43 protein-coding genes and 3 tRNA genes (2 of these 46 running past the window's edge) are annotated in these 57,671 nt (G+C 46.1%); 26 read left to right on the top strand and 20 right to left on the bottom strand.

What is annotated here, in order from left to right:
• From kch to uxuA, 7 genes are all read right to left on the bottom strand, one after another.
• On the bottom strand, positions 1-146 hold the 5' portion of the coding sequence (kch, locus tag ACED36_RS14820) for a voltage-gated potassium channel protein (RefSeq protein WP_371733487.1). Its footprint begins 1,135 nt before the window's first position; only the first 146 of its 1,281 coding nucleotides appear in the window; it begins with the start codon at positions 144-146; its stop codon lies off the left edge, out of view.
• A 278-nt stretch (positions 147-424) separates the two neighbouring features.
• Positions 425-1,186 (bottom strand): FCD domain-containing protein, encoded by a 762-nt coding sequence (locus tag ACED36_RS14815; protein ID WP_016958805.1) that lies wholly within the window; start codon positions 1,184-1,186, stop codon positions 425-427.
• A gap of 263 nt (positions 1,187-1,449) precedes the next feature.
• Complete coding sequence (locus ACED36_RS14810) at positions 1,450-1,965, bottom strand: YgjV family protein (protein ID WP_371733486.1); 516 nt, start codon at positions 1,963-1,965, stop codon at positions 1,450-1,452.
• A gap of 311 nt (positions 1,966-2,276) precedes the next feature.
• A complete protein-coding gene (gene uidA / locus ACED36_RS14805) occupies positions 2,277-4,103 on the bottom strand; it encodes a beta-glucuronidase (RefSeq protein ID WP_016958803.1) in 1,827 nt (608 codons plus the stop codon).
• A gap of 141 nt (positions 4,104-4,244) precedes the next feature.
• A complete protein-coding gene (locus ACED36_RS14800; protein WP_016958802.1) occupies positions 4,245-5,546 on the bottom strand; it encodes an OprD family outer membrane porin in 1,302 nt (433 codons plus the stop codon).
• A 73-nt stretch (positions 5,547-5,619) separates the two neighbouring features.
• Entirely contained in the window at positions 5,620-6,993 is a 1,374-nt protein-coding gene (locus ACED36_RS14795; RefSeq protein WP_016958801.1) for a glycoside-pentoside-hexuronide (GPH):cation symporter, read from the bottom strand.
• Between the two features lie 76 nt (positions 6,994-7,069).
• The gene (gene uxuA, locus ACED36_RS14790) at positions 7,070-8,254 is read right to left on the bottom strand and encodes a mannonate dehydratase (RefSeq protein WP_016958800.1); all 1,185 of its coding nucleotides are present in this window, start codon (positions 8,252-8,254) and stop codon (positions 7,070-7,072) included.
• Positions 8,255-8,939: 685 nt separating this feature from the next.
• Between uxuA and ACED36_RS14785 the strand changes: the two genes are divergently transcribed.
• The 6 genes from ACED36_RS14785 (at position 8,940) to ACED36_RS14760 (ending at position 14,444) form a co-directional block, all read left to right on the top strand.
• Positions 8,940-10,403: a fructuronate reductase gene (locus ACED36_RS14785; RefSeq protein WP_371733485.1), complete on the top strand. Its 1,464-nt coding sequence runs from the start codon at positions 8,940-8,942 to the stop codon at positions 10,401-10,403.
• A gap of 12 nt (positions 10,404-10,415) precedes the next feature.
• Complete coding sequence (uxaC, locus tag ACED36_RS14780; protein WP_371733484.1) at positions 10,416-11,828, top strand: glucuronate isomerase; 1,413 nt, start codon at positions 10,416-10,418, stop codon at positions 11,826-11,828.
• Positions 11,829-11,831: 3 nt separating this feature from the next.
• Positions 11,832-12,794 carry a sugar kinase gene (locus ACED36_RS14775; protein WP_371733483.1) on the top strand — a complete coding sequence of 321 codons (963 nt, stop codon included), beginning with the start codon at positions 11,832-11,834 and terminating at the stop codon, positions 12,792-12,794.
• 9 nt (positions 12,795-12,803) lie between these two features.
• On the top strand, positions 12,804-13,430 hold the full coding sequence (locus tag ACED36_RS14770; RefSeq protein WP_016959730.1) for a bifunctional 4-hydroxy-2-oxoglutarate aldolase/2-dehydro-3-deoxy-phosphogluconate aldolase: 627 nt from the start codon (positions 12,804-12,806) through the stop codon (positions 13,428-13,430).
• Between the two features lie 69 nt (positions 13,431-13,499).
• Entirely contained in the window at positions 13,500-14,018 is a 519-nt protein-coding gene (locus ACED36_RS14765) for a YgjV family protein (RefSeq protein ID WP_016959731.1), read from the top strand.
• Between the two features lie 66 nt (positions 14,019-14,084).
• Entirely contained in the window at positions 14,085-14,444 is a 360-nt protein-coding gene (locus tag ACED36_RS14760; protein ID WP_016959732.1) for a hypothetical protein, read from the top strand.
• A 543-nt stretch (positions 14,445-14,987) separates the two neighbouring features.
• Here the strand turns inward: ACED36_RS14760 and mngB are convergent.
• Complete coding sequence (gene mngB / locus ACED36_RS14755; protein ID WP_017005914.1) at positions 14,988-17,594, bottom strand: mannosylglycerate hydrolase; 2,607 nt, start codon at positions 17,592-17,594, stop codon at positions 14,988-14,990.
• A 250-nt stretch (positions 17,595-17,844) separates the two neighbouring features.
• Positions 17,845-19,779 carry a PTS 2-O-a-mannosyl-D-glycerate transporter subunit IIABC gene (mngA, locus tag ACED36_RS14750; protein ID WP_016960852.1) on the bottom strand — a complete coding sequence of 645 codons (1,935 nt, stop codon included), beginning with the start codon at positions 19,777-19,779 and terminating at the stop codon, positions 17,845-17,847.
• 251 nt (positions 19,780-20,030) lie between these two features.
• On the opposite strand from mngA, the gene ACED36_RS14745 reads away from it, so the two are divergent.
• Complete coding sequence (locus ACED36_RS14745; RefSeq protein WP_026024062.1) at positions 20,031-20,750, top strand: GntR family transcriptional regulator; 720 nt, start codon at positions 20,031-20,033, stop codon at positions 20,748-20,750.
• 55 nt (positions 20,751-20,805) lie between these two features.
• Here ACED36_RS14745 and ACED36_RS14740 read toward each other — a convergent pair whose 3' ends face one another.
• Positions 20,806-21,714, bottom strand: coding sequence for a LysR family transcriptional regulator (locus ACED36_RS14740; protein WP_016960854.1), 909 nt, complete (start codon positions 21,712-21,714; stop codon positions 20,806-20,808).
• A gap of 134 nt (positions 21,715-21,848) precedes the next feature.
• Here ACED36_RS14740 and ACED36_RS14735 point away from each other — a divergent pair, with 134 nt between their 5' ends.
• On the top strand, positions 21,849-22,208 hold the full coding sequence (locus ACED36_RS14735; protein WP_016960855.1) for an antibiotic biosynthesis monooxygenase: 360 nt from the start codon (positions 21,849-21,851) through the stop codon (positions 22,206-22,208).
• Between the two features lie 91 nt (positions 22,209-22,299).
• Here the strand turns inward: ACED36_RS14735 and ACED36_RS14730 are convergent.
• Positions 22,300-22,390, bottom strand: a tRNA-Ser gene (locus ACED36_RS14730).
• Positions 22,391-22,756: 366 nt separating this feature from the next.
• Here ACED36_RS14730 and ACED36_RS14725 point away from each other — a divergent pair.
• The 3 genes from ACED36_RS14725 to ACED36_RS14715 all read left to right on the top strand — a co-directional run bounded on the left by ACED36_RS14725 (position 22,757) and on the right by ACED36_RS14715 (position 26,407).
• Complete coding sequence (locus ACED36_RS14725; RefSeq protein ID WP_016959205.1) at positions 22,757-24,394, top strand: acetolactate synthase large subunit; 1,638 nt, start codon at positions 22,757-22,759, stop codon at positions 24,392-24,394.
• Positions 24,395-24,413: 19 nt separating this feature from the next.
• Positions 24,414-25,805: an aldehyde dehydrogenase family protein gene (locus ACED36_RS14720; RefSeq protein WP_371733482.1), complete on the top strand. Its 1,392-nt coding sequence runs from the start codon at positions 24,414-24,416 to the stop codon at positions 25,803-25,805.
• A 242-nt stretch (positions 25,806-26,047) separates the two neighbouring features.
• Positions 26,048-26,407: a hypothetical protein gene (locus tag ACED36_RS14715; RefSeq protein ID WP_016959207.1), complete on the top strand. Its 360-nt coding sequence runs from the start codon at positions 26,048-26,050 to the stop codon at positions 26,405-26,407.
• Positions 26,408-26,700: 293 nt separating this feature from the next.
• On the opposite strand, the gene ACED36_RS14710 is transcribed toward ACED36_RS14715, so the two are convergent.
• From ACED36_RS14710 to ACED36_RS14700, 3 genes are all read right to left on the bottom strand, one after another.
• Positions 26,701-28,863 (bottom strand): AAA family ATPase, encoded by a 2,163-nt coding sequence (locus ACED36_RS14710; RefSeq protein ID WP_371733481.1) that lies wholly within the window; start codon positions 28,861-28,863, stop codon positions 26,701-26,703.
• A gap of 514 nt (positions 28,864-29,377) precedes the next feature.
• Positions 29,378-29,454, bottom strand: a tRNA-Asp gene (locus ACED36_RS14705).
• A 473-nt stretch (positions 29,455-29,927) separates the two neighbouring features.
• A complete protein-coding gene (locus ACED36_RS14700) occupies positions 29,928-30,434 on the bottom strand; it encodes a GNAT family N-acetyltransferase (protein WP_016959213.1) in 507 nt (168 codons plus the stop codon).
• 472 nt (positions 30,435-30,906) lie between these two features.
• On the opposite strand from ACED36_RS14700, the gene ACED36_RS14695 reads away from it, so the two are divergent.
• Entirely contained in the window at positions 30,907-31,473 is a 567-nt protein-coding gene (locus ACED36_RS14695) for a TetR/AcrR family transcriptional regulator (protein ID WP_016959214.1), read from the top strand.
• A 285-nt stretch (positions 31,474-31,758) separates the two neighbouring features.
• Here the strand turns inward: ACED36_RS14695 and ACED36_RS14690 are convergent, their stop codons facing one another.
• The gene (locus ACED36_RS14690) at positions 31,759-33,078 is read right to left on the bottom strand and encodes a tyrosine-type recombinase/integrase (protein WP_016959215.1); all 1,320 of its coding nucleotides are present in this window, start codon (positions 33,076-33,078) and stop codon (positions 31,759-31,761) included.
• An 85-nt stretch (positions 33,079-33,163) separates the two neighbouring features.
• A tRNA-Ser gene (locus tag ACED36_RS14685) sits at positions 33,164-33,254 on the bottom strand.
• A gap of 234 nt (positions 33,255-33,488) precedes the next feature.
• Here ACED36_RS14685 and ACED36_RS14680 point away from each other — a divergent pair.
• On the top strand, positions 33,489-34,889 hold the full coding sequence (locus tag ACED36_RS14680; protein ID WP_371733480.1) for a phosphatase PAP2 family protein: 1,401 nt from the start codon (positions 33,489-33,491) through the stop codon (positions 34,887-34,889).
• Positions 34,890-34,972: 83 nt separating this feature from the next.
• Here ACED36_RS14680 and ACED36_RS14675 read toward each other — a convergent pair whose 3' ends face one another.
• A complete protein-coding gene (locus tag ACED36_RS14675; protein ID WP_371733479.1) occupies positions 34,973-36,322 on the bottom strand; it encodes a dicarboxylate/amino acid:cation symporter in 1,350 nt (449 codons plus the stop codon).
• A 405-nt stretch (positions 36,323-36,727) separates the two neighbouring features.
• Here ACED36_RS14675 and ACED36_RS14670 point away from each other — a divergent pair, with 405 nt between their 5' ends.
• From ACED36_RS14670 to ACED36_RS14660, 3 genes are all read left to right on the top strand, one after another.
• Complete coding sequence (locus ACED36_RS14670) at positions 36,728-37,126, top strand: DUF5522 domain-containing protein (protein WP_371733478.1); 399 nt, start codon at positions 36,728-36,730, stop codon at positions 37,124-37,126.
• Positions 37,127-37,213: 87 nt separating this feature from the next.
• Positions 37,214-37,516 carry a PTS fructose transporter subunit IIB gene (locus ACED36_RS14665; protein ID WP_026024063.1) on the top strand — a complete coding sequence of 101 codons (303 nt, stop codon included), beginning with the start codon at positions 37,214-37,216 and terminating at the stop codon, positions 37,514-37,516.
• Positions 37,513-38,283: a PTS sugar transporter subunit IIA gene (locus tag ACED36_RS14660; RefSeq protein WP_371733477.1), complete on the top strand. Its 771-nt coding sequence runs from the start codon at positions 37,513-37,515 to the stop codon at positions 38,281-38,283. The genes ACED36_RS14665 and ACED36_RS14660 overlap by 4 nt, the downstream gene beginning before the upstream one ends.
• Before the next feature lie 12 nt (positions 38,284-38,295).
• On the opposite strand, the gene ACED36_RS14655 is transcribed toward ACED36_RS14660, so the two are convergent.
• The gene (locus tag ACED36_RS14655) at positions 38,296-39,141 is read right to left on the bottom strand and encodes a helix-turn-helix transcriptional regulator (protein ID WP_371733476.1); all 846 of its coding nucleotides are present in this window, start codon (positions 39,139-39,141) and stop codon (positions 38,296-38,298) included.
• A 412-nt stretch (positions 39,142-39,553) separates the two neighbouring features.
• Here ACED36_RS14655 and ACED36_RS14650 point away from each other — a divergent pair, with 412 nt between their 5' ends.
• The 8 genes from ACED36_RS14650 to ACED36_RS14615 all read left to right on the top strand — a co-directional run bounded on the left by ACED36_RS14650 (position 39,554) and on the right by ACED36_RS14615 (position 54,233).
• Positions 39,554-41,470: a fructose-specific PTS transporter subunit EIIC gene (locus ACED36_RS14650; RefSeq protein ID WP_371733475.1), complete on the top strand. Its 1,917-nt coding sequence runs from the start codon at positions 39,554-39,556 to the stop codon at positions 41,468-41,470.
• A 117-nt stretch (positions 41,471-41,587) separates the two neighbouring features.
• A complete protein-coding gene (gene manA / locus ACED36_RS14645) occupies positions 41,588-42,775 on the top strand; it encodes a mannose-6-phosphate isomerase, class I (protein WP_371733474.1) in 1,188 nt (395 codons plus the stop codon).
• Between the two features lie 510 nt (positions 42,776-43,285).
• Positions 43,286-46,510: a glycoside hydrolase family 3 N-terminal domain-containing protein gene (locus ACED36_RS14640; protein WP_371733473.1), complete on the top strand. Its 3,225-nt coding sequence runs from the start codon at positions 43,286-43,288 to the stop codon at positions 46,508-46,510.
• A 298-nt stretch (positions 46,511-46,808) separates the two neighbouring features.
• Entirely contained in the window at positions 46,809-49,496 is a 2,688-nt protein-coding gene (locus ACED36_RS14635; protein ID WP_371733472.1) for a DEAD/DEAH box helicase family protein, read from the top strand.
• Positions 49,497-49,703: 207 nt separating this feature from the next.
• Complete coding sequence (locus ACED36_RS14630) at positions 49,704-50,450, top strand: hypothetical protein (protein WP_371733471.1); 747 nt, start codon at positions 49,704-49,706, stop codon at positions 50,448-50,450.
• Positions 50,451-50,819: 369 nt separating this feature from the next.
• Positions 50,820-52,172, top strand: a complete 1,353-nt coding sequence (locus ACED36_RS14625) for a calcium-binding protein (protein WP_371733470.1) — start codon at positions 50,820-50,822, stop codon at positions 52,170-52,172.
• A 263-nt stretch (positions 52,173-52,435) separates the two neighbouring features.
• Positions 52,436-53,143 carry a helix-turn-helix domain-containing protein gene (locus ACED36_RS14620; protein ID WP_371733469.1) on the top strand — a complete coding sequence of 236 codons (708 nt, stop codon included), beginning with the start codon at positions 52,436-52,438 and terminating at the stop codon, positions 53,141-53,143.
• A 151-nt stretch (positions 53,144-53,294) separates the two neighbouring features.
• The gene (locus tag ACED36_RS14615; RefSeq protein WP_371733468.1) at positions 53,295-54,233 is read left to right on the top strand and encodes a DMT family transporter; all 939 of its coding nucleotides are present in this window, start codon (positions 53,295-53,297) and stop codon (positions 54,231-54,233) included.
• A 68-nt stretch (positions 54,234-54,301) separates the two neighbouring features.
• Here ACED36_RS14615 and ACED36_RS14610 read toward each other — a convergent pair whose 3' ends face one another.
• Positions 54,302-54,724, bottom strand: a complete 423-nt coding sequence (locus tag ACED36_RS14610) for a MarR family winged helix-turn-helix transcriptional regulator (RefSeq protein WP_371733467.1) — start codon at positions 54,722-54,724, stop codon at positions 54,302-54,304.
• 319 nt (positions 54,725-55,043) lie between these two features.
• On the opposite strand from ACED36_RS14610, the gene ACED36_RS14605 reads away from it, so the two are divergent.
• Positions 55,044-56,000, top strand: coding sequence for a catalase (locus tag ACED36_RS14605; RefSeq protein WP_371733466.1), 957 nt, complete (start codon positions 55,044-55,046; stop codon positions 55,998-56,000).
• Positions 56,001-56,115: 115 nt separating this feature from the next.
• Here the strand turns inward: ACED36_RS14605 and ACED36_RS14600 are convergent, their stop codons facing one another.
• Positions 56,116-57,003 carry a DMT family transporter gene (locus ACED36_RS14600; RefSeq protein WP_016959232.1) on the bottom strand — a complete coding sequence of 296 codons (888 nt, stop codon included), beginning with the start codon at positions 57,001-57,003 and terminating at the stop codon, positions 56,116-56,118.
• Positions 57,004-57,376: 373 nt separating this feature from the next.
• On the opposite strand from ACED36_RS14600, the gene ACED36_RS14595 reads away from it, so the two are divergent.
• A protein-coding gene (locus tag ACED36_RS14595) for a hypothetical protein (RefSeq protein WP_017004928.1) crosses the window boundary here: on the top strand, positions 57,377-57,671 show its 5' portion. The gene runs 221 nt beyond the window's last position; 295 of the gene's 516 nt are visible here — the first part of the coding sequence; its start codon is at positions 57,377-57,379; its stop codon lies off the right edge, out of view.

Below are 57,671 nucleotides of genomic sequence, written 5' to 3'. Positions count from 1 at the left end.
AACACATTGAGAACGTCAGCAGACTGTCCCCAAACCGACAAGAAGATAAATGCGCCGTTAGCAAAAACCACCATCGCCACGAGAATATGTCGAATATAGACCCACACTGAGACCAAGCGACGCCAAAACTGCCGAAGTATGCTCAAACTTTTCCCTCAATGCGTTGATAACCCACGCAGTATAGACGGCTAGACCGACGTGAATGTGCTTCATTCCTAGGGCATGACGCAACTATCCACAAATGTCTCGATAAGCCGAAATCGAAGCATCTACGCATTGAATAACAAATAGGAAGGAGAGGTAAGAAGGGCGAACAGAAAACACTGTCGTTTTACAGCCAAAAACAAAGAAGCCGCGAAAACATCGAAAAGATTAAGATGTTTGCACGGCTTCATTATTCACTGTTTTGGGTAGTGATATAGTGTTACTCCCCACCCATAATCACGACGGGGTTGGAGCTAAACAGATAGCCATCAAAGTTAGGATCATCAATATCCGACAGTTCAATCAGCCTTTGTTTTACGTTTTCAAGGTGTTGCCACATAGCACTCTTTGCAGCGATGGGATCTTTTCTCTGCATGGCTGCAAGAATCCGTGCATGGTCGTCTAGCCATTCCCCTCGATAGTCTTGCGTCGATATTCGTGAATGCAGTTTTTTCCACATTGGGCTTTGCTCACGTCGATCCCAAGACTGCTTCAGCATATCAACAAGTACTGAGTTTTGCGTCGCAGCGGCTATAGACATATGGAAATCTTCATCGCCACCATAACCCGTGACACCACTGGACAATTCACGACGCTCTAACTCAAGCGCAGAACGCATCTTTACAATATCACCGGGAGTGACTTGGGTGGCGGCGAACTCGGCAATATTACTTTCCAGCAATTGACGAGCTTGTAGCATTTCAAACGGACCCGCTTCATCACTTACCGCATTATCACGCAAGTTAGAAACACTTGGAATATTCAGGATATACACGCCAGAGCCTTTCTTAACTTCAACTAAGTTTTCTAGCTCTAACATGATGATAGCTTCACGCACTACAGTGCGACTGACATCGAGACGTTCTGCAATATCACGCTCAGGAGGCAACCTATCACCGACCTTATATTGGCCATCGCTAAGCTCGTTTCTTAGTATTAGACCTATCTCTTGATAGGGTCTTTTTGGTTCAAAAGATTTCATAACGATAGTATTTCTATGTCCGTTTGCTTTCTTGTCCCATCATAGCGACCAATATAAATTGGTCAACCTAAATTCATGATGCGAAATTAATTCATTGTTTTTATTGGACTTAATCGTCATAAAACGCCACACCACCACTTTAATGCTTTCAACCAATTCATTCGGTTCGTAGATAGACTTACCCAACACTAGATGATTTGAGCTTTCGCAAGTAAAGCATGAAGTGCTTTTTTTGTTGCTAGCCATTTAGTCTAAATCAACCTTTAGCTAAGTAATGACGCTAAGCGCTCCGATTTAATCATTCGATATACTGTAATTAAACCTAAAAGCAACAGAATGCATTCAAGCACTGCACCACCTATTGAGCCGATGACTACCGCATTTGAAATTCCGAAGAAACATGAAAAAATCAATACGAGGCGCATTTTAATCCCTTTGAGAGTAATGATCGCAATTGTATTGATAACGGCGCCAATCACTGCAAGTAAATCAATCGGCTTTGACATCACAAGAATACCCACAACTAAATAGAAAGCTGCAAATATTAACGCGACCCAAAAAGAATTATACCTAATAGAAACAACGTTCCTTACAGCCCCTATAGTGAGCGTACATGCAGTAACAAGTGACTGTAGCATGACGTAATGAGATGCCAACAATATATAACCGATGGTCATCCAAACTTTCAACTTAATATCATTTGTTTGTAGCATCGCTATTATCGCGGTAGATAATGCCAAATAACCAAGAATCTGAGAGGGTGAAAATAATTCGTTCACATTAATATCCCAAGAAAAGACAAAAGACAAAAAGACAAAAAGAAAGGAGAGATTAATATTGCATCGAAAAGAGAAGGCTAAAAGCTCTGTTTATGTTCTAACTGAGAAATGCAGTTCGTACTCACCACCTTGCTTATCAGATCTGAATTGATGAGATTTGTTAAGCAAAAATCTAGTTTTCAGCAATGAGAGTGTGCTTTCTATCCGCATGATTGCTATTTCAATTCAAAAATAACAACGTAAGTCAATGCTTATTGATACTCCATATAAAAAGCGGTCAGATGACCGCTTTCTAATCTAAGGACAATTAACTATTTTTGGCTAAAGTCTTTAACTTCCGCCCAACGTGCACGCAAATGGTGTGCTGCCATCTTCGGCTGACGGTCACGGGTGAATGCACCCTTCTTATTGCCGTTAACACGAATAATGCCTTGGCCAGTGTTGAAGTCATGCATGTTCCAGCAGTGCTCTCCAACTACTGCGTCACAGCTATCAAATGCCGCAAAGTTCTGATCTAAGTACTCGTTATAATACTCTTCAGTGAACATAGTTGATGGCAGGGCATGGAAGCCTGAAACTGTGTCTGCACCAAATTCAGTGATGATGATTGGTTTACCTTCAGTCGCCCAGCCAGCAAGCTCTTTTGCGAATTGGTCGCCAGCATTTGGTAGGTCAGCACCGTTAGTCACATACCAACCGTAATAACGGTTTAGACACACAACATCAGCGAACTGAGAGGCTTTGCAGTTGCCATAAGCAGCCAGCATGAAGTTAACCATTGTCATTGGGCGGTCTTGTACATCTAGACCATCACGAGCAAACGCAAATATTTCTTTAAAGTAAGCTTCAGATGATTCTTGAGATGAATCAGGCTCGTTCGATAGCGACCACATAACAACACAAGGGTGGTTCTTATCACGCGCGATTAGCTTAGTGATGGCATCTTTGTGATTAACCATGCCTACAGTTTGAACATCTTCACGATCGAAGTGCTTAACAGGGACTGTATTAGACCCCCCCATACCCGCTTGAGAAACATCTGTCATGTTCCAAGCACCAACGTGTGAAACTTCATCGATGATGACCAAACCACGGCGGTCAGCAAGTTGCATGAACTCTTCTGGGTAAGGGTAATGCGATGTACGCAAAGAGTTAGCGTGAATCCAATCTAAACACTCAAGATCGCGTAGGTTCATAATATCGCTGTGACCACGACCAATGGTGTGCGCGTCGATGTGGTGACCAAAACCTTTGAAGTAAAACGGCTCGTTGTTGATTAAGAACTGAGTTCCTTGAACTTTCACAGTACGAACACCAACAGGTAGAGTGTAAATATCGACAAGATCATCACCTTCAACGATCGTCGCCACTAGGTCGTATAAATACCCTTTGCGTGGCTGCCAAAGAATGACGTTTTCAATGGTTAACGTTCCATCAATACCGTTACCCGTTGCGACAACTTCTCCTTCGGCGTTAAGCAGAGAAACGTTAACCTCTTGGCCTGCATTTAGCGCTGACTCAATTTTATACTCAACTTTGCCTGTCGATCCTTCGAAATCTGTCACTACAGTGATGTCATTAACACGCGTCTTAGGCACCGCGACCAAGCGAACTGATGAATGAATACCCGCATAGTTAAAGAAGTCGAATGCAGGAGTGCATTCTTTCACGCCGTTATCATGAGTCTTCACGGAGCCAACAGGGATAGTGACCTTAGATAGCTCGTTGTTAACAACGACGACAACTGTGTTTTTCTGTCCGAATTTAGCAACATCATTAAGGTTGCCACCGAAAGGCGTGAAACCACCCTCATGTGACACTAGTTCAACACCATTTACGAAAACTGTTGCGCGATGTGTCGCTGAGCCAAAGCGAATCATTGTATCCAGCACTTCGAATTCAGAAGGAATATAAAAGTCTGTTTGATACCAAACATCACCACAGAAATCTCGTTTTGCCGCTTCCGTGAAGATGTCGTTGTATGAGCTTGGTACAACCATTTCGATTGTGTCGGTAAGACCGTCTTTCCAATTTTCGTTACGACCTACACCTTGAGTATCAAACTTAAATTTCCAAATACCATCAAGTGAAATTACACGACGTTTTTCGTTATCTAGCGGGTACATGAATACAGACATTTTTATTCCTTTTATTTAATATTTTTAATTAAAATAGCTTATTTTAAAATCTATTCAGTGACCGTAATCACCATTATTAATAAAATAATTAATTGCAACTATTAATGATTACAAAGCGTTCAAACAGGTATCAAAATGAAACTACTGAAAGAAATTGAAATCGTACTGAGCAGCGAATTTAATATCGTAGTAGTCCAGCTTTCCTTCTTTTTCGCCAAATTGGTCTTCTTCGGCCTTGTTAAGAACCAGTGAAGATTTCAATCCTTTAAGTTGACCTGAAGTAAATTTGTGTGAAATGGTTAAATTCGCTCCAATCCCGTCTACCACTGTTTCTTCATATGAATCCAAATCACCATCAGTTTTTACTAAGAATAATCCGGAAGACCAGTTTTCATTAAAATTGTAACCGCCACCAACTTGCCACGACGTAGTATTATGTCCGTTTCGCGCTATTGACATATCGAATGGGAACACAATATCGGTATCGATTGAGGATCCTGTGAGTTTGTCGCCGACTTGACCAAAGCTGGCAACACCAAACGCCTTACCTTTAGCAACGGTTATTTGCGTCGATGCGACATACGTATTTTCTACATTATTTAACTGATTTTCTTTCGTGTAGCCGATAGTTTGACCGTAGAAAATACGACCATCGAATTTCACAAAAAATTCATTATCCGTAATAAATGCATAATCAAAGTTCGTTTGTAATTGATAAGCGTCATCTTCTTGATAGCGTGCACCAAATGATGCGGCGTACATTGGCGCATCGAAAACTACGCCAGCATGATACCGTGGCGTATGTTTCCCGTTGATTGCGTCATCTTTCCATGCGGTATCAAAACCACCCGCTGTTTTTGTCGTCACCGCACCATAAAAATCAAGCGTATCGGTTGCTTCATAATGAACTAACCCACCTTCTTTCATCGATGGCATTGTACGAACTGATGAATACTCCAATAGTGGAACGATATGATCCATAGAGCCATAAGCGTAATCTGTCCCCCAACGACCCAACTTGATTTCTAGTCCGTCGATAGGCTTTAGGTTGACTGAACCACCAAGAAAACTAAATGACTCATCATTTGCATCAAGGTATGCACGTGACGTTGCGTTGTCACCCACGTCCATTAATTTATGAATTGAATATGAATAAGCTTCCACATCGAACCATTTACTGAAGTTAGATGTTTCATAATCAACCATTGCACCCTGTACCCAGGCTTCTACATTTCCGTATTTACAGTCTTGAGCATCCGGTTCGCTACCACACGCACTAGGGCGATCAGCCATGCGTAGTTCATTTCGCAAGCGAAGACGCAAATCTTGTTTAAATTCGTCGGAAGTGGCACCTGAAACAACTTCAGATGCAGTGACACCACCAGATAACGATAAGGTAATAGCAGATACTAATAACCCCAAATTGAATTTATTATTTCTCATGGAATATCCTTTAGATTTTAATTATGGTTTTAAGTTTTTATAAGTAACGACATCATCGGTGTTACGTTTTTTATTATTTAACTTCGGCACCAAGCTTCATCATTGCTTGGTTGTGTAAAACCATTTTTTCACGTTTTTCAGGTGTGATATTCCACATAAACTTGAAGATTAAGAACATTGCAATTGATGCAACAGCTGGAAGCAAGAAGATCATTGCATGCAATCCATTTTGCGTTTCAATAGTCTGAGTCGCAAGCGATGGGTCATAGCCAATAACACCAATACCGACACCTGCTAACGCACCCGCTAAAGCGCCAGCCACTTTACGAGAAAGGGAATACGACGCGTATATTACACCGGCTTCACGTTTGCCACTTTTATATTGATTGTATTCAATACAGTCGGATACCAGACACCACATAATCGCGACAGTAAACATACTGAAGAGTTTTTCAGATGTGTAGAAAGCAAGGTATTGCATTGGGGTTTCCACGAAGAAATAACCCACCGTACATAGTATTAATGTCATCAATGAACAAAGCATGATGATATTTCTCACCCCAAAACGGGCGGTTAGCTTTGGCGTAACAAGAAGAATCACAATCATTGCACCTAGGTCGATAATACCTGTGTATGCAAGAATCTCGAGTGCGTTATCCATGTTACTCTTAATCCAAAAAATCAGCGTAGCACCGACACCATAAAGTGCAGTTAAACAACAAAGGCCAGCCAGACTCACTGCAATTAAGGGACGGTTTGATGCTAGGGATTTTAACTGTTGTGTAAGTGGTGTCATCGGCGCTGGTTCAGGTTTAATATTTTCTTTAGTAGAGAACACGGCAATCATGTGACATGTAATCCCAAATAAACCGAGTGCAACCATCGCGAACAAATAACCTTTTCCTATATCGTCAGCAAACAGGGTTAACATAATAGGAACAACAAATTTAACCATTGTTGACCCGACAATAGCGCCTAATGTTCTGAATGTTGACAAACTAGCTTGTTCAGCTGCATCTTGAGTCATTGAACTTGCAAGCGAGCCGTAACTTATATTACATATCGTGTAGCACATTCCCCAGGTAATATACGTTAGGTAAACCCACGCTAGTTTCTGCCCTTCTGACAATGATTCTGGAACGATGAACATCAATATTGCAGAGGCCGCTAAAGTAAATGAACCCCATTTAATAAACGGCCTAAATTTGTCCGCTGTTGGATTGTTAAGTTTCGCATACCGAAACTCAGCAAGCGTACCCATCATAGGGTCATTAATCCCATCCCAAACTCTAGCCAATAAAAAAAGCGTACCTACTGCAGCTGCAGATATTCCAATTACATCAACATAAAATGCGAGCAAGAATGTTGATGACATAGCGAATGACATATTATTGCCTATATCACCAAACATGTAACCCACTTTGTTTCGTAGCGTTAACATCTTCATTATTATTATTCCATGCTATTGGATTTGACTAGGTGGCCAAGACATTTTGACCACCAAAAACTCATATTAATTAAAATTATTTATTGAAAATGGCTCGTTTTATTCCTAACTCTAAGCCGCGGACTTCTGCGAGTCCTTTTAGTCGACCTATGCAGGAATAACCTGGGTTAGTTTTTTTCTTTAGGTCATCAATCATTTGATGTCCATGATCCGGTCTCATAGGTATTGAACGCATATCGCCTTTTGCAATACGTTTCTCTTCTTGAGTAATTAGAGCTTTAACAACCTCATACATATCGACATCACCTTCTAAGTGAGCCGCTTCGTGAAAACTTGATTGGTTTTCTTCACGTTGCGTTGAACGCAAGTGAGTGAAGTAAATACGATCACCATGTTTATTAATCATATTCACGAGATCGTTGTCCCCGCGGACACCATAAGAGCCCGTGCACATGGTGATGCCGTTAATCATGCTTGGCACAGCATTAGTCAGCCAATCAATGTCTTCAATGGTTGAGACAATTCGAGGGAGACCAAGAATTGGGCGCGGTGGATCATCGGGGTGAACAGCGAGTTTCAATCCATATTGCTCACAAACAGGCACTAGCTCTCGTAAGAAATACGCCATATTTTCACGCAAAATATCTTTGGTAATATCGTTGTAGCGATCGAGCTGAGATTGAAAATCTTCTAACGTATAACCTTCTTCTGCTCCGGGTAATCCAGCGATAATATTAGAAGTAAGCTTTTTCAAGTCAGCTTCTGACATTGCATTGAAATAATCACTCGCTTGGGAAATTTCTTCTTCGCTATATTCTTTTTCAGCGCCTGGGCGTTTTAATATAAAAATCTCAAACGCCGCAAAAGCTATAGAATCAAAACGCAGCGCTTTAGAGCCGTCACTCATCTCGAACTCAAGATCAGTTCGTGTCCAATCTAGTACGGGCATGAAGTTGTAGCACACAGTGTCAATGCCACATTCCACTAGATTAATAATGCTTTGCTTGTAATTCTCAATCCATTCGTTGTAGTTACCAGAGCGGGTTTTAATTTCTTCATGCACCGGGATGCTTTCAACAACAGACCAAGTCATGCCCATGTTTTCGATGGTTTCTTTGCGTTTCAATATTTCCGCCACCGGCCAGACCTGACCGTTAGGGATATGATGAAGCGCCGTAACAATGCCCGTCGCGCCCGCTTGTTTGATATCAGATAAGCCTACTGGGTCGGAGTCCCCATACCATCGCCACGTTTGTTCCATAAAATCCTCTATTTCTTTATTTTTCGTTTTAGGAGCGTTTGTTTGTTGAAATCGACAACATGGGAATGTTTTTAATCAATCAATCGACTCGAGGCAATTGTGAATGATCAATTGGTTGACCAAACCTACAATAAAATTTAATTTTGGTCTGCCAACATTCATTTTGTGATGAATATCTGAGATTAAGAGAGGTTTTTCAATTACATCGACGTGAAAGTGAAGGTATTTGAAGTAGGGAAAATGGCGAGTGAATGGATGAGAACTCTAGGTTCTTAGCGGCAGTAGACTTTATTGCAACAGTCAGTCTCAACCTTCTACGAATCAGATAATTAACGGTAAATAGCTTTTAAATAACAAGTTTTTCACATTGCTTGTCTTGTTTTCTCAGTTCAGGGTGAATCAACAACGAACACGAACTCCCAGTTGTTAACCACTCAAATTGCCAACCAACCCAAATTGATTGACCAAAATCACAGTTATTCGTGGATTATTGGTCAACCAATACAATTGTGATCATTCTCACTATCAGTCACAACCCCCTGTTTTATACTGCGATTCAATCGAAAGCACGCTGCCACACTGATGTGCCTCGCTCCCTTCCATTGGTTTACCAATAGAGCAACCACATCAACATGGCGTCGCAGAATCAATAACAATCCTCCGATCGGTTATATAGGACACCATCATGAAAACCGTTTATAACTCAATGCTCAAAGACTTTGTGCAGCTCCCCGACTACGACCGATCTGTACTGAAGAGCCGTATTGTTCACCTCGGCTTTGGCGCCTTCCATCGCGCACACCAAGCGCTCATCACCAACGAGATGCTAAACAGAACAGGTTGTGACTGGGGCATTTGTGAAATCAATTTGTTTGGCGGTGAAGACTTAATCCAATCGCTTCGCGCACAAGACCACCTATATACCGTGGCGGAAAAAGGCGCTGAATCAACAACGGTGAAATTAATTGGTTCAGTGACGGAATCACTGCACCCTAGCCTCGATGGTATTCAAGCGGTTTTAGATAAGATGGCCGAGCCTCAAGTCGCTATCGTCTCCATGACCATCACAGAGAAAGGCTACTGCGCGGACCCTGCGACAGGGAGACTCGACAAGAACAACCCACTGGTCGTTGCTGACCTTGCAAACCCTACTGAGCCAAAATCAGCACTGGGTTACATCGTTCAAGCGCTAATACTGCGTCGTGAGCGTGGCTTGTCTCCATTCACTGTTATGTCTTGCGATAACGTGCAAGAGAACGGGCATGTTGCAAAGGCTGCCATTCTTGAGTTCGCTCAATTGCTTGACCCAGAGCTCGCGGCTTGGATTGAAACTCACGTAACGTTCCCATGCACCATGGTTGACCGCATCGTTCCCGCCGCGACTGAAGAAACGCTGGCTGAAATCTCTGAACTACTTGGATGTGAAGACCCTTGTGCCATTGCCTGTGAACCGTTCCGTCAATGGGTCATTGAAGACAACTTTGTTGCAGGTCGACCAAATTGGAATATGGCTGGCGCTCAGTTCGTGGCAGACGTGGTGCCTTATGAAGAAATGAAGCTGCGCATGCTCAATGGCAGCCACTCTTTCTTAGCCTATTTGGGTTACCTCGGTGGTTATGCACATATCTCTGACACCATGACCGACGAGGGTTATCGAAAAGCAGCATTCAACATGATGATGCAGGCTCAAGCACCGTCTCTGACTATGCCGGAAGACACTGATTTAGAGGGCTACGCCACGCTACTTATCAACCGTTTCACCAACCCAAGCTTGAAACACAAAACGTGGCAAATCGCGATGGATGGTAGCCAGAAGATCCCTCAACGTATGGCGGGAAGCTTGCAGTTCCACCTTTCACAAGGCTCTTCATTCTCTTGGCTAGCAACGGCCATTGCCGGCTGGATGCGCTATGTGTCTGGCGTGGATGAACAAGGCAACGAAATCGATGTTCGTGACCCAATGGCTGAAACCTTGCGCGCTATTTGTGACCAACACGGTCAAAGTCCTTCTGTCGTGCCCGCTTTGCTTAACATCGAAGCGATCTTCCCTGCCGAACTGGGCGAGAATCCATATGTGGTTGACGCAGTCAGCACCGCTTATCAATCTCTGATTGATCATGGCGCTCGCGCTACCGTTGCAGCATTGTAAGAGACATTTGCTATGAAGAATTTCCTGTGTGATGACTTCCTACTTTCAAACGAAACCGCCCGTCGTCTTTACCACGAACACGCCAGCCATCAGCCAATTTATGACTTTCACTGCCATCTCAATCCGGCGGAAGTTGCAAAAGACCGCCAATTCGAAAACATCAGTAAAATTTGGCTTGAAGGTGATCATTATAAGTGGCGTGGTATGCGCTCGGCGGGGATTGATGAGCGCTTAATCACTGGTGATGCCAGCGACAAAGACAAATTTATGGCATGGGCAAAAACTGTTCCTCAGACCGTCGGTAATCCCCTATACCACTGGACTCATCTCGAACTTCGCCGTCCGTTTGGCATCACAAGCACGCTATTTGACCCAAACACGGCTGACCAAATATGGCATCACTGCAATGAGCTGTTAGCAACGCCTGAATTCTCTGCTCGCGGCATCATGAAGCAGATGAATGTGGTGATGGCGGGCACAACCGACGACCCTATTGATTCCTTAGAACATCACAAAACAATTTCAGCCGACACCACGTTTGATGTTCAAGTGTTACCAAGCTGGCGTCCAGATAAAGCATTCAAAATAGAACTGGATGCGTTTGCTGATTACCTGCAAAAACTGGGCGAAGTCGCTGATGTAAACATTCGTTGTTTCGACGATCTACTGACTGCCTTAGCTAAGCGCTTGGCTCACTTTGACGCACACGGTTGTCGCGCAGCAGATCACGGGATCGAAGTGGTTCGCTACGCGCCAATCCCGAGCGAAGCTGATTTAAATACCCTTCTGACACGTCGTCTTGCCGGTGAAGTGCTAACAGAACAAGAATGCGCACAGTTTTCGACCGCTGTTCAAGTATGGCTGGGCAAGCGTTACGCGAAAATGGGCTGGGTGATGCAGCTTCATATCGGCGCACAACGCAACAACAACACGCGCATGTTCCAGCGTTTAGGTGCAGATGCGGGCTTTGACTCCATTGGCGATAAAACCTTCGCGTTTGAGTTGGCACACCTGCTGGACGACATGGATAAAACCAACGAGTTGCCACGTACGATTCTTTACTGCCTTAATCCTCGTGACAACGAAATGATGGCGACCATGATTGGTAACTTCCAAGGTGGCGGTATCGCTGGCAAGGTGCAATTTGGTTCCGGTTGGTGGTTCAACGACCAGAAAGACGGTATGCAACGTCAAATGGAGCAGCTGTCTTCTCTTGGCCTTCTAAGCCAGTTTGTTGGCATGCTGACAGACTCACGCAGTTTCTTGTCATACACACGCCACGAGTACTTCCGTCGTATTTTGTGCGACATGGTCGGTCGTTGGGTCGAAAACGGCGAAGCGCCAAAAGACATGTCATTGCTCGGCCCTATGATTGAAAACATCTGTTTTGGTAATGCAAAGCGCTACTTCGAAGAGAGGGCTTAACCAATGAAACACATCGCCATTATTGGTGAATGTATGATTGAACTGAACGGAAAACCGTTCGGTTCAATGCATCAAACCTTCGGCGGCGACACGCTTAATGCGGCCGTGTATTTACGCCGAGGTAGCGAAGCCAATGCAAATCCAGATGACATTAAAGTCTCTTATGTCACGGCGTTAGGCACAGATCCCATCAGCCAAGGCATGCTGACACGCTGGCAACAAGAAGGTATCTCTACTGAATTGGTGCTTCAAGACAACACGCGTACGCCCGGCCTTTACCTGATCCAACTGGACGACCAAGGTGAGCGCACGTTCTTGTACTGGCGAAATCAATCTGCCGCGCGTTACCTACTTCAACACCCATCGTTTGACGCGATAAAGCGCGCGCTGGTCGACGTTGATATGGTGTTTTTAAGTGGCATTACGCTGGCAATTTTACCTAATGAAGATCGCGTTGCATTGCTGCATTTGTTGGGTGAACTCAAGGCCCAAGGTGTCGAGATTGCTTTCGATAGCAACTTCCGCCCTGCGTTATGGCCACAAGACGAAAACCATACCGTCAAAAACAACTATCAATCGATGTACGCATCAACCGATGTTGCCCTAGTGACGTTTGATGATGAACAGCTCCTTTGGGGAGATGTATCGCCAGAACAAACCATCGAGCGTCTTACAGCGCTTGGCGTCAGCAAATGCATCGTCAAGTTGGGTGCAGAGGGATGCCTAATTCAAGATTCCGGTACGGCTTCGGCTCCACGAGCCGTACCAACTCATCCCGTCGCAGAAGTTGTTGATACAACTTCTGCAGGCGACTCATTCAATGGTGGATTTCTGTCTGCCTACCTAGCAGACACCGACCTTATTTCGGCGTGCCAGCGCGGCAACGCCATGGCGGGTGTCGTCATTCAACATCGTGGCGCCATCATCGCGAAAGAACTCACTCAATTAGCTATCAAGCCCATTTAAGGATTACCAATGCCTAGCATTAAAGAACAACTAAAAGCCCTGAAAGTTATCCCTGTTATCGCTATCGACAACGCTGAAGACATTATTCCTTTGGGCAAAGTGTTAGCAGAAAATGGCTTGCCTGCTGCTGAAATCACCTTCCGTTCAGACGCCGCTGTCGAAGCGATTCGTCTGCTTCGCGCTTCACAACCAGACATGCTGATTGGTGCAGGTACTGTGCTGAATCGTGAACAAGCCATCGCGGCAAAAGAAGCGGGAGCCACCTTCATTGTGTCCCCTGGCTTCAACCCAAACACCGTTAGAGCTTGCCAAGAAATCGGCATCGATATCGTCCCTGGCGTGAACAACCCGAGCACTGTGGAAGCGGCATTAGAAATGGGCCTCACTTTACTTAAGTTCTTCCCAGCGGAAGCTTCAGGCGGTATCAACATGGTGAAATCGCTGCTTGCGCCTTACACCAACGTAGAACTGATGCCTACCGGCGGCATTAACCCAGCCAACGTGAATGACTACCTCGCTATTCCGCGCGTCGTGGCCTGTGGCGGTACGTGGATGGTTGATAAAAAGCTGATCGAAGAAGGCAACTGGGATGAGCTGGCTCGCCTAACCCGTGAAGCAGCGGCATTGGTGAACTGAACCTATTCGGCGCATTAAACGGCCCTAAATGTCAGGGCCGTTTTTTTTGCAGAAAAATGGAGAAACAACATGGAAATGTGGTTCACGCAGTTGGTTGGTGGCGTCGCCTGTCTGGTGGGTATTTCTGCATTTTGGCAAAAAGACGACTTACGCTTTCGCTATCAGATGATGGCATTTTGCTTCGTCATGAGCGTTCACTTTGCGCTCATGGGCGCAGCAGTCGCGGCAACGGGTGTCGCCATTAACGGAGTACGCAGCTTTGCTTCCGCCAAAACCCGCTCTCGCATTGTCATGTGGTTTTTCATTGCTTTGATGTGGGCGATGACCGTCAGCAATATTTCCCACTTTTTTGAATTGATGGCAGTGGTTGGTTCAACCGTGGCGACGTGGGCGCTGTTCACCTTGAATGGCATCGTGTTGCGCTCACTCATCTTGTTCAACTCTTCATGTTGGCTAGCACATAACCTGTGGCTAGGTTCCATTGGTGGAACCATTGTCGAATCCGCCTTTATCATCACCAATATCTTGACGATTTATCGGTTGTATTCGTCGCAACAAGCGACTCAAAGCCCCAGCCAAGTTTCCTAATCACGCGTCATCACTTTCCCTCAATCATCAGGCTGCGCTGGATCGCCGTCTGTTTAGGAGCAACAAATGGAACAAATCAAACCATTGAGTTGGAATGACCAATCAATCCCTCACAAGTTTTGGGTAGAGCAACAGGAAGATGGTTGCAAAATCTGTTTGGAAGTCATTAAAGACGTCGAACCAGAACTGCTTTCTTTGGACGTGCCCGGCGTCGACATGGAGACAGTAATCACTGCGTGGCAAGGACAAGCAACCAATATTACGCCTGCTTTTGATGACGGCATTCTATTCACGCAAACCCGTGCGCTACTTAACTTGCCTCAAGGCTGTTTGCTTTGGGCTGTTACGCACATAAAACGCGTAGATGACTTAAAAATGTCGGCAGATAAGCTCTTTTTTGTACCCATGCGAACGATGGGTCAGTAAGGAAGTGAGTTAGCTTCACCATAGCTAGAATGCAAAAAGGCCGCTGTATCTTTCGCAAGAACAGCGGCCTTTTCTAATTTGGTGGAGCCAGATCGTGATATAGCGGGATTTACTCGGTCGCTTCGCTCGGCTGAAGACTAGGCGTCCCCCCCATACCAAGGATTCTGCATCCCTATTTCCAAATGCTTATTCCAGAAACGAAAAAGCCCGCTCACTGAGACAGTTCTCCATGCATTGGGCAAACGGGAATTCAGCTGGTATTGCTTTGATTAACACCGATCGGATTAAGTATTAAGTAAGCGGTCATCAATTTGCGCAGAAAAAATCGTCAAGAGCAAGGAAGAGATTGCAGTAACCAGTGATTCTACTTATAAAATCCCTGACGTAGCTATGGCCGATTGTAACCAGCAAGAAAGGCTGAGCACTTATTCCAGTTGGTGTAACACACAGAAAAATGCCCGCAACGAGGCGGGCATGATGACTGTAACTTATTGAATTGACTTGTTGGCGTGACTTACTGGCGAATGTAAGCCAAATTCAAAGTTACAGCGCTATTTTGAAGCTTTTCGCCTGACACGGTTTCAAAAGACCAAACGAGCAAAGATCAACTTGGGTCGGCAGTTCGTGCTCGTCCATGCTGGCTTCATTCCACGCGCTAACATAACGGTTGAACACCACTTTATCTTCAACACCTTCCGATTCGGCAGGATTGTAGACCCGCAGGATCAGCGCATTGTCGTCTTCTGCCTTCTTCAGCACGCTCAATACCGCACCTGTTTTCGCTTTGCTCAAAAGGCTGTATGACAGTGGCAAGTTCTGCTCGCCCACGTTCAGCTTCATGGCGTTGTAAGGGATCTTGTTATAGCACTCAATGCGCGTCACGTTATCGCGAGCTTCAGCCATGATATTTGCATCAATATGATTACCGACAAACCCGAACAAGCTGAATTCGCACACTAACTTACCGCGCACTTGCGAGTCTGGTGTTGGAATTTTAATGCCAGAAGGACGACCTGGACGAAGCACGAGGTTTTCTTTTCCTAATACGCCGACACCACGCAACAAGGTCAAAGCAAAGGTGTCTCGCTCGTCGTTACCTTTGCTTGAAATGACTTCAAATTCACGCAGACCGTTGGTCATCACGGCCATGCCGCCTTTGTCGTTTTCTAACGCAGCGACGTTCATTAACTGGTAAACAGGTACTGGTGCTTCTTTCCATCCGTCTGCTTCCCAATTCGCCATTTCTGGGTCGTTGGTTGGGCGCGTAATCAAACCAAATTGGTTATCCGCAACCACGGTGTCAGAAACAAACGGCGTTGGGATCAACACACGCACACGGTGATCGTCGGCTTGGTTATCCAGTTCCATACGCACTTCAATACGACGCGAACCTTGCTTAAGAACAACTTGGCAACTCACATTGATGTAACCGTCCTGACCCGTGCGTTCTTCGCGTTGTGAAAGGTTTTCCGGCACTTGCATGCGTAGATTGATCAGTGCGACAGATTGAAAGCCTTCGTGCTTAATCCTGGTCTCGGCGTCAAATTCATCTGAGTACAACAACCATTCATTACGTGACGGTGAATAGTCGTACTCATCGCCGTCATCTGAACCATCTTCAATACGCAGGACTTGGTCATACGTCATTGCCGTTTCTTTATCAAAAATGCTGAGCGTACCGTTGTTGTTCACCGCAACACGATAAAAGTCGTTCTCTAATACATCGCCCTGTTTCTCAACCGCTTTGTATTGACCTGATTGTTCAGCTTGAACGTGCAAGGTGGTGAAACCCATGGCTGGCACAGGGTGTTTTATCTGAATGTCATACTCAACAAACGGGTCATAGTTGCCGTAGTGAACAATTTGGCGATCGATCTTACCCGGGTCAATTTCACGCTGATCTTGGATGAAATACTCCACAGGGTTGCCATGCTCATCAAACAAACTGAACGACTGCGAACGAATCGTTATCGTGGTGTTCACCACCTCGTTACGCTCATACGGAGACAAGTTGAACAACGCCAATTTGTCACAGCCTTCGCGTGCTGGCATGTGGTCTACGATTTTGCGCTTGTAGAAAGTGATCAGGTTGCTTGCCATGTCGTCAGCAAGAATGTATCGGTTCAGAATTTCAGCGTGTACTTTGTCTGAACAGCAGCAACCGATCGAGTCATGGGCATGGTTTTTCATGCTCTCTTTCCACATTTTCTCAATCAAGCCGTGGTGGTATTCAAAACCTAGAGTCCAAGCAATCGCTGCCAGTGGCTCAAGAATATTGACGATCTTGTTTTCCACTTCTGCGTGAATCAGTTTGATGTCCATACGTGTTGACGAAATCGTGCGGTGAACGCGCATGTATTTACCATCGTTGAACTCGCCTTTAATGGTATCCAGTTCACTGCGTTTATCTTCAATTCGCGCAAACACATCTTCAAAGCTACTCATCAGAAACTCGCGATCGGGGTAGATTTCACGAAGCTTATCCATCACCTCAAAGATATCGTTTTGAATCGGCATTTGGTCGTGACCATTTGGCAACAGAATGTCTTTAGTGACTGACGGCTTTTCTAACACAGGGAAGTATTTGTCTAAACGCGCTCGCAGACCTTCTTCGTCGCTTGGCAGGTATTTACCAATGGCATATCCGAGCGGTAACACCTGAGCCGTCACTTCACTGCCGTCGTTTGATTGCCATAGGAATTCTGTTTTGTTAGTGCCGTGACGCTCAGAGCATCCGCGCCAGAACATGGCACGGTCAATCCCAAAACCGTTGTAAATCATCGGCAGCTGCGAGCTCATAGAGAACGAATCTGGTAAGTAGCCAATTTTCATGGGTTGACCTAATGCAAGGCAATCACGCATGCCATAAAGCATGTTACGAACGATGGATTCACCCGACACTTGCATGGTATCGGTTTGCGAATACCAAGGGCCAATAATCAGCTTACCCACTTCAACTAGGGCTTTTATACGTTCTTTGTTTTCAGGTTTTATCGCAAAGTAGTCTTCAATAACGGCGGTCTGACCATCAAGGACATAGTATTTGTAGTCTGGATCGTTCTCCAGACGCGTCATGATTTCTTCCATGTTGTTAACAAGCAGAATGCGAGATTCTTCAGTCGTGAAATACCATTCACGATCCCAGTGCATGTGAGGTGTTATGTGAACGCGGGATGTCGTAGTCATCGTCTTATTACCGTCTTTGGCCAATGGCCTATAGTTAACTTGGAATAGTGTTGTTCGCGGCAAATCGGTGCGCGCAAAGCCTTAAATCTGGTTTTCTTATCTGTCTGTTTATTTTTTGTTTTTCTTCGTATTTTTAGTGGGTGGACACCCAACAAGGTATCCACCTTTTTCTGTTTCGTTCTTGTTCAAGCAACGATTTTTGTCGTCTGTTGTGTTAGCTCGCTACCGTTTCGGTCAACACGTATTTACCTTTCTTAATTGCATGGGCTCGCCATGCAATTAACGTCGCGGTTGAAATGGCCGCACCGATGATGGCAGCGCCAAACCAAATCGCAGCCGCCATGTAAGCGCCAATACCGGTTTCATGTAGCAAGAAGATTGAGAATATACCTGCACCCGGCGTAGAGAGTCCGATACCCGCCGCGCCTACCATGGCACCAGTGACAACCGAGCCCAACAAGAAGGAGCCAATCACGCGGATAGGGTCTTCAATTGCCATGGGGATTGCCCCTTCAGTGATGCCTGCTAAGCCCAAAAGCCACGTCGATTTACCGACTTCAATCTCAAACTCTTTGAACAAGCGCGGCGCGATCATCGTCGAAGCGGTGACAGTAAAGGCCGAGACCATTTTCACGGAGCCGAAGATTGCGTAAGGGCCATAAACCCCGTTTGCCATTGCGCCTAGACAGAATGCATAAGCCGCTTTGTTTACAGGCCCACCCAAGTCAAATGACACGAACAGACCAATCACCGCACCCAACAACAAGGCATTGGTGCCAGACAAACCGTTAAGCCAATCCGTCAGACCTTGGTTTAGCCAAGCAACAGGCTTACCAATGACAAACAGCATCAACGAACCGACAACCAAGGTGCCAAGCACTGGATACAGGTAGAAGGTCAAAAAACCATTGAACGTAGGAGAAAGACGAATGTTGTTTTTCACCCAACGCATGAAGTAACCGGCAATGAGGCCACCCACAACGCCACCGAGAAACCCTGACCCAATCAGGTTTGCCGCTAAGCCTGCTGCGAAACCAGGACCAAGCGCTGGCTTGTCTGCCAGTGAATATGCGGTGTAAGCCGCTAACACAGGCACCATCAGTGTGCCTAGCAGTCCACCACCCAGTTTGCGATACATCCAAAGCCATGAACCTTCAGTGCCATAGAGATCTTGTAAATCGAAGATCTGAGCCACCAATACCGCGATGGCTAATACGGTTCCCCCTGCCACGATTAATGGCACAGAGAATGAAATACCTGACAATAACGCCTGCTTTAGCTCCGTTTTTAGCGGTACTTTTTTAGGTTTGTCTTCGGTGATCAATTCTCGCTCGCCACCCTTGCTGTTCTTACTGGCTTCAATTGCTTCGTTAAGAATGCGTTCAGCGTACTTAATCGGCTCGGCAACGGGGGTTTCAATACGGGGGATGCCTTTAAAACGCTCTAGATCTTTGATCGCGACTTCAGCGGCAAACACACAAGCAACCGCATTGTTGAGCTGATCGGCAGTTAAACGATCTTCAATGCCATTTGCGCCCTGCTTTTCAACATGCACGTTGATGCCCAGCTTCTTACCCGCTTTTTCGAGGTATTCCGCAGCCATATAGGTATGGGCGATACCCGCAGGACAAGCAGTGACACAGACAATAGTGGGTAAAGTTGTATCTAAAATGTCTTCTTTTTCTTCTTGCTGTTCGTCAGCGTCAAGCAAGGCAAAAAGTTGCTCTACTGTTGTCGCCTTTAAAACAGCTTCACGGACATCATCATCAACCAGCGCGGTGGTCAGTTGCGTCAACACTTGCATGTGTGTTGAGCCCGCTTCGGCGTTAGGTATTGCCAACAAGAAAATCAGGTTGACGTCTTCATCGCCATCCAGCCCTTGCCACTTAAGATCATCTTTCAGGGTTGCCACCGCAAACGCGGCTTCCTTCACTGCATCCGTTTTGCCGTGAGGCACAGCCAACCCTTCACCTAGCGCAGTGGGGCCTTCTTCTTCACGGAGAAAAACGGCTTTCAGGTATTCGTCTTTGTTGTGCAGCTTCCCTTGCTGCTCAAGCTGATCTGCAAGGGCTCGGATCGCGTCATCACGACTTTTATAGGTCGTTTGTAAGTTAATGAGTGACGCATTGGTAAGAGATGTCAATTTCATAATTTTCATTCCATTGTCACGTTCGTCATTGGTGTTTTAACGAACAGAATAATAATACATTATCAATACATAAAAACACGATAAACATCTCACTTCGGATAATATATGTATTATAGTTGTATTATTATTTTCAATACTTAATGCAAACAATCACTTGTCTTCAAACGCGAAGTTCGTATTATTGTTGTAGGTTCACGATACCCTACTGACGACTTAACTTTCACTGCGTTTGGTGGATAGAGAGGCAACAAATGGCAAGACTTCCTATGTATCGCAAAATCGCGGACGCTATCCGCGAAAAGATACGCCTTGGTGACTATAAGATCGGAGAGGCACTGCCTACAGAAGCCCAGTTACGTGAAGCCTTTTCAGTGAGCAGAGTGACCGTTAGACAAGCCTTAAAACTGCTGGTCGAAAACGGCGAGCTTGAAAGTGTCAGAGGCAGCGGTACCTATGTTAAAGGGAACAAGGTTAACTATGACATTTACCAGCAGAGTAGCTTTGCTGAAAAATGGGCGCACCTAGGCGGTGTTACCCACAGCGATGTGTTGGCATTTGAAGTATGCAATGCCTCTTTAGCGATGGCAGAAAACCTCGATATCCCTGAGGGTTCACAGGTATTTTACGTTCAACGTGTTCGCTATTTAGATAACAATCCAATCACCGTAGAAGAAACTTGGCTACCCACTGCCATGTTCCCCGATCTCACTTATCAGGTGATGCAAGGTTCTAAGTATCAGTTCATTGAGCAGCAGAAAAAGATGGTGATTGACCGAAGCGAACAAGAAATTATCCCTGTTTTACCCCCAAAGAAAATAGCAGACTTACTTGGGATAGACTCGGCTCAACCTATCATTGAAAAACGAACCCGTGGCTACCTGATCGACGGAACGGTATTTGAATACAGCCGTAACTACTTCAAATCGAGTGATTACAAGTTCACCTTAGTGGCACAACGAAACCGCGCTTAACGGCTTTCCAGTTAACCCACACAGAGCTTCATCAGTTACACCATGCAAATACTCCCTATTGATAAGAAGCATCCCAATAGGGCGTGTCTCCGTAGTAATCACTCGAAAAGTCGATAAACACGCGCACTTTTCTTGGAAGAAACTGCCGATTGGCATAAACAAGGTATAAGCCCAAAGGTTCAGGCTCGAAGCCTTGAAGAATGGGAAGTAACTGTCCATTGGCCAGCGCCTCTCCTGCGATAAATATGGGCTGAATGGCGATCCCTCCGCCGTGAATAGCCGCATTCACCAACGCATCTCCATTATTAACGGTCAATTTCTCGTTGAGTTTGAGTTCTTTCACGCCCTCACCGAACTGCGAGAACAGCATTGATTCTGCTGAATAGCTGTAACTCAAGTAAGTGTGATCATGCAGTTCCTGAGGCGTTTTTGGCGTCCCATTTATTTCGAGATACTCAGGAGAGGCAAAGATCACCATTTTGATGGGCGCGATTTTCTTGGCGATCAATGATGAGCTTTTTAGTTTGCCTGCTCTAAGGGCAATATCTATCCCCTCTTCGACCAGATCAATCTTGACATCTGTAAGCTTGAGATTGATCTTCACATCAGGAAACGCTTTTTGAAAATCCACGAGCAACTTCGGTAAATGCTTCACTCCAAAAGAAGCCGGTGCGCTGATCGTCAACGTCCCTGAGACATGCTGATGAAGGTTAGCAAGCTCGCCCTCCATCTCATCAATATCAAGGATCACCTGCTGGCATCGAAGAAAATACTTGGTTCCAGCTTCGGTCAAGCTGACTTTTCGAGTCGTTCTTTGAAGTAATCGCGAATGCAATTTATCTTCAAGGGCGGAGATATATTTACTCACCAACTGCGGAGAGACGTTGAGCTTTTTTGCAGCTTTGGCAAACGACCCTTCCTCCACAACCGCTAAAAAGGCTTTCATCGTTTCTAGCTTATCCATACTATCCACATCCTGTTGATAATTGATCAATATATAGCCTATTTATCTTCGTATTGTTTTTTAATAGATTTATCAATTAGCAGGCAGGTGAAGACTGCCAAAACAGAACAACAAAAAATGACAAGGAAAATATAATGGTACAGATAAACAACTTTATTCGTGCGCTTGCGTTTTCAACCATGGTATTGGCACCCACTTTTGCATCAGCAACGGTCATTGAAATCGCGACGTTCCAACTGAAAGACAACGTGAGTTACGAAATATTTGCTCCTCTCGACAAAGCTGTAGAAATGCAGCACGTGACTAAGCAACCGGGCTTTATTTCTCGCGAATCTGCAAAAGGAAAAAATGGCGATTGGTTGGTCGTGGTGCATTGGGAGTCGGAAGAAGATGCACAAGCATCCATGAACAGTTTCATGAGTGCACCAGCTGCTGCTGGTTTCATGGAAGCAATTGACACTTCAACCATGAGTATGCAGCACTACGTGAAGTAGCCTGTTACCTGCATGATGGAATGTGACTACTTCGACTTACCTGAGTTTAAGATACGAAAAAGCCCGCTCACTGAGCGGGCTTAATCTAATTTGGCGGAGAAATAGGGATTTGAACCCTAGGAGGGCTATAAACCCTCGCCGGTTTTCAAGACCGGTGCTTTAAACCACTCAGCCATCTCTCCGTGAGCGGGGCGAATATTAAGGGCGAAACGAAATTCTGTAAAGCCCTTTTCTTCTCCAACTCGTTCAAGTGCGGCTTTTTTGAACAAAACAATCTATTTCACAGTGATCTAGCGGTGTTCTTCGTGATTTAGCCACTCAAATACCGCTTCGTGCGAATCATTACCCTCCGCTTCTTGATCAGTTTCTCAACTATGTGACTACACTGATAAAAAAGCCTTGCGCTATTGATAGGTAAATCAATTTGATTTGCTGAGGGACGACGGTTCTCGCTTCTGCTATTTGCAGTGCTGTTCTTGGATCTGCCGACATCCTTGTTACGCGTGCTTGGCTCCAATGCTAACGAGACGAGATACGAGAACCCTTTTATGAAAACATCTGATCTGTTTGTTAAAGCGCTAGAAAACGAAGGTGTGGAATATATCTACGGTATTCCCGGCGAAGAAAACCTCGATTTCCTCAATTCACTCAAAGCCTCCGACATCAAACTTGTCCTAACTCGGCACGAGCAAGCTGCTGGCTTTATGGCTGCCACCTATGGCCGTTTAACCGGTAAACCCGGCGTCTGTCTTTCTACCCTCGGCCCTGGTGCAACCAACTTCGTAACGTCGGCTGCGTATGCGCAATTGGGCGCGATGCCAATGGTGATGCTTGGTGGGCAGAAACCCATCAGGAAAAGTAAGCAAGGCCGTTTTCAGATTGTCGATGTCGTCAATCTCATGAAACCCATCACCAAATATTCCGAACAGATTGTCGATGGAAACAACGTGCCTGCCATGGTGCGTGAGGCTTTTCGCCTTTGTTCAGAAGAACGCCCTGGTGCAGGCTATCTAGAATTGCCAGAAGATATCGCCGATGAAGATTCGGGGGCTTCCATCTTTGATGTGGTCAATCACCGTCGCCCAGATGCGAATCATCAGTGTGTTGATCAAGCCGCTGAAATGGTCAAAAAAGCCAAAATGCCTTTGCTACTGATCGGCGCAGGTGCGAATCGCAAACGTTCTAGCTTGGCACTGAAAAAATTCATCGACGACACAGGTATTTACTTCTTCAACACCCAAATGGGTAAAGGTGTTGTCGACGAGCGTCATGAGCGCTTCATTGGCACAGCCGCACTTTCTAGCCATGACTTTCTTCACTGCGCCATCGAAAAAGCCGACCTCATCATCAACGTTGGCCATGACGTGATTGAGAAACCCCCTTTCTTTATGGAGAAAGGCGGCACCAAAGTCATTCATGTGAATTTCTTTGCGGCACGTACCGATGAAGTCTACTTCCCGCAAGTCAACGTGGTGGGTGACATCTGTTCCTCTGTGAATCGACTGACAGAGAAAGTCGGCAAACTCGAACAAGACATGAGCTTCTTCGGGCGCGTAAAACAAAACGTGGATGAACGCACTACCAAGTACTTTGAAGACCGCCGCTTCCCGATGTTGCCGCAGAGACTGGTCAAAGTTATCCGTGATCAGTTAGATGATGAAGACATTGTTACGCTGGATAACGGCGTCTATAAAATCTGGTTTGCGCGCAACTATCTGTGCCATTCCAATAACACTTTGCTGCTCGATAATGCACTGGCAACCATGGGGGCTGGCTTACCTTCGGCGATGGTGGCAAAACAGCTTAATCCTGACAAGAAAGTGGTCTCCGTAAACGGGGATGGCGGCTTCATGATGAACTCGCAAGAGATCGAAACCGCCGTGCGTATGGGGTTGGACATGGTCGTTATCATCTTGAATGACAGCGCCTACGGCATGATCAAATGGAAACAAGAAGGCATGAACTTTGACAACTACGGGCTAGATTTTGGTAACCCTGATTTCGTCAAATATGCCAACAGTTTTGGTGCCATTGGTCATCGTCCAGATAGCCATGATGAGTTTCAGTCCATACTCAAAACGGCATTAAATTCGAAAGGCGTTCATGTGATTGATCTTCCGGTCGACTATTCGCTCAACCACTCGATATTGAATGTGTTGATCAAAGAAAGTCGCTCGATCAGTTAAATACGGAGACGGGATTTCCATGGCAGAACTCAATGTTTATCGCCCATTTGATGGTGGGCTGATCCGTTCCATTCCTCTACAAAGCGCCAATGACGTTGAAACCGCCATTGCCACCGCACATAGCCTGTTTGAAGACAGGCAAGCGTGGCTTGCTCCTCATCAACGTATCGAGATCCTCGAGCGTGTGGTCGAGATTATGTCGTCACAGGTGGAGGCGCTGACTCGCCTTGCCGCAGAGGAAGGTGGAAAACCCTACACCGATTCAAAAGTTGAAGTGTTACGGGCTATCAACGGCGTGAAACTGGCCGTTGAACATATTCCCCAGATTAAAGGCGAGCAAATCCCGATGGGCCAAACGGCTGCATCGGTGAATCGACTCGCCTTTACGATTCGCGAACCGATCGGCGTCGTGTCTTCTATCAGTGCCTTTAATCATCCGCTCAATTTAATTGTGCATCAGGTGATCCCCGCACTGGCGGTGGGCTGTCCGGTCATTATCAAGCCGGCACTCACCACGCCCCTTTCTTGTCTTCGTTTAGTAGAGATACTGCACGAAGCGGGATTACCCAAAGGTTGGTGTCAGGCCATTGTGTGTGAGAACGAAGCGGCCAGTCAGCTGGTGACTGATCCGCGCATCAACTTTTTGTCTTTCATTGGCTCATCGAAGGTCGGCTGGGCGCTGCGATCGCAATTGGCTCCCGGCACGCGCTGTGCGCTTGAGCATGGCGGTGCAGCTCCCGTGATTGTTGATACCAGCGCCAATATAGAAGAAGTGGTTCCTAGCCTTGCTAAAGGTGGGTTTTATCACGCTGGGCAAGTGTGTGTTTCCGTCCAACGTGTTTACGCGCATCAATCATTTTGTCGTGAACTGGCGGTGAGGATTGCAGAAGCTGGCGAGAACATGCAAGTTGGCGACCCACTCAATCCCAATACCGAAATTGGCCCGTTGATCCTTCCTCGAGAAGTCGATCGCGTTGACGATTGGGTTCAGGAGGCGATTGAAGCGGGCGCGGAACTTCTGAGCGGGGGCAAACGCATCTCAGACACCTGCTATGCACCAACCGTGCTGCTCAACCCGCCTGAAAACGTGCGCGTTTCTCAAATGGAAATCTTCGGCCCTGTGATTTGCGTCTATTCCTACGGCGAGAAAGAAGACGCGATAAGACGCGCTAACGCCCTGCCCTTTGCATTCCAAGCCGCCGTGTTCACCAACAATTTAGAGAATGCTCTTCACATTACGCAAAGGCTCAATGCGACGGCTGTCATGGTCAACGACCACACGGCGTTTCGTGTTGATTGGATGCCCTTCGGCGGCCGAGATTCATCGGGTGTCGGCTTAGGTGGCATTCAATACTCCATGCATGAAATGACCCGAGACAAGATGCTAGTGTTTAAGAGCCCGAGTCTTTAGACGTTTAGCAAGACTCAAACCAAATAAGCACAAAGTGACACTGACTTTGTGCTTTTTTAAAACCCTCTGTTTGATATCGATTACATCGCTTATCCGCACTTTCTCGTGTGATTCATGTGGCTAAAAATCAACCATTCATATAGAATCGCCGCCTCTTAGGTAACATGACTTACCTTGACCTTTCAGACAGTGCATCAGGAGACCGTTTCTGTCTGCGTTTACACAAGCACAGGCAATACTTCATGCACATTCTTAAACTTAGCGGCACGCTCGCAGTAGCAACGCTTTGTATCCAGCTGGTTAACATGATCAGTGTCCGCTACCTTGATGCATCAAACGTTTTGATGTCGGCAGCGAAGATTTGTCTTCTCGCCATCCCATTTATGTATATCGGCAGTGTCGGCTTTTCCGTTTATTACGGCAGCGGCGCACAAAAATTCCCGTATGTTTCACTGGTGCTGATGGCGGCGGGTTTTTCTACTTTGTTCGGCATTGTTCTGACGCTATTTTTTCAGAAAGTCATCCCCACTCCCCAGCAGTTACTTGGCTGTGTGCTATTACTGGCAGGAATTGGTGTCACTGTGCTGGGGAAAAACGCATGATAATCTTGTTTACCCGAATTTCAGATACAACCAAGTTCATTGCATAACTCATTTTTGGACAGAAACGATTTAGGACAGATACTCTAAACCGTTTGGCTCGGATAAGTTCAGTTAGGGAAAGCGAAGTAGATGACTTTGTTGCTCAAGAAGGGGCATTTTGAGCCAGCGATGTTCGGCTGGCTCAATGTAGGAAATATACGTGTTGGTTAGTGTGGCAACTTAAGCACTAGCTGAAGTACCCAAGTTCGCCCACTTTTTACGGAAACACCACCTGTACGTGGCCTTTGCTAGCGTTAGGTCCTAATTCTGGACATTTTTTCATAGTGTTCAGGATAGCCTGTCTGTTCAAAAACCAGTCTAAAGCCCTCTTTAAAATCGTGGTAATCAAACTCCTTAAAATCGAAGATATTCTGACCTAATGAATGCGATTCGCGATTGATGTAACGTACAAATGACTGAAATCTTGGATTCTTCAATTCAGGTTTTTGAACCACATTACTTAGATCGGCTTTCTGCACGAAGTTAAAGAAATATTCAATAATATTTCTCATACAGTTAGCAATTAAAGCAGGTGGTTGTTTATCATCATTAATTACCGACCAATATGATTGGTAGTCATTTTGCACTTCTTCATATTTCATTGAGTTAATTGAACTACCGTTTGCGTTCTTCGATAGACGGTATAAATTTTGATTTTCTTTCCTTCTATTGTGATTCGCATCAGCAAGTTCATAGAAAAAGTATAAGCTATGAGTTAAGACAAATACTTGCTCAATGTCTTCTGAATTAAAAAAATCACTCTTGATTAATTGACCTATGTTATAGACAAAGATGTGTGACAAGCTTGATACTGGATCGTCAATAATAGCGACTTTTTTCACTTGTCCTTCTGTCGCGTTCCGCTTCCCTTTGAATAACTCTCTAAAATACAAGAAGCTGATAATCATCTTTTCACCTTCACTTAGTGATGAAAAGATTTTCGAGTTAGAGTCAGTACGAACTAAGCGATACAAGTCACCTTCATACTTCTCTATGTAGAAGCCTGTTATGCCAATATCCGTTAAACCTTGGTTAATACTGACTATCGCATCATCAATATTTACAGTTGATTTTTGATGCTCAGCCCTTTCAACGTCCTTTGCTTCTTCTAGAGCTACTTTTTCAGCTTCCTCTTTAGTTTTTTCAGCGATGACCTTGTTAGCATCTTTTTGAACATCATTGAAATTGCTGATTGTTTGGTCATATTCGTATCGTAATATTCGCCAAAAATCAGCCCTAATTTTGGTTAATTCATTTGCGGAGTTATCGAACTTAGCATTATGTTCACTTATAAGTTTATTAATCGAGTCAACAACAAGGTTAAATGCTTCAACAGATTCAGAAACATCGGTCAAAATGACTTGTAGACTAGGATTTGAAACTTTTTTCTTGATTAGCTTAAGATTAGCTTCTGCATCTCTAGATAGTTTAGCGTAATGTTCATTTAATTGAGCTATATAGTCTGTAGAGAATTGAGTTACTTTATAATCGTCTAGGCTTGGAATACTCTCAACTATTGTGCTGTAACGAGCCTGAATTGCTTTAACTTCATTCACGCTGTTTTGGTATGACTCGTCAAAATAGCCACGAATTTGTTCGGCTAGATGTTCTGTAATCGTCTCTGATTGACAGAAAGGACACTGAGAACCCTCGATTTGATCGAGATATTTAAGACCTTCACTTACCCAGTCAGAGTTTTTAAGCTTCCCGATAAGTTTTGCAACTGGACTGTCTTCGCTACCTACAATGATTTCATTTAACGAAGCTAAGTCATCAGCAGATAAATCAAACATGCCTAGCTTACTAAGAACAGAGTGTTTAATTGCAGTATCACCATCTATAGCATTTGCTTCTTCTTTGAGATCTGCAATTGTCTTAGATGGTTTAGATGCGGGTAGGGGTATAGAGCAAAGATGGTTGAAAAGTGGCTCTTTACCGCCCATTTTGCCTTTCAGACAAAATTCAAGTACTCGATCCCCACCTGCATAGTTGGTTTTAATTTCCCAAATTTTCTTCTGCGCCTTCTCCTTTGCGTCATTAATCTTAGAACATTGTTCACCAATTTCTTTTTGGATCTGCTGCTTATCTTTAGCAATTTTCTCCAACTCAAGAGTAATTGCCTCTACCTTCTCTTTCGCTTCTTTATTTTCCTTAGATAGGCTAAAAATACCGTTAAGAGTATCTTTTGCATAGAAGTTATCTTGGATGAATTTTTGGTTGTAAACGAGAACCGTATCACCAGATCCACGGTGAGAGCACTGCTGATATTTTGTACTTTCGGGATTATAAAAATAGTTTGAAAAAGTACTTTTTCCTGACCCGTTCAGTCCATAAATTAAATTGACTTTTTTGTCAGTCTTCAGCTCACTTTTTGACCTGTAGCTCGCTACATTTTCTAGCACAATATCAGTTAACACTGGTTTTCCCCAATAAATCATAATGTTCCGTAGACTCTACTGACACATTACATTGATTAGAAAATGTTGGTCAAATAACTGATTGATGAATTGAGATATAAAATTAGACTAACAAGATTTGGGGCATAAACCGTTTAGAGTGATCGACCTAAACCGCTCTTAGCACACTGGCAAACCTTCCAGCGGGACTCAAGCCGAAGGCTCAAGAGTCCATTTACTTAACTTAAATTTCAGATACAAAAAAGCCCCAGCATTTCTGCTGAGGCTTCGTTGTGTTGGCGGAACGGCCGGGCTGGCGCACCAGCGGGACTCAAGCCGTAGGCTAGTGAGAGTCCCAAACCCAAGTTCAGTACATACAAAAAAGCCCCAGCATTTCTGCTGAGGCTTCGTTGTGTTGGCGGAGCGGCCGGGCTGGCGCACCAGCGGGACTCAAGCCGAAGGCTAGTGAGAGTCCCAAACCCAAATTGAACACATACAAAAAAGCCCCGTCATTGCTGACGAGGCTTCGTTGTGTTGGCGGAGCGGACGGGACTCGAACCCGCGACCCCCGGCGTGACAGGCCGGTATTCTAACCAACTGAACTACCGCTCCAATTCTGTATGAAATCCGGTTTTACAACCCAACTTCTAGAATTTGGCGGAGAAATAGGGATTTGAATGCTACACCTATCAATCAAAAGTGCTGTAATTACAATGAGTTATCTGTTTTTATCAAAAATCAATTTAACCGTATGTCTAGTACATATTAATAGCGATAAAACAGTTAACCGTCAAGGAAATCCGATTATTTATCTGATGTTTGCGGTTTTATGGGTAAATTAAGGGAAATGCGGATTGTTTGCATTATATGTTTGAGGATGCATCGGTCAATGTTCAGTAAGTTAGTTTGTTAGTAATGTTTGTTCGGAACAAATATTGCTAACAAACTAACGTTTCGCCATGACCTGTTTAAACTCACTTTGGATAGAAGTGTATCAGTGGCTTTGCTAATTTAGCGTACTATAAATTACCAGAAGTATGGAAAAAGATCTAAGTGAGTGATTAATTTTTGTAGGCTACTACAGCTTAAGCTTGTTCGCTAGGGTGCGCCCAGATATGAGGGGCAGTATAAGGACCTGTCATACTTGACGTTGACTCACCAACGCCGTCAAGTGCACCATTAGTTAACTCTAGTGCAAACCAATTCTCTAATGGTGCTAATGTCTCAACAGGCAAACCAACTTTATGTGGTGTATTGTAACGTCGAGCATAGTGGTGAACCTCGCCCATGATAAATACCACGTCTGGCTTAAGCTCTTGTTCCGCTTTTTCCATCAGACGAGTGGCGTAGCCTTGGCGCTGATATTCTGGAAGTACAGCTAAAGGCGCAACCACGTAACACTTCAAGTGCGGTGCTGTATCAATGGTAATTGGGGTATAACATGCGTGTGCAACACCTTCGTAAACGATGGAGTAACTACCATCAGCAATAAGGTCGTCTGCAAACTTTGCGTATAATTTAGCGTGCCCTTCATTATAAAGCCCGCCTGCTATTGTGAATGTTTCATACTGAATTTCGTAAGGTGTTTTCATTTTTTATTCTCCTCTTTTATTTCGTAAAGTGATTTTTGCCTTATACCAATTACATCAATTATCTGATCATTATTACTGGATAAATAACGTAATAGTTGCGTTAAAAATTATTGTAGAATAACTACTTATAAGAATGTTTGTCTTACTCTTAGGTGATTTTCCTACGTGATAAATAGATCATATAATTAGTGATATTGGTATTATTCCTAGTCTCTTTTAGGATAATGGATTACGTATTTTTTTAAATTGACTGACTGGTCGGTCAGCTTGATGGGTGAATACTATTGAGCTTTGAAAGATATGTCAAATTTTTTCGGTGAGATTACTCTAACGACCAAGAGAGCAATCCGTTCGAGAACAGTACTATTTAAATGAGGGTTGAATTTAAATGACGTCCCCGATATAGTGCACATCACATAGCTGACCGTTCAGTCAGTTTTAAGAAGGTCATACACTTCTATGGGTAAGATATATGGATAAGAAAAAACAAATCATTGAGTCTGCAATCGAATTATTTGGCACTATTGGATATGAAAAAACTTCAGTGTCTACGATTTGTGAGCATTCTGAGGTTTCAAAAGGTTTGGTTTTCCACCACTTTAAAAATAAAGAGGGCCTACTCAAAGAAGTATTTATGCGTATGGCAGAGATCGTTAATGAAGTGAGTGACGGGAGTCTTGCTAACAGTGAGGTATTAAGCCCTAAAGAAAAATTGGTCAACTACCTTGACGCGATTTTCACCTCAATGGCCTCTCCAGAGCATAAGTTGTATTATCGGTTAGATTTTCAAATTTTATGTCAGCCAGCGACAAGAGATCTATTGAAAGATCTGTTTGAAGATCGTTATCAGCTAATGATGGATTCGTTTGTCGAGATTTTGGTGAAAATCCCAGCGTCGGAACCTCAAGTTGATAGTCATTCGATCATTGCTGAGATTGACGGTATCGCTCTGAACTATTTATTTGCCAAAGACGATTATCCGCTAATGGAAATCAAGGATCGCTTTATTCAAAAACAGCTATTATTGTTTGGTCTTTGAGTAAGAAGCGATAGATTTTCATCCCATTGTTGCTGATGTAGAGAAAGTAAAATCCCTCAATTTGTCTAACTAAAAATGGGGGCACTGCACGTTATCTAGCCAAATTACCACGCTTCTAACCAGTGATTGAAAATGTGTTATAAGAAAAAATAAGTCAAATAATGCGATCTGCCGACACTTGGTGGGCTAGGAGTCAAGAGGCTTCCTCTTGCCCGCAGATATCGTGCATCTTTTGCGTAGCAAAAGTGTGACGATAGCGCAGCGGGTTGCATTGTCGTCACACTTTCAGTGAACGCCTATTTTGAGGTTGTCCTCAATGCCATCTATGCACTCAGGTGATATCATGTCGTCTAAACGAAATAGATTTACGGCCTCTACAAGCTGCTCTGGCTTCAGTCGTTTACCATATCTTCCATAAGTCATGTTTTGATGCTTATGGCCTACAATTTCAGAAACCACATGCTCTTCGACATTCGCACGTTTTAACTCATCAATAAAGGTATGACGGAATGAATAGGCGGTTGCGCGTTGTCCTGCTTTAAATCCCACGTCATTAAGAATATTGCCGAAGGTCTTTCTATAATCCTTTGACCAATCATTATCTGCACCGCGAGGCTTTACATTAAATAGCTGTGTTTCTTTTGCTCGCTGGCGAGCTTTCACAAAGGCTAAAAAGCCCATCTCTAACAATGTTTGATGAATGGGTACGGTTCGATTAGATAATTGGTTTTTCAGCTTCTGAGCGTCACCAGAGTCCGAGAACTGAATGCAAGGCAGTTCGCCTTGTTTGATATCCCGAACTTGAAGCTGACAAGCTTCTGACGGCCTGCAACCTTGATAAAGCATCAATAAGGTTATCCACTTAAAGTCTGTGTTTTGTTTGCGATAAGCGTCGTTTGAGAATAGCTTCTGTAAATCCTCATTTTTCCAACGTTGTCGCTGCTCTTGAGCACTCTTTGCATTTTTAGAGGATGTTTTGACGACAGCAAATGGATTAGCTGTAATAAGCTCATGAGCCAAACACCAATTAAAAAACTGTCTATTTGCCGCAATGTAGTCTTTTAATGTTTTGCTGCTTAATTTTCGTTTGAGTAATCGGTCTCGATAGTGCATTGCTATGCTATTGGTGGGCTTATCTGCATTTAATTCTTTTAGATAGCCTAAAAAATCATTACACCGTTGCTCTAACTGAGTAAGGGTGAGTTGTGTTACACCTTCTAATTTCTTAGATTGGATAAATTCAGAGAGTGTACTTGACGTAATAACAGGTAAGGGTGCAGAGATTTTTATTTTTGGTGAAGGATCTACCACAAGCTTAGGGGCTTTGGTTTGAGTTTCAGGTTGTGCGCTATAAGCGGCTCGTAGGGTGTTAATCGACTCAGCCAGTTCAGTTTTAAACTCGACAATCGTTAAAGAGAGCGCAATGGCTTTCTCAAACAAGGCATGAAGTAATTGAACTTGCTCAACATTTCGACGATAAGCGGTTTTACGCTCACGAGTCAGTAGGGAGAATTTTAGTTCGTTAGGATAACCACTTTCACGGAGTGAAAGTGGAGTAGCGATACGAGTATAGTACACGCTGTTTGGAAGTCTTAATAAGTACATCTGTGCCACCTTTCTGTGCAAGGTGATTTTCGATAGTACAGATACAAAAAAACCGCTGTAAAAACAGCGGTTTAATCTTTTAATTTGGCGGAGAAATAGGGATTTGAACCCTAGGAGGGCTATAAACCCTCGCCGGTTTTCAAGACCGGTGCTTTAAACCACTCAGCCATCTCTCCGTTGTTGCCGCGAATATTAACGGCCAACACAGGGTGTGTAAACCCCTTTTCTACTACAAATAACTCAACCGCTCAAAAAGCCAGCAAAACCACGTCACTTCTCTCTATATGTGTCAAAAACCAACATCTTAAAAATAAAAAATTAACGCATTGATCAGAATGAAAATCTGTTCAGGCATCGATATCATGACTCCGCTACAATAGCCGTCTCGGAAACCCTTTAAGAGCATTCAGATGCACCATTACCTTCTTGTCGCTTTACTGTCACTTTTGACGCTTTCCACCTCGTTTGCCCAAGAAACGGATAAAACGATAAAAGGGGCGGCTTGCCTTGTCTCTGACGACCAAGGACGCGTGTTGGTCACCCGAGATATTCTGAATAATCGCATTGCTATTCCAGGTGGCTATGTGGACAGCGACAATCCCGCTGATGCCGCCATTCGGGAAACCCTAGAAGAAACGGGAATAGACGTCGAAGCCGTTGGCGAAATCGCCAGAATGGGTAAAGCCGTATTGTTTGATTGCCGTGCGACCTCCCCCATTCCTGTACTCAAAACAACAGCTGAAGCAGAAAAAGCCGCAGTGGCAGCTTGGCAGGCTGAACACTTCGCCCGCGAAGTTCGCTCGGTCTTCTTGATGAAACCCAACCAAGAGATGCTAGACAATGCTCGCTTCCCGGAACAAGTCGAAATGTTCCCTGCTTTACTGAAAAGAGCCACGCCCAGCCCTATTCAAGAGTTCGATGATTTTAGCGCCCTCGCCTCACCTTTTGATGTGTGGAATGCAGGCATCAACCAACGTTTTCAAAATGCCATTCACGCGCTACCCAAGCCAATTGCCAAGACAATGGCCACGCTGCTCGATTACGCTTCCGCACTTGGCAGTGGCGTCTTGTTCTTTGTGTTGATCCCCATCGCGATGGCAACAGGCGGATTAAAGCGTGTCGCCGAAGTGTTACTGGTGACAATACTGGTCACCGTCGTGGTGTCATTCGGCAAACTGTTCTTTGGCGTCCCACGTCCGTTTTATGTCATCCCTGAATTACAATTAGGCGCTGCATCCGGTTTCGCTTTTCCTAGTGGGCATACCGCAACTGCCTTTGCTGTATGGGGTTTGGTGTCCACATGGATTAATCGAGCACGAAAAACAACACGCGTGATTTGGCTCGTACCCGCCGTTCTCGTTGCCTTAAGCCGTGTTTATCTTGGTGTGCACTATGTCACCGACGTTATCGCAGGGGCGGTTATTGGCGTATTGGTGGTACTTGTCGCGCAGCATCTTGCACGTCGTTTACTCTCAGTTCGACTTTGGTTTGGGTTAGGCGCAATCATCATTCCTTTTGCTTTAACCCAAATTCAGCCAACGTTTCTTTATTGCGCTGCTTTTTCATTCACGTTTTCAGCAGTACTTTGTCTTGCCAGACACCAACAAGAGCGTCTCACTGCGCCGATGGGTATAAAAGGCTTTCTCGTGACGCTTGCGGGTATGTCAGCGTTGGCTGCAATCATTTTAGGGGTGGGTCAGATATCTAACTCCAGCATAGAAATATTGGCCTCATACACTCTCAGTGCTGCCTTGTTGGCGATTTGGTTAGGTTGGGCAGTGCCCAAATGGGGAGCGATACAAGGAAAGTGAGAGACGATTTAATTCAAATTCTCCGCCCATTAAGCACAAAAAAAGAGCGCCTATGGGCGCTCTTTGATTAAAACGTGTTGACGTTAGTCTTTAGCAGCAGATGCTAGCTCTTTCTCAGCGTCATGATCAATTTCAACGTCGAAAACAGCGCCTGCATTTGGATCGTTGAAGACTGATTCGTCAAGCTTGCCTTCACTTTTCGCGACAATACAACTCACGGTTGCATCACCGGTGACGTTCACCGCAGTACGAACCATATCGAGCAGACGGTCAACACCAAGGATCAGGCCGATACCTTCCAGTGGTAGACCTACCTGAGCGAATACCATCGAAAGCATAATCAAGCCAACGCCCGGCACACCCGCCGTACCGATAGAGGCCAATACAGCCATCACGATCACAGTGAGGTAACCTGCAATACCAAGGTCAACGCCATAAATGTTCGCAATGAACACGGTCGCCACACCTTGCATGATCGCCGTGCCATCCATATTAATGGTGGCGCCGAAAGGAACGGTAAATGACCCTACAGAGTTCTTCACACCTAAACGCTGAGTCACTGTACGCAGTGTGACAGGAATCGTGGCGTTAGAACTCGCGGTACTGAATGCGAACACTTGCATGCTGCGCACTTTCTTCATGAAGGTTACGATATTCAGACCAGTGAATATTTTGAGGAAAGTCGGCAGAACAACAAAGAGGTGAATCATCAGTACGCCGATCAGCACAACAACATAACCAATCAATTCAGCGAAGAGTGCCAAACCTAGGCTTGCCATGGCTTTTGCGATCAAACAGAAAACTGCGTAAGGCGCGATTTCCATGATGACGGTAACCATCTTCATCATCACTTCGTTCAAAACTTCGACCAGTTCGACGACTTTTTTAGCCGGCTTACCGACCATCAAAATACACACACCCATCAAGATGGCGAAGAAGATGATTTGAAGCATTTCACCTTCTGACAACGCACTGATTGGGTTATTTGGAATGATATCGATCAGGACTTGTGAAAGCGGTGGCGCATCTTTACCCGTAAAGGCAACGTCGGCAACCATGTTCATGCCAGAGCCGATACCACTTAGTGCTGACACACCAATCGCAAGTGCAATGGCGATGGCAGTTGTTAGCAGGTAAAGACCGAAGGACTTACTCCCCACACGGCCAAGCATTTTGATGTCACCAATCCCGCACACACCACAAATCAAAGAGAAGAGTACGAGCGGAACAACCATCATTTTTAACGCGTTCACAAACATTTTGCCCACAACGTGGAACAAACCGTTTGTGATATAGGTATCGACGAATCCACCAGCAGGATTCAACCCAAAAATATTGATTGCTAAACCAAGAATAATACCGGCGACCAAGCCGATAACAACCTTGGCAGTCAGGCTCATTTTGCCATCACCATTTGTTTTTGCATTTACCATATTGCCTCCATGACTATGTATAAATTCCAGTCATGAAACCCCTTTCTTTTGTCTTACTAATGGCAATAAGCGTTTGCTAACGAGCCGACCTTTGAATAATTAGTCACTATGGAGTGATATTCCATTCACTACATAACAAAGAGGCGAGATCAGCTTAAAAATTAACCAAATATAGAGACTAATGTCAGGACCTTTCATAACAGGCAATATATATATCCTGAATCGAAAAATAACGTTGTCTCAATATTGATTCATTCGACATATTTTGTTAATGGAAGGTTAAATTGGGTCTACGGACCCCATCAAAATTGAGCCCAAATATGAAACAACGAATACCGCGATGGGACAAGATGATTACGGCTTATTGCGTTACAATGGCTCTCTTTTCCAAACTGCATAGTCGTCATGAGCCATTGTCCTGAGTGCGGAGACGCACTTTCTTGCACTGCTAACTCCGGCAGCTGCTGGTGTATGCAATACCCCAACATCGTTCCGGTTAGCGATACCGCTAATCTGTCTTGCCTTTGCGCTGCTTGTCTGGCGAAGAAAATAAACACCCAGCTCGGTGAGGTCTATCAAACCTACAGCACTAACGAACTCATTCGACTAGCCAAACCTTACGCAAATAGCCCTCATCTCATCGAAGAACTCGACTACACGATGGAAAACGGCTTTATGGTGTTTTCCGCTTGGTACCACTTAAAGCGCGGAACCTGCTGTGGCAATGGTTGTCGGCATTGTCCATTCGGCAAATCGTCCGAATTGCCTATCAACCAGGAAGATCGTTATAACAACGTGGGCTAAGTCACTGACGGAAAGGATTTCTTCGACGACAATTCGCGTCCTTTTGCTTTATTCACTTTTCACTCAAAAAACGCCGAAATAATCATAATGAAGATAGTCGCTGTCACCGCCTGCCCGACAGGCATTGCCCACACTTACATGGCCGCCGCTGAGCTAAAAAAAGCCGCGCTGCAATCGAGTATTCATATCAATGTGGAGACTCAAGGCGCCATGGGCATTGAGAACCCACTCAGTATTCAAGATATTGCCCGCGCCGATGTCGTGCTGATCGCATCAGACATCGAGATTGAAGATCGCGCCCGATTTTCAGGAAGCAAAATCCACTGTGTGACGATTGAAGAAGTGCTGACTGACCCAATCTCTGTGTTGGAGCGCTGCAAACGTTTATGATCACCCGACGGATCACCTTCTTTATTGGTGAAGAAGGGCTGCCAGCATGGAGGCTGAACCGCTTGAGAACCTTGGCGGGGCATTTTCGATCAGTCACTATTTTTGTCAATTTGTCGCAACGTAAATCCGCCAATGCCGAACAGCCAATGCACATCCTCAGCCTAAGTGCATTACCCAGTGATTTGTGCCAGCTACAAATTGAAGGTAACGATGCCGAACTTGCTTCCATGGTATTGACCGATTTTATTGACGAACATGCCACGCTGATATCCGGCGGAAAGTCATCCGCGCCAATCACACCAACCGATCATCAGTCACTGCCCTTTGATTTTGTCACCCATCGGCTACGAGACACTGAACTCGACAAACATGGCCTACTGGCACAGTTTGCTTTGATGGTCGCCAAGCATGAAAACTGCAATCAAGAAACCTTGTTTGATGCCTTGTATAAGCGGGAAAGTGTTTCTTCGACGAGCATGGGAAATGGCGTTGCTTTACCTCATGTAATGACCCCTGAGGTGAAACACGCGCATTTGCTGATAGCGACTACGCATGCTCCCTTAAATTGGGCGTCTCAACGGGGGACTGTCTCTTGTGTGATTGGATTGATGCTGCCAACACCGCCCGTACGTGAATCTATAGTGGCCTTCTCTGGCTTTTCTCAGCAGCTTCTTGAGGCAGATTTCTGCGCGTATCTGACCGAAAACAACAGCGCTGATATTCTTGAACTCTTGATCTTAAACGCCCTTAACGTTCCGTTTCGCTAGCCCATTGAATCACTAATTCGCCCCGCGATACTCTGACGGCGTCATGCCCGTTTTCGATTTAAAGACGCGATAGAAATAATTCACATCCTGAAAGCCGCAACGCGTAGCCACCTCGTTCAAGCGAAAATCGTAACGCTTAAGCATAAACTTAGCGCGGTCAATCCTCACCCACGTAATGTAATCCGCCATACGCATATGCCCTTGTTGACGAAACAAACGTGATAGATGGTTTGGCGTCATGTTAAAGCGCTGCGCAATGGATTCTCGGGTGACCTGACGGTGAAAGTTTTCCTGAATGTAGATACAAATACCTTGATAAAGATCTTCCACGCGGTTGCGTGTTCCCGCCACGGGCGAGGCCAACATTAACTGACAATAACTCAACAAAGCATGCAGCAAGTGTTCATCCATCGGCTTGCGAACAGGCTCTGTCGCCAGTGTATTTAACGCACTGAGGATATGATCGATGGCGTGTCCGGTACGGGTTTGAATACTGAATTTCTGCACATCATAAAAGCCGGGCTGATTTTTAGCTTTACTGACCAGGCTAAAACCGAGTTGTCGCTGACCAAACAGTAAGCTCAACACAGAGCAATCCGTGTCCCAGTTGGGCTTGTTCCAACTATTGGGTGGCACAAATAACGCATCACCCGCCAACAGTTTCATTTCCCCAATGGTCTTGTCTGGGTTTTCAAGTTGGTTGGGGTATTCCCCACTGATCACTAACTCTAAACGTGGAAAATTCACCTGATAGCTGAATGGCGGCGGCGTGACTTGATCACTCGCAAACCAAATTCGATTGAAGTGCTCACGCTCTGATAACAAATTTTCCAAAAGCAGATGAAAAACCTGGCTCATCTTTTCCCCTCGATCCCACACCAATAACGCGGCGATTATGCTGCCTCACTGTCAGTGCCGCTAACCATTCCCTAAGTCACGACTCAATAGCGTGAACCAGCTCAACAAAAAACGCGTCACCACGTTAGATCAAGCGTTACTTATTTCTAGCAAAATCACTCATCACAGGAATTTACTGACTAATGCGGACATTGAAAATCATCAATAACTTATTGTATTTAAATATTTAATGTAAAAATAACTCACATAATTCACATCATCTCTTAATGAGAATAAGATCACAGCTTGCATTCGATGTTACAAATATCCAGTAAATGCCTTTTCTTTCCTCTATCTGACAAACAGTGATTCATCAGAAAATAGTCTCATCGGCTAACGCCATCATAAGACCAATTCATTTAGGGGTGACTTCATGATTACTAAGCTAATCAATGAAAATCTGATTTGCCTGAACCTGAGTGCGACAACCAAAGACGCAGTGTTTATCGAGATGATCGAACTGCTTCATGCTCAAGGCAGAGTCAACGACAAGCAGCAATTTCTTGCCGATATCTATGCACGTGAAGAGTTGGGTAACACAGGATTTGAAGACGGCGTTGCGCTCCCTCACGCGAAAAGTGCCGCTGTTATCGAGCCAGCTGTTGCCATCGGCATCAGTCGTCAAGGCATTGAATACGGCGCAGAAGACGGTCAACCATCCACACTCTTTTTCATGATTGCATCACCTGATGGCGGCGCAAATCACCACATTGAAGTGCTGGCAGAACTCTCTTCGAAACTGATTGAAGACGGTTTTATCGATCAGTTCATGCAAACAGAAAACCCACAACAAGCACTGGCCTTGCTGCTAGAGAAAAAAGCCCAAGAAGACTCACCAGAAGCGAACAAAGGCCTGTTAATTGGTGTGACAGGCTGCCCTGCTGGCGTAGCACACACCTACCTTGCGGCGGAAGCGCTGGAAAAAGGCGCGGCGGCACTTGGCTTTGAAATGAAAGTAGAAACCAACGGTTCGATTGGCGTAAAAAACAGCCCTACCGATGAAGAGATTGCCCGTGCCGAAGCGATTATTGTCAGCTGTGACAAGCAAGTCGACATGGCTCGATTTGCGGGTAAACGCCTGATCAAGACGGGTGTAAAAGCCCCAATTAAAGACGCCAAGGGCTTGATCAACCAGGCACTAGAAGCGCCAAAATATGTCGCATCTGCTGACGATACCAGCGCGAACTCCGGCGAGAGCAAAGCCTCTCAAGCCCGTTCTGATTTGTACCGCTACCTGATGAATGGCGTGTCTCACATGATCCCGTTCGTGGTGACAGGGGGTCTGTTGATTGCTCTGGCACTGGCTATCGGCGGACAACCGACCGAAGCAGGCATGGCGATACCCGCAGGCAGCCTTTGGAACAAAGTGCTTGATGTCGGTGTGGTTGCCTTCACCTTGATGATCCCTATCTTGTCCGGTTACATCGCGTATGCCATTGCTGACCGCCCTGGTTTGGCGCCAGGCTTGATTGGTGGCTGGATTGCGAACAACGGCTCATTCTACGGTGCAGAAGCAGGTACTGGCTTTATTGGTGCAATCGTTGCGGGTTTGTTGGTGGGTTACTTCGTCAAATGGATTGCCACTCGCAACTATCACAAGTTCGTTCAACCTCTCGTACCGATTATGATTGCCCCTATTGCAGGTAGCTTGTTCATTGCGAGTTTGTTCATCTTCGTTATCGGCGCGCCTATTGCGGGTCTAATGGAAGGCTTGAACACCATGCTGACTAACATGAGTTCTGGCAACGTGATCCTACTTGGTATCGTTCTTGGTGGCATGGCAGGCTTTGATATGGGTGGCCCATTCAACAAAGTGGCCTTCCTGTTCTCTGTTGGCATGATTGCCAGCGGTCAAACACAATTTATGGGTGCGATGGCCTGTGCTATCCCTGTTGCACCGCTCGGTATGGCGCTAGCCACTGTGATTGGTCGCAAATTCAACATCTTTGAAGACTCTGAAATTGAAGCAGGTAAAGCGTCTGGCGCAATGGGTCTGGTGGGTATCTCTGAAGGTGCGATTCCATTCGCGGCGCAAGATCCAATGTCTGTTATCCCAGCGAACGTAGTCGGCTCAATGGTTGCTGCAGTGATGGCATTCTCCTTCGGCATTACCAACAGTGTTGCTCACGGTGGCCCAGTTGTTGCTCTGCTCGGTGCGATGAACAAACCCGTACTTGCCCTTGCCTGTATGGCCGCAGGTGCCATTGTGACTGCTCTGGTTGCCGTTTCACTGAAGAAAATGCGTCAAGCAAAAGCGCAACAAGACAGCACGACTGTGACTGCTGCATAATCAAAGAATCTCTCGCTCCCTCTTATTCAGGGAGCGATTTTTTTGCGCTGACGCATCAATCCCCGTTTCACTTCTGGTAAACTTTCCGCCAGTTGAATGAAGACTCGAAGAAGAAAAATGACTGCATACTTTTATCCATTGAATAACGTAATTCAAGATTATGCTTGGGGCAGCTACACCTCGCTGAATACCCTTTTTGGCATTGCAAACCCAGGCAACAAACCGCAAGCCGAAATCTGGATGGGCGCGCATTCAAACGGCTGCTCCAAGATCACTGTCGATGGAAAAGAAACCCTGCTTTCTGATTTCATCAACAAAGACATGTCAGCCGTCATTGGTGCTGAAACTGCAGACACATTTGGCGAACTGCCTTATTTGTTCAAGGTACTGTGCGCAGAAAAAGCACTCTCAGTGCAAGTTCACCCAAGCAAAGCACAAGCAGAAGCGGGCTTTGCCAAAGAAGAAGCGGCCGGTATTCCTCTTTCTGCTGGCATTCGTAATTACAAAGATCCCAACCACAAGCCTGAACTGGTTTATGCGCTAACGTCATACACGGCGATGAATGGTTTTCGTGATTATGCGGAGATCTTAGCCTTCTTCCACAAACTGAATATTGATGAGCTTTCTATATTGGTTGCGGCACTGGATGCTAACCAAAATGAGCAAGGCTTAAGCGCATTCTTTGAAGCGCTGCTTTCGTTGGAAGGAGAACAAAAAGACGCAGCGGTGACCAAGTTGCTCGCATTTGCTTCAGAGTCCCAATCAGATGAATTGTTCGCGTTACTACTGACTTTGGCAGAACAATACCCAGGCGACATTGGCTTGTTCTCGCCGTTGATTCTGAACACCCTGACTTTAGCGCCGGGTGAAGCCATGTTCCTGCATGCTTGTACGCCACACGCATACATCAAAGGCACAGGGCTTGAGATCATGGCGAACTCAGACAATGTATTACGCGCAGGTTTAACCCCTAAACATATGGACGTGGCCGAGTTGATTTCTTGTACCCGCTGCGTGCCAATGCCGAAAGACACCATTCTTCTTGCGCCAGAAATCAGCGGCAAAGCACTGCTTTACCCTATTCCAGTGCCAGATTTTAACTTCGGCGTTTATCAAGACACCGAGAACGAAACACTCCAGACCACCAGCGCAGAAATTTTGTTCGCGATTGACGCCCCTTTGACCGTTTCACACGCCAGTGGCGAGCCCGTAACGCTGCAAAAAGGTGAATCTGTGTTTATTCCTGCGTTTGTGGGTGATTACGCGGTGACATGCAGCGGCACATTTGCTCGCGCATTTAACTGAATAGCTCATCGTGATGAATATCGATCTGCTTACTCCCCCTAAGCAGGCCAACCCAACACCTTAAGTGCTAAAGAAGCTCCGGTTTAGGCTGGGCTTCTTTATTTTTGCTCTCTCGTCATACCCGTTTCTCATTGGTGTCTCTCCCTGCGTCACTCAGTCATCACCCTGCCCTTGTGTCCTTTTTGTTTACGACAAGAAAAACGCCATCACGGTTTGAGTTCATATTTACCTTGTGCTTGTGGTGTTTAATTTAACACCTATATTCCCTTTATTGAGAAAGTGTTGCGCGGAACATATACGCTAAGATGTTTCGCACTTTTACTATATTTAATGTATGAATTTGCCCCTACTCTTTGTCCAGAGTTCTGGCGTGTGGCCGTAAAACGCATACGTAGCCGAACAAACGACGTACTCGAGGGATATATTCAGGCCAATAAGAAAGCGCTTTCGTATCTGGCTGAATATTGAGTACACGGTCGCAAGACAAATGAGAACCCTCGGAGGGGCAATATGCTCAAAGGAAAAATCATCGTGTCAGGAATGACTTCGCTGGCAATTCTGTCTGGCTGCTTTTTAGAATCAAAAGTGCCTTACTTCCCAGACTGGCCACAAATAAACAGTGCAATTCCCAAAGATCCGGAAATTGAAAGCCGTGTCTCGGAAATTCTTGCGCAAATGACGCTAGAAGAAAAAGTCGGACAAATGATCCAGCCCGATCTTCGCAGCGTGACACCGCAAGAAGCCGCAGAATATAAGATCGGCTCGATTCTCAATGGTGGCGGCGCCTGGCCTAATGGCAACAAATACGCCAGTGCACAAGATTGGGTAGACGAGGCCGACAAATACTATCTCGCTCTCGAAGATGCCTATGCCGATCGCGGTTTTCGCATTCCATTTATGTGGGCGACCGATGCTGTTCATGGTCACAACAATGTGTTCCGTGCAACGGTCTTTCCGCATAACATCGGCCTCGGCGCGGCAAACAACCCGAAACTGATCAAACAGATTGGCAGTGCGACGGCCCTTGAAGTTGCCGCCACTGGCCTTGATTGGACATTCGCCCCGACCGTTGCCGCACCGCGCGACTACCGCTGGGGACGTGTGTATGAAGGCTACTCTGAAGATCCAGAAATCATCTATCAGTACGCTGGCAAAATGGTGGAAGGCTTACAAGGTGGCGCAAGTGGCCTGAAAAGCGAAAGCCATGTCATTTCTAATGTGAAGCACTGGCTTGGCGATGGCGGCACCAGCCTGGGCGTTGACCGCGGAAAGAATCAGTACACCGAAGAATACCTGCGAAATATTCACGCAACGGGTTACTTTTCTGGCCTCGATGCGGGCGCACAAGTCGTCATGACCTCATTCAACTCGTGGAACGATGATGCCAACTACGACGTGATGGGCACAGATAACTACAACAAGAAGCTTCATGGCAGTAAGTACATTGTTAATGACGTACTGAAAGACAAAATGGGCTTTGATGGCTTAGTGGTCACAGATTGGAACGGTCACAGCGAGATCAATGGCTGTACTGCTGGCAACTGCCCACAAGCCGTGTTGGCAGGCAATGACATCTTTATGGTCACCGCGCGCAAAGACTGGCAAGCATTCTACAACAATGTCATTGCACAAGTTAACGATGGCACCATCCCTATGTCTCGTATCGACGATGCGGTCACCCGTATTCTTCGCGTCAAAATGCGTGCGAATTTATGGGATAAACCTCAGCCATCGCTACGACGCCTTGCGGGCAAACAAGACGTTCTTGGCTCTGATGCTCATCGCGAATTAGCACGAGATGCCGTTAGCCAATCCTTGGTACTGCTGAAAAACAACGACAAAGTACTTCCTCTGTCTAGCGACCAACCTTATCTCGTGGTGGGTAGCGCCGCACACAATATTCAGAAACAAACAGGTGGCTGGTCACTCACGTGGCAAGGCACAGAAAACACCCTTGAAGATGACTTCCCCGGTGCAACGACCATGCTAATGGCGATGCAACAACAAGTGGGTGAGGAAAACGTGTATACCGACGCGAATGCCGCGCCTGAACACGCGATTGCCGTGGTTGTCATGGGTGAAGACCCGTATGCCGAAATGTTTGGTGACATCAACCCCACCAAAACACTCGAATACGCCACCTTGAAATCGTCTTATGGCGCTGATCTTCGTTTGATCAAATCGTTAAAAGAAAAAGGCTTCAACGTGGTTTCTGTGTTCTATTCTGGTCGTCCATTGTATGTGAACGAAGAGATCAATCATTCTGATGCCTTCATCGCGGCATGGCTGCCGGGCACGGAAGCTGGCGGCATCACAGATGTGTTGTTTGGCGAAGGAAAATCAGATTTCCGCGGTCGTCTCTCGTTCTCTTGGCCGGGCACAAAGTGCGCAACGACAATCAACCGTAAAGCCCCTAACCTGATGGACTATGAAACACCAGACATGGAGCAAGACATTGAAGGCGAACACGCGCCCTTGTTTGCTTACGGTTATGGCCTGTCCTACAACAAGAAAAAGAGCAGCAAGCTCAAGACTGATCTCGACAACTTGCCGCTCGACCCGCGTGAATATGGCTGCGGCCTTGATGCACCAGACGACGGTATGGCAACCACTAACCTCGAAATTTACGGTCGTTCCGCGTCCGATGAATTTGTCCCGCGCATTGCCGGTTCATCTAACGGTTGGGTCGGTGTCACTATCTCCAACGGCACACCCACCAGCATTGGTTCGATCACCACAACACCGATTGATCACCTGCATCAACAAGATGCGATCAATGTGAAATTCACCGGCGAAGCACCTGCACAGGTGTATATGCAAACACCGCAGCAACAGGTTGTCGATAAGCAAGGCTACCTCAACGCTGATGCGACCTTGCAGTTTGATATCGACATGAAATCACAAGCGCCACAAAGCATGGTGCTCGCGACGCATTGTGAATGGCCATGTTTAGGACAAGTGGCAATCAACAAAGTGCTTCCTGCGCCAACAGCGCAAGATGAAACCCAGTGGACCACAATCAAAATTCCGCTTCAGTGTTTCGCCGACGAAGGCATGGCATTCTCTATTCTGAATACGTCATTCCTGATCTACGCCGATGAAGCCGTGGAATTTAACCTCGGTGAGATCCGCTATGTGCCGCACAGTGTGGACCCTGCCGACGATGCCATCAGTTGCGATGCGCTTAAAGCGCCGACACTGCCGCCATTGTTAGGTGACACCGTCGATGTGTGGGAGATCTGGGAGCCAAACCTTGTCACATGGCAAGCCAGAACAGATACATGGGCAAACATTGAAGATCACCTTGTTCTCACGGGGAATGACCCGTCTGATGACACCCATGAATTCACTGTGACTTATGACGCTGCCAGCCCAGAGTTTTTCAAAGGCGTCGCCTTAGTGCAGGGGAAAACGCAGAACTTGATTAACTTCACGTCTGGCAACCTGACCTTCGATATCTATATCGAAAGCTATGGTTCACCTGCGAGTCCCGGTGAAACGCAAAGTGAAAACGTGGTCGTGAAGATGGAATCCCCTACGGGTTCGGGTAACGATTACCCCATTGGCAACCTAGCAACAGGCCAATGGCATCAAGTCTCTGTGCCAGTGTCGGAACTCAATACGGGCGCGTTAGACATCACCAAAGTAAACAAACCCTTCGCCACACTCGCGGAATGGGATGCTTCCCAAGCGGGGGTTATTTACCGAGTGAGAAATATCAAGCTGGAGATGTAATACCGGCGCGATAACGCAACGGTTTATGTTTTACCAACACGCAAAGGCGGCCGATATCACGGTCGCCTTTTCTTTGTCTGGCAGATCTTAACTGTGCGGCGGTACAAGTTACCAGAGAGTGAACGCTGCTTTTGAGAGGATGAGAGCTGAGAAATCAACGGCATTCAGGTAACATTTCACGCACTGCTTTGAGCTCATTCGGCTGAATGCGACAGATCAAACGTGGTACTCACGAAAACGAGGCTTTTGTTAAAGCATCGCTTTGCGAAGGACAGGATGCAGATAAAAAGGATGATACATGCCATTTGATACCATGACGTTTTGCTATCCGTGGCGTCCCTATCAACACCGCGTACTCAACGCGGTGCATGAACACCTCAGTGACAAACGTCTGCATATCGTCGCCGCTCCCGGTGCAGGAAAAACGACGCTCGGTCTCGAAGTCTTTCGCATCCTCAGAAAACCGACATTGGTGCTTTCACCAACACGCATCATTCGCGATCAGTGGATAGACAGGCTGAAAGATTTTTGCGCCACTGATGATGCGCAGTCCCTCGATTGGGTGAGTCGTTCGATTCACCATCCCAAAACCCTTACATCCATCACCTATCAAGCGCTACACGCCAAAGTTGCTGACGCGCTGGGAGCGGATGCGTTAACTGGCGAAGAGAACGACGAAGCCGAGCGACTAGACAATGACAACGGATTGAAAGACGATGAGCTAAACAGCTTCATTCAACTGCTTGAGCAGCACAACATTGAAGTGCTTATCCTTGATGAAGCCCACCACTTAAGAAACGAATGGTGGCGAGCATTAGAAAAAGTCTGCGAGCATTTCCCCAACATCACATTGGTGTCACTCACCGCCACCCCGCCTTACGATTCGCAAGGCCATGAATGGGCGAGATATGAGAAGCTTTGCGGCCCAATTGATGAAGAAATTTCCGTCCCCGAACTCGTCAAAGCGGGCACGTTATGCGCGCATCAAGATTACCTGTGGGCATGTAACGCCACGTCATCAGAAAAGCAGCAAGTTGAGGAATATGACCAGCGCGTATCCACACTCTGCCATACCTTGATGGCGAGTGAGGCTTTTGAAAGCGCGGTTTTATCTCACCCTTGGTTACACCAAGACGACATTGAACAAGCGTTGATCAAAGAGCCCGAGATCGCCATTGCGATCCTCAGCTTTATGAAAGCAAAACAACGTCCTGATAATCAAAAACTCATGCAGTTGCTCGACCTCAGGCATGACGACATTCCCGAGCTAGGGAGACATCGTTGGCAAGTGTTGATTGCGGCGCTGCTGTTTTCAAAAACCTACCCGCACGAAAACGAACACCTGCTGTTTGTTGAGCAATTAAAGAAACAACTGAATACCTCTGAGTTGCTCAACAAACGCGAACTTTCGTTAGAGCGTTCAAGAAGAATTGAACGATCTCTGTCATTAAGCGTCTCAAAAATTGAAGGTTGCTGCGAGATCCACCAGCTCGAGCTCAAACAACGCGGCAATGACCTTCGCCAAGTGATTTTAACGGATTACATCCGAGACGAAGCCCTTGCATCAGGAATGGACACTGGCGAAGTGAACCTCGGGGCGTGGCCAATATTCAAAGCCATCACCACGTCATCTCCCGTATCTGGTCAAATTGCATTATTAACAGGCCGTTTAAGTATTATTCCAACGGCCTTGCTACCCGCTTTGCTCACCCATATCAGTAGCAAAAACGTCAAAACTGAACCAATGGGAAGCCAACAGCAATACCAAAAAGTCTCTGCGCCACTCAATCAATTAACGGGGGCTTTTACTGCCTTGTTGATGAACGGTGACATCAACGTGCTGATTGGCACGCGGTCACTGCTTGGTGAAGGCTGGGATGCCCCCGCCATAAATTCACTGATCCTCGCAAGCTCAGTGGGCTCATTCATGCTCACCAACCAAATGCGTGGACGCGCCATTCGCATTGACCCCGCCAACAAAGACAAAATTAGCGCTATATGGCATTTGGCTGCCATCAATGCCAAATCTTTTGCTGGCTGGTCCGATTTTTACAGCCTCAAACAACGCTTTGAAACCTTTGTCGGACTCTCCGAAAAAGCGCTGACCATTGAAAGCGGTTTTGACCGCATGAAAGCAACAGCCATTGATTCGCCTATGAATGTCGAAATGGCTTCGCCGATTACCGCCAATAACCGCCAAATGACGCGTCGTTTTCACAAAATAGGGATTGTTGCGGCGCGCTGGCATCAGGCGCTTTCTTTGGAAGAAACCGCCCGAGTGGTTCCATCAGTCAAAACCAACAAGCTGCCTGCCATTCGTGGCTATCTACTCAAGCGCTCTTTCGGCTATTTGGCGATTCAACTCGCTGGCGCAATCACTAGCGGCGCACTGGCTGCGATGAGCACCTTGAAACATTCCCCCTCAACCATACTCCCGGTTTTGGCCTTGGTTATCGCTGGTACTTTGATTTATCAGCTGCCGAAAACAATTTTTACGCTTAAAGTCGTACTCCGTTACCTGCCAGTTGACGGTGCGTTGAAACAAATTGGCGTTGCGTTGGCCGAAGCACTTTGTCAGGCTGGCTTTGTCGAAACATCGATTCGGCAAATGAAAGTCAACGTCATAAAAACCCATGAAGGCGCTTTCTTCTTGTCGCTGTCAGGTTGCACCTTCTATGAATCTTCCCTGTTTGCAGACTGCCTACACGAAATTCTCGCACCGATTGGTAACCCAAGATATTTGGTGATTCGAGAAGGGAAATTCCTCGGAATGACGCGAGATGATTGTCATGCGGTTCCGCTTAGGTTTGGTGCCAAGAAAGACACCGCGATGATTTTCTACAAATCTTGGTGCAAGAACGTCAGCCTGTCAGAACTGATATATACCCGCACACCGGATGGCAGAAAAAGGCTACTCAAAGGAAAAATGAAAGCCTTCTCCTCGAACTTCAGCGATGAAGTTAAACGCCAAGACCGCTGGAGCTGACCACCATTCATACGGGAGCGCGGTGACTCATAGGGTCCGGTCGCCTCCTACCCCCACCGATTTGCTTCATGTCTCGTCTATCATTTGAGAACGAATGCGTTGCCACAAATGATAGAGTCAAATCTCTCTGTTTGACTGTTCTCGTTCTCCCCCATGACCTCGGCGCTTCGCCTGTGGTTGCGCGTAGATCCAAAGAAGGAATGCAACATGAACCCAAAACTACAAAACGCGACGAATTTGTACATGGAAGGCATTCGTGATGGCAATGCTCGCCAAGCCGTCACTCAATACACCGGCGACCGATACATTCAGCACAGCACGGGTGTCAAAAATGGCATTGAAGGTTTTGTTGAATTTTTTGAGCCCTTCCTTCTACGTTGCCCTGTCAGAGACATTCGTGTTATCCGCTCTGTGGTTGATGGGCAATATGTCTTTGTGCAAGTCTTCCAAGACATCAATAACGGTGAAGCAAAATGGGTAACAACGGATCTGTTCGATACCGACAGCAACGACAAAATCATCGAGCATTGGGATGTTATCTCCGCCTATGAAGGCAAAGAATCCGATAACATTAATCAACTCAACGGTCACCTTGGTATAGAAGATGAACACGCCACAGAAGCCAACAAAGCGCGTGTTCGCGAATTCATGTGCGACGTCATGGTGTTGGGACAAGCTAACAAGCTGGACGCCTTCGTCGACACCGCTTCTTTAGTGACTCACCAGGGCTCAGATGTTGCATCACTTGAACAGTGCATTGGCAGTTACGATCAAATCTTTAAACTGATCGGGCAAGGCAACGTTGTGGTGACCTACTGCCGAGTCATGAAAGACGGTATCGAAACCGCGCGTTTCGACATCTTCCGATTGGAAAGCGGAAAAATTGTCGAGCTGTGGATCAATGAAGAAATCGTACCGCCAAAACATGAATGGACTAATGGCGGTAAGTTCTAATACCGATTAGTCGCCATCTCCTTCCCAAACAAACAGTTCCTTTTGTTTTATTCATGGTCACCTTCTCGCAGGTGACCATAACCCCTCTTAGCTATGTCAATGTTATTAGGCACTCTAAATATGCCAACCGCTTGTCTTTTCCTATCGTTAAACATACGGCTTACATTGGCAAGTTTTGACTGACTCTTTAGATAACAAAGCCTATCCATAACACCTGCTATTTTATTGCTGAGAATTTAAAAACCCGATGAGTTTCAATTAGATAATTCTTGAATCCGAAACAAGGGATCAATGACTTACGCTGCCATAGTTCTGATGATTCATTGAGCATCACGACAACATCAAGACACCCTTTATGAGGAAAAAATAATGACAACAATTACAGGAACGTCATTGGGCGACACCATCATAAGCAGCCATCACGTTAGTTGGATATACGGAAAAGACGGCAACGACTATATCGAAGCATATGGGAACGAGTGCCTAATTGATGGCGGAAATGGTGATGACAAAATCATCGGCAGTTACGACCATGACTATATCAAAGGGGGTTACGGCGAAGATTGGGTTGATGGTGGGTACGGCAACGACAAAGTTTACGGCGGTTTTGGTGACGACACGATATATGGAGGCTGGGGTTGCGACGTCCTTTACGGTGGACACGATAACGACCAACTTTATGGCGGGAATGGTAACGACACCCTAAAAGGCGAACAAGGAAACGACTATCTTTCAGGTGGCTCTGGAAACGATCATCTTTGGGGTGGCCAAGGTCATGATCAACTTGAAGGTGGCGACGGTAACGATTATGTCGACGGTGGCGACGGTGACGATGCACTGTTTGGAGGTTGCGGCGATGACCGAATGATCGGCTGGCACGGTGACGACATTATCAATGGTGGTGAAGGCAGCGACCACATGGATGGACATTGGGGCAATGACACCATGCTCGGCGGTGACGGAAATGACAAAATGTGGGGCGGAGATGGTTACGACCAAATGTCTGGCGGCGAAGGCGATGATTACGTCGATGGAGGCTGTGGCAACGATGTATTAGAAGGTAACGCCGGTGACGATAAACTGGTGGGGTATTACGGTGCTGACGAGCTTTACGGCGGCGACGGTTGCGATGAGTTGTTCGGCGGTAGTGACAACGACCTGCTAAGCGGCGGCAATCACAGCGATTCACTGTGGGGCGGTTGGGGTCAAGACTTGCTTTTAGGCGGTGATGGTAATGACAAGCTGCTTGGTGAAGCGGGCGACGATAAACTTGTCGGTGGCGCAGGCAACGATGAACTTTGGGGCCACGGTGAAAACGACGCACTGTTTGGCAATTGCGGTGACGATAAGTTGGATGGCGGGTGTGGTGAGGACGCTCTCGATGGCGGGTGTGGCAATGACAACATCGATGGCGGCTGGGGTAACGATTATATCGTTGGTGGCGCAGGTGATGACATTCTTAAAGGCAACTGGGGCGACGATGTTTTCTACTTCTGCCAAGGCGATGGCAAAGACATTATCACCGACTTCAATGGCTGGCATGACACTCTCCAAATCGACACGTCATTGGCGGCGTCACTAAGCCAAATCAACATCACGCAAACGTCGCACACGGTGACACTGGATTTTGCGGATGGCACGGAAATTCAGCTACAAAACTTCTGTGGTCAGTTCAAGAGTGACTACATTGATTTCGTCACAGGCTGCGAAATCATCGCATAACACAAACCAACGTGCCCGCACGCTTCTTAACGAGCGGGCACTATTGTCCAATATTCAAGTTCAAGTTCAAGCCAGTTAAACCGTATTCAAAATAGCCACGGCGATTTATCACATCTCTCACTTCCTTAAAGTGGGATATACCAAACTTGACGAAATCTGCTCTACTGTTTGTATACCTAAGCAACCTCAAGGTGCTTGTTCAGCGAGAATTTGTTTGGGTATAAATATCTGCGTTTTATGGGTAAAAGGAATTCACGCTGAACATGGAAAACAGCCTAAGCATTCGTTCGTACACCCGCCAACGACAAAGTCACGCGCATGACTATCACCAGTTGGTATTGCCAATACAAGGCACGATTCATATCGAACTGACCGATTACAACGGTGGCGTCGGGGTGGGCGAATGCGTGGTGATCGAATCTGGTGTGCAACATCACTTTACAGCCGACGAAGCAGCGCGTTTTATCATTGCTGATCTTTCATCGCTACCAGACAATCTTCATACATCAAACGTCGCGGTATTTTCCATCACGCCACCGCTCCTTAGTTTTCTCTACTTTGTCGAAAAGCAATTAGAGTTTCAGCTGGATGATAAGCTTGAAGAATCGCTAGTCGATGTCTTTATGTTGTTACTGCAACAGCAAAGCGGCAACCCACTTGTCGACCCGCGTATTCGCGCTGCGCAAACATGCATTATTGAACAACTAGAAACTCACCTGACCATTGAAGGCCTAGCGAAAGTCGCCTGCCTCAGCCCGACCCAATTTAAGAAGCGATTCAAGGAAGCATTAGGCGTCAGTGCCTATCAATACATTACCGAGCAGAGAATGGAAAAAGCCAAGGCTTTGCTCATACACACCGACTTGCCTGTTCAATTGATCGCTGAACGCGTTGGCTACACCGATGTCTCTGCGTTTAGCCGTCGCTTTTCCGCCAGTTTTGGCCTCTCTCCAAGAGACTTTTCTCGCTAATACATCACCACACACAATTTATCATCGACATACTGGATGAATAGAAAAGCGCCCTCTCGGCGTAGTAATGCGTCCTTTCTGCAAAGTCTTCGTCAGCTATTTCCGTTAGGATTATTGTCAACTTAAAGGATTAGACAGGGCACGCAGCACGATGAAACGCACCTTCTTGAACATGGACTCCGCATTGCAAGGCAGCTTGGCCATCCTGTTGTCCTCCGTGCTTTGGGGAACAACGGGTACGGTAGCGAACTTCGCCCCACAAATTAGTTCACTGGCGATTGGCGCTTTTGCAGCAGGCATAGGTGGATTATTACTGGCCATAACTGCACGTAAATCGCTACGACAAGATGGGCAGTTGCTGCTGCAACACCGCACGACATTGCTCATTGGAGCCATTGCACTTGCGGTATATCCGTTGGCGTTTTACTCCTCAATGCGTTTGGCGGGCGTCGCCGCCGGCACGGTGGTTTCTATTGCCTGCGCCCCTTTCATGACCGTTATCATTGAGCGTCTTTTTGGCAAAGCTAGTGCGATTACGCCGCGTTGGTTACTTAGTGTTGTTCTGGGGACAATTGGAATTGTCATGCTTACCTTTGCAGAGTCATCACATGCGCAAACCGCAACGCAACAATCTGACAAGCTTTTTGGCGTCATGCTTGGGCTACTTGCCGCGCTGACCTACGCCATTTATGCATGGGTTGCAAAACGTTTAATTGAAAACGGCGTGCAGTCTGAATCGGCGATGGGGGGCATTTTTGGCTTGGGTGCCATGCTGCTACTCCCTACCCTGATGTTCACCGGCGAACATCTATTTTCAAGCCTCAGTAACACTCTCGTTGTTACCTATATGGCATTGATCCCGATGTTTTTGGGTTACTTGATTTTTGGTTTTGGGCTTAGACATGTGAACGCCAGCAAAGCGACACTACTCACTCTGTTTGAACCTGTGGTCGCGGCCTGTTTTGCGGTTTGGATTGTTGGCGAAATCATCCCTATGCAAGGTTGGGTTGGCATGGGGCTAATCATGGTATGCCTTGTGATACAGGCCAGTGAAAAAGGCTCGACGCACAGAGTCCAAGTAACCGACTAGGGCTGTAAACCTTTTCGAGCACCTAGCACCTAGCACCTAGCAAGGCACGTTGGCAAAGAAGCTATGAGCTATGAAGCCAAATGCTGACGGATTTTTTGACTTAAAGAAATCATGGTGTCGGCTTCACTTTCTGTCAGCCCCGTTGCACAAAGTGCCTGTTTCGCCACCTTCTTTCCCGCCCTAGCGAGTTTCTTGCCTTCGTCGGTTAACGCGACCGATTTTTGCCTTTCATTGCCCTCAACAAGCGTCTTCGTGACATAACCAACGCTCTGTAAGCGTTTAATAATAGGTGTGACGGTCGCCTTGGATAAACCAACAGATTGTGCAAGTTCGGTCACCGATACATCCTGTTCTTGCCACAATGACATCATCACAACAAACTGCGGATAAGTGAGTTTAAAGGGTTCAAGCAATGGCTTGTAAGCCTGAGTGATCATGCTGGACGTCGAATATAAGTTGAAGCAAATTTGATCGATATGCTTGGGTCCCATGGGCTAATCCTTGTCCTTTTTGTCTTTATTATTTCGTCACTATGGCAAAACCGGCCACTATCATCAACCCAAACAATTTGTGCACTAACAGTTTGGCCACCTTTATTTTATGAATCAAGCAATAAGCCTTAGCCATATCTATCTGATATAGAAAATCTATTTTATGACATTGTTAAAACTCTCAGGATAGAGACTGCCAATCGTTGATTTTTCCTACAAGTCAGACCAACATATTAACTCTATTGTTCGCACGCAAACTATTAGCTAACGAACTGTTTATTGAAAATAATTTGTATGGTTATTCAGCAAGGAGAGATCAATGAATAAGTCTATTCTATGCGCCGCAGCGCTTGGACTCGTCGCGTCACCCACTATTGCCTCAACCAACCCAAACCTCGCCGTGGATAGCGTGGATGTGTTTGAATCAATATTTGGTATTACCGAAGGAAAACGCAGAAACCATACCAAAGGTTTTTGTTTTGAAGGGCGATTTGAACCTATCGCCACAAACATCACCCGTTACACCAACAGCCCATTGTTCCAAGCATCAACGAAAGTGATAGGTCGACTTTCGCACAAAGGCGGCAATATCGATGCGCCTGACGATGTACCTAGCGATTATGGTCTCGGACTGTCTATGCAAGACGTAAACGGAGGGATCACTCGAATGGCGGTAAACACGCTAGATTTCTTCCCTGTTTCAACACCTGAAGCCTTTCTGGAACTCAATCAAGCAACGCTCAAAGGCAAAGAAGCACTCGCCGCCGTCAAAGAGAAGTACCCAGAAATAAAAGCGTTCAAGGCGCACATGGCAAAAAGAGACAACACACTAAAGCCTTATGAAGACATGAGCTACAACAGTGTGAACAGCTTCTACTTGGTGAATGAGCAAGGAGAAAAAGTCGCGTTCAGGTTTGCCTTTGTGCCGACCAGCAAACACGACATATCGGTAGAAACAGGAAGCGATTTCTACTTTGAGAATCTGCAAAAAAGCCTAGAAAGCGGAGAAGTGAGTTGGAACATGGTCGTCACGATTGCCAACCCACAAGACATGGTCGACGACGCGGCAAAGCGCTGGGAAGGTGAGCATGTTACGTTCAACGCGGCACGTTTGGTCATTGAATCTATTACCCCCGAAGGGAAATGCGAAGATATCACCTTTGACCCGACCATGCTCAGCGACGGTATCGAGCCGTCTAATGATCCCCTACTGCAAGCGAGAAGCTCGTCTTATGCTGTTGGATTAGGTCGTAGACTCAGTGAGAAATCGCAATAGCGAGCATCTTACGTATCCGGTCTCGCGCAGAGTAATCCTTATACCACTTAGACAAACTGCTCGGCAAAAAGAAGGCGAGAATCATGTCTCGCCTACTTCGTGATTGATTCGCACGCTACCGTGATTTTTTCCGCATAAAATCACGCAGCGGTTGGGTTCCGCGATAAACCAACAGCGACAATAAAATCAACGCACAGCCTGCAATTTTATGCGCAGGCATTGATTCGTGATACCACACCACACTCAGGATCACCGTCCAAACAGGTTCAAGGATCATAATAATGGCCGCATTTGCAGCGCTTGCTCCCTTCTGGCCAAGCGTCTGCATTAAGTAACGCAAACTTGTTGCCACCAGCACACTCAGCGTAAACCAGCCCCACACTGTCGGAGGTATGGTGTCGGGCCATGTTTCGGTCAGCAACGAAGCGATGGTTGCAACCACACCCGTCGAAAACAACTGAACACAGGTCAACACCAAGGTCGGAATACGCTGTGCATAGCGATTGTTCAAATTAAAGTGAACAGCGAGAAACAACGCCGCCAGCAAGAACCAAATCTGACTTGGCGAGAGCTGCCAGCCCACACCACCTAGTGATAGCAACGCCAAACCCACCACGGCAATCGGCATCGAAAACCAGAATATCCTCGGCGGCGCTTGCTTATACAGCAACCACGCAACGGGCGGCACAATCAGCATGGAAAGGCTCATGATAAACGCGCCCTCCCCCAGCGAGGTGCTGACAGACATGGCGAAGATCCAGAACAAAATCGCACATGCCAGCACGCAGCCCACTCCTGCCGCTCGCGTCAAATCACCCCTATCAACGACTTTCAGTTTGCCAAAGCAAAACGGCAGGATACACAAGGATGCCAAAATGAAGCGCAGGCCGATAAACCCAAACGGCGGCATACCCTGAATCGCCTCTTTCGAGAAAATCCATCCCCAGGCAGCCAACACAGTAGCAACAAGTAAAATCAAAGAAGCACGTCTTTCGACCAACATTAAACACCAACAAAAAAGGGAATGAGAAAGGCGTGGACATTATACCCACCTAATCGCGCTTTCACCTCATCACTCTTTATCTGTATTTGTTGCTCAATTCAGGCGACATGATAGCGACTCTGCCAACTGGGCTTCTTTGATGTGTGCACTCCAGTGTGTCGGCGAATCGAGCGTGGCGGGAATTTTGTTGAATATCACAGAGACAAACAGGCTAAACATGCCGTTTGTCTCAACCGTTATTAAATCGCGCTCAGAACAATCGTTATACAGCCTTACTTACCTGATCTATATCGTATCTTGAGAGCAATACACTGCGAAGTATCACCACTGTCTATACTCTCCATTACCAAACATCATCCCATTAGGAAAAATAGTGCAAGGTTCCTGGTTTCGTTTTTCACCTTGGTATTTAACCATCACCTCAACACTGGTATTGGCAGGATTAGGCTACTTTCTGGTCACCAACTTAAACTGGTTTAAAGAAACCGCATTTGCTTCTCATAGCGCAAGCGAATTAAAGGACAACACCCACTACTACTTCAGCATGTTTAATTTGTACATCAGCATGTTGAAGCGTTCTGTGGCGATGTTTGCAGGCGTAGGTACTTTGCTTATCGGATTGGCCGTGTGTTTTTTCACTATCGAGAAAAGCACCTCAGCCAGTATTG

This window comes from Enterovibrio sp. FF113 (assembly GCF_041439165.1).
Classification (GTDB): domain Bacteria; phylum Pseudomonadota; class Gammaproteobacteria; order Enterobacterales; family Vibrionaceae; genus Enterovibrio; species Enterovibrio norvegicus_A.
Note: the sequence above shows the minus strand (reverse complement) of the source record. Positions and strands in the feature narration are given on the sequence as shown.

Bases quoted from the DNA above. Each gene is read 5' to 3' on its own strand.
- ACED36_RS14600 (WP_016959232.1), bottom strand. From the start codon at position 57,003: ATGTTGGTCGAAAGACGTGCTTCTTTGATTTTACTTGTTGCTACTGTG.
- ACED36_RS14785 (WP_371733485.1), top strand. From the start codon at position 8,940: ATGAAAACCGTTTATAACTCAATGCTCAAAGACTTTGTGCAGCTCCCC.
- ACED36_RS14610 (WP_371733467.1), bottom strand. From the start codon at position 54,724: ATGGGACCCAAGCATATCGATCAAATTTGCTTCAACTTATATTCGACG.
- ACED36_RS14800 (WP_016958802.1), bottom strand. From the start codon at position 5,546: ATGAGAAATAATAAATTCAATTTGGGGTTATTAGTATCTGCTATTACC.
- ACED36_RS14770 (WP_016959730.1), top strand. From the start codon at position 12,804: ATGCCTAGCATTAAAGAACAACTAAAAGCCCTGAAAGTTATCCCTGTT.
- ACED36_RS14775 (WP_371733483.1), top strand. From the start codon at position 11,832: ATGAAACACATCGCCATTATTGGTGAATGTATGATTGAACTGAACGGA.
- uxuA (WP_016958800.1), bottom strand. From the start codon at position 8,254: ATGGAACAAACGTGGCGATGGTATGGGGACTCCGACCCAGTAGGCTTA.
- uidA (WP_016958803.1), bottom strand. From the start codon at position 4,103: ATGTCTGTATTCATGTACCCGCTAGATAACGAAAAACGTCGTGTAATT.
- ACED36_RS14625 (WP_371733470.1), top strand. From the start codon at position 50,820: ATGACAACAATTACAGGAACGTCATTGGGCGACACCATCATAAGCAGC.
- ACED36_RS14740 (WP_016960854.1), bottom strand. From the start codon at position 21,714: ATGGATAAGCTAGAAACGATGAAAGCCTTTTTAGCGGTTGTGGAGGAA.
- mngB (WP_017005914.1), bottom strand. From the start codon at position 17,594: ATGCACTGGGATCGTGAATGGTATTTCACGACTGAAGAATCTCGCATT.
- ACED36_RS14700 (WP_016959213.1), bottom strand. From the start codon at position 30,434: ATGAAAACACCTTACGAAATTCAGTATGAAACATTCACAATAGCAGGC.
- ACED36_RS14735 (WP_016960855.1), top strand. From the start codon at position 21,849: ATGGTACAGATAAACAACTTTATTCGTGCGCTTGCGTTTTCAACCATG.
- ACED36_RS14765 (WP_016959731.1), top strand. From the start codon at position 13,500: ATGGAAATGTGGTTCACGCAGTTGGTTGGTGGCGTCGCCTGTCTGGTG.
- ACED36_RS14725 (WP_016959205.1), top strand. From the start codon at position 22,757: ATGAAAACATCTGATCTGTTTGTTAAAGCGCTAGAAAACGAAGGTGTG.
- ACED36_RS14680 (WP_371733480.1), top strand. From the start codon at position 33,489: ATGCACCATTACCTTCTTGTCGCTTTACTGTCACTTTTGACGCTTTCC.
- ACED36_RS14640 (WP_371733473.1), top strand. From the start codon at position 43,286: ATGCTCAAAGGAAAAATCATCGTGTCAGGAATGACTTCGCTGGCAATT.
- ACED36_RS14605 (WP_371733466.1), top strand. From the start codon at position 55,044: ATGAATAAGTCTATTCTATGCGCCGCAGCGCTTGGACTCGTCGCGTCA.
- ACED36_RS14635 (WP_371733472.1), top strand. From the start codon at position 46,809: ATGCCATTTGATACCATGACGTTTTGCTATCCGTGGCGTCCCTATCAA.
- ACED36_RS14630 (WP_371733471.1), top strand. From the start codon at position 49,704: ATGAACCCAAAACTACAAAACGCGACGAATTTGTACATGGAAGGCATT.
- ACED36_RS14690 (WP_016959215.1), bottom strand. From the start codon at position 33,078: ATGTACTTATTAAGACTTCCAAACAGCGTGTACTATACTCGTATCGCT.
- ACED36_RS14620 (WP_371733469.1), top strand. From the start codon at position 52,436: ATGGAAAACAGCCTAAGCATTCGTTCGTACACCCGCCAACGACAAAGT.
- ACED36_RS14660 (WP_371733477.1), top strand. From the start codon at position 37,513: ATGATCACCCGACGGATCACCTTCTTTATTGGTGAAGAAGGGCTGCCA.
- ACED36_RS14795 (WP_016958801.1), bottom strand. From the start codon at position 6,993: ATGAAGATGTTAACGCTACGAAACAAAGTGGGTTACATGTTTGGTGAT.
- ACED36_RS14720 (WP_371733482.1), top strand. From the start codon at position 24,414: ATGGCAGAACTCAATGTTTATCGCCCATTTGATGGTGGGCTGATCCGT.
- ACED36_RS14695 (WP_016959214.1), top strand. From the start codon at position 30,907: ATGGATAAGAAAAAACAAATCATTGAGTCTGCAATCGAATTATTTGGC.
- ACED36_RS14650 (WP_371733475.1), top strand. From the start codon at position 39,554: ATGATTACTAAGCTAATCAATGAAAATCTGATTTGCCTGAACCTGAGT.
- ACED36_RS14655 (WP_371733476.1), bottom strand. From the start codon at position 39,141: ATGAGCCAGGTTTTTCATCTGCTTTTGGAAAATTTGTTATCAGAGCGT.
- uxaC (WP_371733484.1), top strand. From the start codon at position 10,416: ATGAAGAATTTCCTGTGTGATGACTTCCTACTTTCAAACGAAACCGCC.
- ACED36_RS14675 (WP_371733479.1), bottom strand. From the start codon at position 36,322: ATGGTAAATGCAAAAACAAATGGTGATGGCAAAATGAGCCTGACTGCC.
- mngA (WP_016960852.1), bottom strand. From the start codon at position 19,779: ATGAAATTGACATCTCTTACCAATGCGTCACTCATTAACTTACAAACG.
- ACED36_RS14815 (WP_016958805.1), bottom strand. From the start codon at position 1,186: ATGAAATCTTTTGAACCAAAAAGACCCTATCAAGAGATAGGTCTAATA.
- ACED36_RS14760 (WP_016959732.1), top strand. From the start codon at position 14,085: ATGGAACAAATCAAACCATTGAGTTGGAATGACCAATCAATCCCTCAC.
- manA (WP_371733474.1), top strand. From the start codon at position 41,588: ATGACTGCATACTTTTATCCATTGAATAACGTAATTCAAGATTATGCT.
- ACED36_RS14670 (WP_371733478.1), top strand. From the start codon at position 36,728: ATGAGCCATTGTCCTGAGTGCGGAGACGCACTTTCTTGCACTGCTAAC.
- ACED36_RS14745 (WP_026024062.1), top strand. From the start codon at position 20,031: ATGGCAAGACTTCCTATGTATCGCAAAATCGCGGACGCTATCCGCGAA.
- ACED36_RS14715 (WP_016959207.1), top strand. From the start codon at position 26,048: ATGCACATTCTTAAACTTAGCGGCACGCTCGCAGTAGCAACGCTTTGT.
- ACED36_RS14665 (WP_026024063.1), top strand. From the start codon at position 37,214: ATGAAGATAGTCGCTGTCACCGCCTGCCCGACAGGCATTGCCCACACT.
- ACED36_RS14615 (WP_371733468.1), top strand. From the start codon at position 53,295: ATGAAACGCACCTTCTTGAACATGGACTCCGCATTGCAAGGCAGCTTG.